The organism is Hanstruepera marina, from assembly GCF_019880635.1.
GTDB lineage: Bacteria > Bacteroidota > Bacteroidia > Flavobacteriales > Flavobacteriaceae > Hanstruepera > Hanstruepera marina.
Map to the genome: position 1 here is coordinate 1 of NZ_JAINVX010000001.1, position 57,671 is coordinate 57,671.

Here is a 57,671-nt window from a genome sequence, read left to right on the forward strand (position 1 = left end):
TCGATACAAATACATTTGCTGATGTCTGATCTTCTGATACTATCGGTAAAAATACATTGCCTGATTGTGATTCTATGGTACTACAGTCTACTACTACTGTTCCTGTTGCATCACATGCACCTGGTCGTGTAAATGTGTAGTTGTATGTTCCAAAGGCTACATTAGCTACTATATTGTCAAATTCTGTTACTGAATACGTGTACGTGTTATTACCATCGGTTAACTCGATATCACCATCTACCCAAGCTCCTATTATTGGATTGCTCGATGTCGATACAAATACGTTGGCTTCTGTTTGTCCACATTGGCTATAACCAAATAAGGTTAACAAGGCAAACACTATTACAAAGTAAATTTTTTTCATGCTTAACTATTTAGATTTATTAATTTGTGTTATTCTTTCTTTTAATCTCCTCAATAATTTTTGTCATCCCTATTTTTAGGGATTCATTTTTCTTGATTAAATCTTTTAACTCGTTGTCAAGATTATCAAGCTCTTCTGATTCCTGTTTGGAATTCTCTGATTTTTTATTGTTCTGTGATTTATTCAATTTGATTTTTTTGTTTTGAGTAAAACTATTTTAATCAAATGAAAATGAAGGTGTGGAGTGTATTACAAAAAAGCTACAAGGCTAAAAAAAGACATTACAAAATCACTACAAAGAAATATAAATAACTGATATTCTGTTTTTTAAATCGTAATTTTAAAAATCAGAAAAATGAATGAATTTTTGGTATTGTGAGTCTATTCTAGACTTTTTAGATAAGCAATCAAGTTTTCGTCACGATCAATATGTAATTTTTTTCGCAGTCTAAATCGTGCCATATTAATACTCTTTACGGATTGATGCGTTATTGCAGATATTTCTTTAGAAGACATATTTAATCTTAAAAACGCACAAATTTTAACTTCGTTCAATGTTAAATCAGGGTGTGTTTTATGCAGCTCATTATAAAAATCTTTATGCACTTCTTTAAAACGGATTTCAAATTCTTCCCACATTTTTGTAGAAGAGTTTTGTCTAATTTCATTAATTATTTGTTGAATTAAATCTTTATTGTCTTTTTTAGCATCAGGTTTTAATTCAATAAGTTTTTTTGAAATAGAAGTGATAAATTCATTTTTTTCCATCAAGAACATCATATTGGAAGCTAATTCTTTCTTTTTATATTCCAAATCTTGATTAAGCTTTTTCTTTTCTAAAAGAAGGTTCTCTTCCTTTAGTTTGAGTTTAGCATTTTTGTTTTTCTGATTTATGTACAACAGTATTAAAATAACAGCTAATAATACTGAAAATCCAGCTACACCTATGTACCGTAATTCTCTGTTCTTATATTCAGCCTCTTGATAAATGCGATCGATTTCGTTTTGCCTTAAAATCTCATCAAACTCATTTTGCATTTTAAGTTTAGTAAGCTGCTTGACATCATACTCATCTTGATATTGATTATTAAAATCAATATAGATTTTGTAATATAACAGAGAGGAGTCGACTTCATTTTCATTATCATAAATTTCGGCTAATATTTTGGCGCTTTTAAAAATGTTTAATTTGTACGAATTCTCTTTTGAAAGTTTTATGCCTTTACTAGCATACTTTTTAGCTAAATCAATCTCGCCTTCTTTAAAATATAATTCTGCTGCATTGGTATAAATGGAAGCTTCATAAAATGAAGAAGGTCCAGTATTAAATGAATCTCTTTTATCTTCAATGGCATTTAAGGCCATTTCTAAATACTCTTTTGCTCTATTATAATCCTCATTTTTTAAATATATCTCGGAAATTGAGTTATAGACAGAAGCCAAACTGACCCAGTTTTCTGTTTTCAAATGATAAGTCGTTAAGTTTAAGTAACGATTGATGGCATCCTCATCATTTCCGACAATACTCTCAATTAATGCAATGTTATAAAGCGGATAAACTGAATTGGGTTCGTCATTATTTTCTAAAAACAGTTTATATGCCTCTTGAAAATTATTTTTTGCATCGTCAAAATCTTCTATCTGTTTATATACTAGTCCAATATTATTATACAGATGTGGTATAAGTGATTTGAAATTGTTTTCATTAGAAACTGATAAACACTCTTGATATATTTTTAAGGCTTCTATATGATTATTTTGTGCCAGATTTATATTTCCTAACCGCATTGTGTTTTGTGTATAGGCAAAAAGGCTGTCTGTTTTCCTATATATATTACGTGCTTGAGAATAATAAACTTTTGCTGAATCTAGATTGTTCTGCATAACATAAACACGCCCTAGTTGAGCGGACAATTCAGCCTTTTGTAGTGAACTATTCGTTTGATTTATTAGCAGCATTAAGCTATCTACTTGTTTTTCTTGTGCATGACAAAACAAGCAATTGCAAACTAAGAACAAAAGAATAGTCTTTTTCATTATTTCAAATATAAAAAAGAGCAGCCAAAATAGCTGCTCTTCTTAATCTAAATAAATAATGTTTATTTACTCAACATCAATAATTCGTTACAAATTATCTCTGTCATGTAGCGTTTGTTACCATCCTTATCTTCCCAAGAACGATTTGTCAATTTCCCTTCAATAGCAATTTCCTGTCCTTTGGTTACGTAGTTTTCAACCACTTTAACCAACCCACCTTTTACAACAATGTTATGCCAGTAAGCGCGCTCAACTTTTTGACCGTTTTTGTCTTTGTAGCTATCGTCAGTAGCTAATGAGAATTTGGCCATTTTGTTACCATCTTCAAAATTTACAATTTCTGGATCTTGTCCCAATCTACCAATCAACTGTACTTTGTTTCGTAATGCGTTCATAATTTTAAATTTTAATGTTAAACAGTTAATACTATCGAGTTCTTATATTTCGACAAGGCAAAGATGCAACAGCTTGCAAAGATTATTCGGTTGTTACCTATTTAAATTCGTTTGTAAATGTTTGTTGTCGTTTGTAAATGGATTTAATTCCCTATATTTAGGCATCTAAATGCATAGAAAATGAAAAACCGCCTTTCAACATTGTTCCTTTTTGTAAGTATTTCGTTTGGATACTCACAAATCACTGAAAAAGTTAGCTTAAACGATTCTGTAAAAACAGTATTAAATACTACTGTAAAGGATGGACGAATTCCTGGCATAAGCTTTTCAATTATTGAAAGTAATGGCGACATCAAAAACTATACTGCTGGTTTTTCTGATGTTGAAACCCAAACAGAGCTCACTACACAAAAAACTTTTCTATCTGGTAGTATTGGTAAAACCTATGCTGCCACTTTGGTGTTTAGATTGGTGGAATCTGGTAAAATTGATTTATCTAAAAAATATAAAGATTACTTTCAGGATACCAAATGGTTATCAGAACTGCCAAACATAAACGACATTACGGTTGAAATGTTACTGCAACACACCAGTGGCTTGCCACGCTACGTATTAAAGCCCGAGATTTGGAATGCTTTACATGAAGACCCCAATAAGGTTTGGACATATGAAGAGCGTTTAAAAGTTATTTTTAAGGATGAACCTGTTCATGAAGCAGGAAAAGGTTGGGCGTATTCAGATACCAATTACATTCTATTGGGTATGTTAATAGAACATGTTACTGGTAACGCTTATTACGATTTAGTACAAAATGTTATTTTTAAGCCTTTGCAATTAACGCATACTTACCCTTCAAACCATAGACATATCGAAAATTTAGCACAAGGGTATTCTAAACTACCATCAGGTTTTCACGTGCCTCCAAAAACCGTAAAAGACAAAACCTATTACATGAATCCTCAATTGGAATGGACTGGTGGTGGTATGGCTTCAACTACCGAAGATTTAGCCAAGTGGGCAAAATATTATTATGAAGGTAAATTGGTTTCTAAAACCAGTTTAAGCAGTATAACAACTCCAAACCCTAACGGTAAGCATGTAGAAGGCACCAATTCTTACGGTATGGGAAGCTTTATTTACGAAACTAAACATGGCGAAGCTTATGGACATAGCGGTTTTATGCCAGGGTTTAACGCCCTTTTTGTTTACTATCCTAAACTAGGTATAGCAGCTGCCTTGAACATTAACTGCGATTACGCTGTGGGTATTTTAAATATGAATACATTAATGGATACTTTAGTTTCAATAGGGATTTCGGAAGACTAACATGGCTTTTAATTTAGAAAAATCGATAGAAGTTTTAGAACGAACACCTAAAGCATTACATGTGCTACTAATTGGTTTATCTGATGATTGGATTTATAGTAATGAAGGCGATAATACTTGGAGTCCATTTGATGTTGTTGGCCATTTGATTCATGGCGAAAAAACCGATTGGATTCCTAGAATAACTAACGTTTTAAATAAATCTGAAAATAAAATGTTTGAGCCTTTCGATAGGTTTGCACAATTTGAGGCCTCTAAAAACAAATCCATACATACCTTGTTGGGTGAATTTGAAACGTTACGATACCAAAATCTAGCTTATTTAAAAACTTTAAATATTTCTAAAGAGCAATTGTATTTAAAAGGGCAACACCCCGAATTAGGCGAAGTAACTCTTGAGCAATTAATTGCAACCTGGGTAACGCACGATTTAGGGCACATAGCTCAAATATCTCGAGTAATGGCCAAACAGTACAAAAACAATGTTGGCCCTTGGATACAATATATCTCCATCTTAAATGACTAATTATGCAGAAACAATGTTTAGAATGTGGTGAAAAAATTGTGGGACGAATTGACAAAAAATTCTGCAGTGATGCTTGTCGTAATACATACAATAACCGCATAAACAAGGATAGTAAAAACCTGATTAGAAACACCAACAATTGGCTTCGTAAAAACTATCGTATTCTCGAAGAGCTCAACCCAGATAAAAAAACAAAAACGTCAAGAGCTAAACTTATTGAAAAAGGGTTTGACTTTAATTATATAACAAGCATATATACCACAAAAGCAGGAACTGTGTATTACTTCGTATACGATCAAGGGTATTTACCTTTAGAAAATGATTTTTATGCTTTAGTAAAACGCGAGTAAAAAAATTGCTATTTCCAGTTGTGCCCTTTAAGCTCTAAAGCGGCTTTTAAAATATCTTTTTGGCTAATTTGTCCAACCAATTTTCCTTCTTCAACAATTGGAAAACGGCGCCTTTTGGAGTCTAAAAATTTTTTGGCAGCATCAAAAACATTCATGTTACCATCAATAGTTTCTACGTCTTTAATCATCCGTTTTTCCACATTATCACTTTCCATCGGCATATTATAATAACGGCTATCACTAATTTGTTTTAAGCAATCACCTTCAGAAATTATACCCACTAATTCATTCTTTTCATTAACAACTGGTCCACCAGAAATTTTGTTCTTAATAAGTATATCAATAACCTCTTCAACAGATTGTTCTGCTTTAAAAGTTATTAAATCGCGTGTCATATAATCGCAAACTCGTAATGGTTTCTCTATAGTATCATTATTTTGTTGCTTTCTTGCTCCTTGAAAACTTTTTATACCCATAATCTTAAATTTACTTGTAGTCAATATACCAATTTTTAGACTGTTTTCCTATTGCAAGTTTTCAACACAACAAGCCATGTTAAAATTGTTTACTTTTATATCAAACTAATGCGCTAATAACATGTCTAAACGAATTATAGCTTTTTTGTTAATTGCTCTAGCCATATACTGGAGTTTTTCGGTATTACTCCCAAATACCATTTCAGATATTGACACACCAGACTCAAAATTTTCTACACATCGCGCTTTGGTACATTTAAAAGCAATTTCAAAGCAACCTCATTATGTTGGTAACGCCAATCACAGTGAAGTTAGAAATTACCTCATTTCAGAATTGAAAAAATTGGGTTTAGAAACTCAAGTGCAAGAAGGGTACTCCATGGGACCTTGGGGGAATCTATCAAAAGCAAAAAATATTTTAGCGCGAATTAAAGGACGTGATTCCGGAAAAGCCCTACTCCTATTATCGCATTATGACAGTAACCCACACTCTTCTTTTGGAGCCAGTGATGCAGGTTCGGGTATTGTCACCATTTTAGAAGGTGTTCGTGCTTTTTTGACTGAAAACAAAACCCCAAAAAACGATATTATTATTTTATTTAGTGATGCTGAAGAGTTGGGATTAAATGGCGCTGATATTTTTGTAAATCAACATCCATGGGCAAAAGATGTTGGACTCGTTCTAAATTTTGAAGCTCGCGGAAGTGGTGGCCCAAGTTACATGCTTATTGAAACCAATCAAGGGAATGCTAGCCTCATGAAACATTTTGTTGAAGCCAATCCTGAATATCCTGTGGCCAATTCGTTGGCATATAGTATTTACAAAATGCTACCTAACGACACCGATTTAACACGGTTTCGTGAAGATGGCGATATTGACGGTTTTAATTTTGCCTTTATAGATGATCATTTTGACTACCATACGGCTTTAGACACCTATGAAAGACTGGATAGGAACACATTGGAACATCAAGGTAGTTACTTAATGCCTTTACTATATTATTTTGCTGATGCCGACTTAACCGATATAAAAAACAACGAAGACCATATCTATTTTAACGTGCCTCTGTTTAAAACAGTAATCTATCCATTTTCATGGATTATGCCCATGCTTATTTTGTCTATTGTACTATTTGTTGGCCTAATAGTTTATGGACTCAAAAAAGAAAGCTTGTCATTAAACCAAATTGGCAAGGGGTTTATTGCCTTTTTTACGGCCTTAATTCTTTCTGCTGCTAGTGGGTTTGTATTATGGAAATTACTTTTAAAACTTTACCCGCAATACCAAGATATGCTTCATGGGTTTACCTATAACGGCCACACCTATATTGCTGCATTTACATGTTTGGCATTGGCCATATGTTTTATGGTTTACCATAAGTTTTATGCTTCAGAAAACACAGCCAGTTTATTAATTGCACCTCTTGCTTTCTGGATAGTAATATGCGGTATAGTTGCTTTAGCGTTAAAAGGTGCTAGCTTTTTTATCATTCCAGTTTTATTTGGCTTATTAAGCCTGCTTGTTTTAATTAGGCAAAAAGAACCCAATATATATGTATTGGTGTTTTTAAGCCTACCAGTAATTACTATTATGGCTCCTTTGGTTAAAATGTTTCCGGTAGGATTAGGCCTTAAAATTCTATTTGTATCCTGTGTTTTAGTTGTGCTAATTTTTGGGTTGACAATAAGTGTTTTTGGGTCGTTCCCAAAGAAAAATAGATTAGCCTATCTGTTTTTAAGCCTAACAATTGCTTGTTTGGCTGTATCGCATGGCCGTGCCTCTTTTTCAGAAGACAGACCCAAACCTAACAGTTTGCTATACGTACTCAATGCTAACAATCAATCTGCTGTTTGGGCAACCTATGATAATGTGTTGGACGATTGGACGAAAGCACATCTAACTGATAATCCTGAACCAGCTTCAGAGTTACAAGAAAACACCATTGGCAGTAAATATAAAACTGGTTTTACATTTACCAACAAAGCCGAATTGAAATCTCTTCCAGAACCTTCCATCACTATTTTGCAAGACACGGTTATTGGAGACAATCGTGACATTGTTGTTCAAATAAAATCTAATCGTCAGGCAGAACGTTTTGAAGTATTTTCAGATTCAACCAATGTGTTTAAACGCTTTACTATTAATGGTGTTTCTGCAAAACGGGATAACAATGCTGATTATGTATTCGAAAAACGATTCCAAAACAGACTCTTTAGCTACTACGTTTCAGATAACGAACCGCTTGAGATGCATTTTGTTGTACCCAAAAATCAGCAGACTCGTTTCACGATTTACGAAGCCACCTTTAATTTGCTGGAAGATCAAAATTTTGAGGTATCAAAGCGACAGCCAAATATGATTCCAAAACCTTTTGTACTAAATGATGCCGTTGTGGTTAAAAAACAATTGACCATTAAATAATTAACCCTGTTTTAAGAGATTGGTTGGCTATTTTTTATAGTTTTGATGCATGTTTAAAAAATAAATATATCATGAAGAAACTAGTAGTCATTCTTTTACTTTTTATAACAGCTAATACCCTAGCTCAAACCAATCAGGAATTGCTAAAACACTATGAAGCCTATTATAAACAAATGAAGCAACAAGGTGATGTGCAAGGCGTAATAAATGGCCTAACCCATTTAGCTGTTTTGGAACCCAATCAGGCCAGAAAAGATACTTTGGCATTAATTTACATGAGCGAAGGCATGCATGTGCAAGCCTTAAACACTATAGGTATAGAAAACAATGCAGCCGATTCTGAAATAGCTATAGAAGTAAAAGCCGTATCGTTAAAAGCCCTAAATGAAACCGAACGTGCTTTGGTGTTTTTTGAAAAACTGTTTAACCGTAATCCTAACGTTTCTGTGGCTTATGAATTGGCAGAATCGTATTTACAGACCAATCAATTGGAAAAGGCAAAAACCTATGCCGATTATGGTGCTGAAAATTCTACTGACAAAATGGGCAAAACCTTTTACGAATCGCAACAACCCTATCAAGTACCTTTGAAAGCCGCTTTTATGTATTTACAAGGTTTAATTACATTTAACCAAGACAAAACTGCCAATATTGATGCTGCTGCTTCCATTTTAGAAGAAGCTATAAAATTGGCGCCTAACTTTAATTTAGCCCGATTAAGCAAAAACGCTATTTTAAACCAAAAGCCCAAACCAAAAGAAGATTAAACTTGTATCATTATATTAAAAAAGCGACCATTGAGGTTGCTTTTTTATTGGCTTTACGGAAAAACCGTAACGCTATTTTTACTTTTCGATAAACGGCATCATTTTGTAAGAATTTTTTGTGCTATTAGTTTTTTTTTAGTTTGATTTGTCTAACGCTAAACTTCTAAAGTTAAAGCCAAGAAGTTTGGTTAAAGACACCTAACGTTGCAACACAACTAGCGCTAGTTTTTTTAGATTATAAACAGGCTTTTTTATAATGTTTTGGCTTTAACCCTCTTGGCTTTACAAATTATTTTTTGGCTTTACAACTTGTTTAGCACCAAACACTATTAAATGTTTGGTATGGATTTGTTGTGGCTTAATTCTAAAAACAATAAAACTTTAAACAAATTATTAATCATGAAACCCTTAAAATTATTTTTCTTTTTTTTATTGATACCTACATGTATGTTACAAGCCCAAATAACCAAAGGCAATTGGCTGGTTGGTGAAGTGGCAATTTCACTTCTCAAAAAACAGATTACGAAAATATCAATGGAGCTCAACAAACTGTTGAAGGAGTTGGTTTACAAATATCTCCCAACATTGGTTATTTCTTAGCTGATAAATTAGCAACAGGAATTAATTTTAGTTTAGGTTATTCTAACCCACAAGGTAGGAATAATAGCAATTGGTCAATAGGAGGAGGCCCTTTTTTGAGGTATTATTTTTTAAAACCCACTAAACCATTTAATATTTTTAGTGAAGCTAATTATAGTTATAGTAAAGGATTGAGTAAGACTAACAATGATGGTTATGGTTCATTTTTTGATTTTAAAGGTGGTGGTGTATTGTTTTTTAACCAAAGTGTAGGTTTGGAGTTATTTCTTAACTACATCCTGTCTAACTCGAAATCATCTATCTCAAACAGTAATACTAACTCCTTAAGTATAGGAATAGGCTTTCAAATTCATTTAGAAAAAAAATAAAATATTATGAAAAAAACTATTTCTTATATCATAACTTCCTCTGATGATATTTCAAAGCGAAAAACATTAGTTGTAAAATAGAATTAAAAAAAGCGACCACATAACAATGGTCGCTTTTTTTATTATCAAATTTGTGATTTACCAAATTCGTACGCGTTTCTCTGGAGCAATATACATGCTGTCGCCTTCTTTAATGTCAAAGGCCTCATAAAACGCATCAACATTTAATAAGGGTTGTACAGCTCTGTTCTTACCTGGCGAATGCGGATCGGTTTTAATTCGGGTCTTCAAGGCATCGTCACGCATTTTAATACGCCAAACAGTTGCCCAACTCATAAAGAAGCGTTGCTCTGCTGTTAAACCGTCAATATTTTCTGGTCTACCATTCTTTTCAAAGCTCATTTGTAAAGCGTCATAAGCAGCTAAAACGCCTCCTAAATCACCAATATTCTCACCTAAAGTAAACTTACCGTTAATGTTTACATCTGGTAATACTTCAATGGCACTATACTGGTCTGCCAACGCTGCTCCTAAAGCTTCAAACTGCTCTAAATCTTCATCGGTCCACCAGTTATTTAAGTTTCCATCTTTATCATAACGTGCTCCAGAATCATCAAAACTATGCGAAATTTCATGACCAATTACCGCTCCTATTCCACCGTAATTTACCGCATCGTCAGCCTTATAATTGTAAAATGGTGGTTGTAAAATAGCTGCTGGGAAAACAATTTCGTTAAATGCAGGATTGAAATAAGCATTCACAACTTGTGGTGCCATATACCATTCGCTTTTATCTACTGGTTTTCCTAATTTATCTAAATCTTTTTTAAAGTTCCACTCTCTGGCATTCATGCTATTTTGAAGATACGAACCGCCTTCTTCTACACTTTTTATTTCTAATGCCGAATAATCTTTCCACTTATCTGGATATGCAATTTTAATTTTTGTTGCTCTTAATTTTTCAATGGCTTTGGCTTTGGTTTCTTCACTCATCCAATCCAGCTTATTAATACGATGTTCGAAAGCTAAAATCACATTTTTAATCATGTTTTCTGCTTTTACCTTCGCTTCTGGCGGGAACATTTTATCAACATACAACTTCCCTAAAGCTTCACCTATTGTACCGTTTAAAGCTGCCAAGGCACGCTCATCTCTTGCACGTTGTTTTTTAGCTCCATTTAAATCGCGACCATAAAATTCCCAGTTGGCTTTTTCTATATCAGTACTTAAAAATCCTGCAGAACCTCTAAAACCGTTCCAACGTAAATAAGCTTTCCAATCAGACACATTGTTTTCTGCAAGTATAGTTTGTAGGGTTTTAAAGTAATTGATATCACCTATAATAACCGTGTCAATCTCTTTTACACCAATACCCTGAAAGAATTTATTCCAATCTACAGCAGGAACCATGTCTTGAACCTGTTCAATAGATCTTGGATTATAACGCTTACGTGCATCACGACGATCTACTTTATCCATTTTAGCTTCGGCAATTCGAGTTTCAAAGGCTAAAATCTGTTCTGCTTCCTGTTTTGCATTTGCTTCATCTTCACCTAAAAATTGTAACATTCTCGTAATATGATCAACATACATTTTACGTTTTTCTTTAGAATCTTCATCGTCTTTAATGTAGTAATCTCTGTCTGGTAATCCGGTGCTTCCACCACCTAAATAACCAACATTTCTATTACTATCTTTAGGATCGGCTCCAACACCAAAACCATAAAGACCTCCACCTCCAACAGGTTCCATTTCTATAATATAGTTCTGAAGATCTTCAATATTCTGGATGGCTTCAATTTTAGCTAAATACGGTTTAATAGGATCTAAACCTTGTTGGTTTCTACCAACAGTATCCATTATGGTTTGATAGTAATGAACTGCTTTTTCTTGGTCTGAACCTGGGAGAATTTGAATTTTCTCTAGGTCTTTATTATCCGACATGGCAGACTCAAGAATACTTAAAGCATCTGCATCTGTTTTTTTTCGAAGTTCGGCAAAACTTCCCCAAGAAGTTCTATCGTCTGGAATTTCATTGGTTTCCAACCACTTCCCGTTTACATATTTAAAGAAGTCTTCACTTGGCTTAACCGAAGTATCTACATAATCTAAATTAATCCCTGGTGCTGATTCTTCTTCTACAACAGCCGTTTCTTCTTTAGCATCATTTTTACAAGCCACTAGACTCATAAATGCCATAGCGCTTAAAAATGATAGGCTTTTAAAATTAGTTCTCATAAGTTTGTGTTTGATTTCGAGCCCTAATTTACTACTATTTACGTCTTGAAAATTATGATTTATGGGAGATTAACAAAACATTAAGACAAAAAAAGCATCTTCATAATCTGAAGACGCTTAATAAATATACATTAAAGCACGTTTTAGTTTAAAATTAGCTTTTTAGTTACTGTTGCATTATTAGAAGTCAGCCTTAAGAAATACACACCAGAAGTATAATTACTCATATCCAGTACATAACTGTTTCCTGTTGGATTTACATTCCTTTTTTGCATAATACGCTGCCCAGAAATATTAAACACTTCAAAATCGAAGGCATTAGCTTGTTTCATTTTAATATTAAATACGCTACTTGATGGATTTGGATAAACACTGAATGCACCAGTAGAAAACTCGTCTGTACTTAATGTTCCACGAACCACAAAATCGTCTATAATAGCTCCTTCTTCAACAACAGCAGCATCGGAATGAAACACAATTCTGAACATAATATTAGACTCGTTTGTAAAGTTTGTTAAACTATACGTATACTCCTGCATTTGGAAACTAATTCCTGTCCATTGTGCTCCAGGGCAGTTAAAACATGTATTATTTTCACCCGCCATAGTATCACTATTATACCAGTTTGCATCGTTTGCTGATCCTAAAAGGTTCCAAGACATTCCCGAATCGGTTGAATATTCAACATAAACAATATCCCAATCTTCTTCCAATTCGTAAGCCATATAAAATGACAGTTCTGGGCTTGATACATTAGTTAAATCATAACAATTGGAAATTAAATAACTTTTAATACCATTGTCATGATCTCCAGATAAGTTCGTACCATATACATTGGTTCCTGAATTTGTAGAATTTAAAAATCTACCTGTTGGCACGCCTTTTTCCCAATATTGACCCGAAGTACCTTCGTCGATTACCAATAACTGCTCTTCAGGTGTTTCAAATTCGTTCACTTGATTAGGTGTACCTAATTCATTGGCATAAATTAAAAACTGCTCTGAATCGTTATTTATTTCATAAGCATCATTTACAATGGTTGTATTTACATAAAAATTATGTGAACCACTACTTACAGTAAATTCTGGAATGGTAATTACTTGTGTATTACCAGGAGCAATAGTACCTGTCCAATCGAAACTTGTAGGTGTATTATCAACAAAATACGTCACCGAAACGGTATTAATAGTATTCTGACCATTATTTTCAACATTGACTTGTGCCATGATAGAACTATCACAGCTTACCGATGATGTTAATCCAGTAACTTCAAGCAACTTTACGTCATCAGATGGAATTTCCACTGGAATTGGTGATTGCCATATACCTCGACCATAAGTAGATGCCGTAATAGTATCATCAAACACATTAATCTCCAAGTCTGTTACTGTGACATTAGGCAGATTATTATTAAATAATTCCCAATCTCCAGAAGCATCATCATAACGATAAACGCCTAAACTTGTTGCTAGATACAGTGGATTTTGAGAATGTAGGTTCTGATGCTTAATGCAATTTTTTGTTACGTTAGGTAAGCTACCCGTAATGTTGGCAAAATTATTTCCTCCATCGGTAGATTTATATACACGGCCAGTAGATGTGCCACTAGTAGTGACATAAACAATATTACTATCGTTTGTATTGACTTCTATTGATGTAATATTTGAAGAAAACGTTTCTACACTAGTGAAACTCAACCCTCTGTTAGTACTTTTACGCAATGTATTATTAGTTGCAACATATATGTTATCTGGATTTAAATCGTCTATTTCTAGCTGATCAATGTTAGTCCCAAAACTTGATGAGACAGCTTGCCAACTTGAACCATTTAACTTATACAAACTTGAAAAGCCGGAGTATAACTCACTATCCTTGTTCATAACTAATGGTGTAACCCAATTTCCTTGCTCTCCACTAGGCGAACCAACTTGACTACTTAATTCACCACCAGCAGAAGTTGATATATTTAAAGATCCTCCAAATTGAGTAAATCCGTAATAAGCATTGGAGTCGTTAGGATCTATTGCCGTATCCATTCCATCGGCACCATAATAGTTTTGCCATTGATTATTATTAAAAGCATGGCCTCCATTATCCTGTAAACCGCCTACCATTTTATCTGATGATTGTTTTGAAACAGCAATTTTATAAAACTGACTAATTTGCATGCTAGCAGTTAAATCGGAAAAACTAGCTGCAGAATCTGTTGACTTATAAAACCCACCATCTGATCCAACAAACAAATTCCCGTTATAAAAACGCAACAAGTGAATATCGGCATGTGTGTATGTAGCTGTAAAAGGTGCGTTCCAATTATTAATTTTAGTAAAAGTTAGTCCGCTATTACTAGTTTTCCAAACATTTAATACTCCAACATAAACTTCATCTTCGTCAACATCTGATACAGCTAAAGCCATATCATACCAAGCCTGTGTACTCTCAAAAATATCGCCAACAGAAGTCTGATTTGCTACAGTTGTAAAGTCGGCACCTTCGTTAGTAGATTTATATAAGCCTTGAAAACCCCAAGAGTTATTCGCGGTCAATAAATAAACCACATCTGGGTTGTCCGGTGTTATATCAATAACCATTCTAGCAGATGAAGTAGGTAGACCATGACCTATTATAACATTAAAAGTATCTCCTCCATTTGTAGATTTATAGAACCTATTGGTTGTTACTGCATAAATAATGTTAGGGTTTGTTGGGTGAACTTTTATGTCCTTAATGTTTAAATTATCTGTACCATTAGAATTTGTCCAAGCTGTACCTGCATTTGTAGTTTTGTAAACACCATCACTTGTAGCAACCCATAATATATTTGAATTAGTAGGGTGTATGTAAATATCATTCATAGAACTTGGTGCGTTAACAGGGCTTAATCCTGTGGTGTTCCATGTCATTCCGCCATCAGTAGATTTCATCACACCAACACAAGATGAATCTCCAGCATCATCATCACCAGTAGCAATGTAAATAGTATTTGAATCATTATAATCTACAGCTATACCAGACACACCTATTTGAGGCAAGGCATCGGTTGTTGTATTCCAAGTTATTCCAGTATCGGTTGATTTCCACAAACCACCTGCTGGCGCACCACTATAGTAGGTGTTTGGATTGTTGGGATCTACTGTAATGGCATTAACACGACCTTGTCCAGATGACCATGATCCAGTATTGGTATGTGTAAAAGGTCCTACTGGCTGCCAATCGCTTTCATCAACAATTCTTCTATTTTGATTTTCATTCTGAAAATCCTGCCATGTATTCCATAACGCTTCCCCTGTAGGTAATACACCGTTTTCATCTACAAAATTTTTCCAATAATTTTCCCATCGTTTAAAAGGTTTAAACCCACTACCTTTTACATTAGGGTCTCTAGTTTCCCAATACGTATTAAAGGCATCAACAATTTCTTGAAAGGTAATTGGATTAGAATCTCTTCTTTGCTCCATATTTAAATCTTTCATCCAAGGAGCATCTTGATTAAATTGTGCAAAGGCTACACTAAAAGATAAGGTAAAAACTAAAAGTAATATTTTTTTCATTTTTTTCATTTTTTTTTAAGATGAAACAAGTCTTAAATAACTCAAAAAATGAAAGAGGACTCGATTCAAAATAAATTTGGTTCCCAAAAATAGTACAAATAGCTATAACTAATAGCAGATAATCGTAAAAAAATGGTTTTAAACCTCCTAATTATTAAATATTTACTGGGGTCTTTGAATATTTTGCGATTCTTTTTCCAACTTTTTATTCATCTGTAGGTTAAAATTAGAAAAGGCTACTAAAACCTCTTTTATAGCATTCAGCACATTTTCTTTCTTGGCATTTGAAAGGTTTACGTTACTTTCCAACTTAAAGATTTTAGTTTCTAAAGCTACAATTCTAGCCATAACATGTGGTGAGTTTACTTTTTCTGGAATAGTAGATTTTAGCTCTTGAATTAAGGCAACAACAATTTCATTATTATCTCTTAAAAAGGTTAGATTCCCATCTTTAATATCAACTATTACTTTTTGTAATTCATTATATTTCTCCCAGCCACTAATAGCACGCTCTACTTTAGCGTCAATTACAAATTCAGTATAATTCAAAGATTGGACATCGTCTTTAGAAACAACTTCAACTATTGAGTTTGATGTGGTTTCTTCAACACTATTATCTTTAGAATTTTGGCACGAGCAAAGCAGTATTATAAATAGAAAAGAAATAAATCGCATAAACACTTAAATTTTCAATACAAATATATTGTATTAAGAGCTTTCAATTTAGAATAATAACAATACTTTAATTTTTGGTTCTTTTTTACGATAAAATTAGGGAAACATCATGAAAATCTTATTATTTTTGATGACCCTTTAACACATTCAATTAATGAGTCCAAAAATCTTAATCATTGGAGCTTGCGGTCAAATAGGTTCTGAACTAACTGTAAAGTTAAGAAGCATTTACGGTAACGATCAGGTGGTCGCTAGTGATATAAGCTATAATAATTTAGATATTGTTAATTCTGGTTTATTCGAAATTTTAGACGCCCAAGACTATGCTAGCCTTAAAATATGTATTGAAAAATACGAAATCGATACGGTTTATTTAATGGCAGCCATGTTAAGTGCAACAGGAGAGAAATACCCCATGAAAGCTTGGGATTTAAATATGAACTCATTATTTCATGTTTTAAATTTAGCAAAAGAAGGATTTATTAAAAAAGTATTCTGGCCATCAAGTATTGCTGTTTTTGGGCCTACCACACCAAAAATCAATACACCTCAATATACTGTAATGGAACCCTCAACGGTTTACGGCATAACCAAACAAGTAGGTGAACGTTGGTGTGAATATTATTTTAACAAGTATAATGTTGATGTAAGAAGTATTCGCTATCCGGGAATTATTAGTTACAAAACACTACCTGGTGGTGGCACGACAGATTACGCAGTTGATATTTATCACAAAGCTCTTTCTGATAGTCATTACGATTGTTTTTTAACTGAAGGAACAGAACTTCCAATGATGTTTATGGACGATGCCATAAAAGCAACAGTAGATATCATGCAGGCTCCAGCAGAATCTATTAAAATTAGGTCGGCTTACAATTTAGCTGCTGTTAGTTTTACACCTAAAGAGGTTGCTGAATCGATTAAAAAGCAGCTTCCAGATTTTACTATTTCTTACACACCGGATTTCCGTCAGGATATCGCTGATTCGTGGCCCAAAAGTATAGACGACAGTGAAGCTAGAAATCACTGGAATTGGAAGCACCAGTTTGATTTAGAGGGAATTACTTCTGAAATGCTAACTAATTTAAAAAAGAAGACTCCACAGCATTCATAACATTTATAGTTTTTTGCGATAATTAAGAGCAATAAAAAATACGTCATTCCTCGTATATATTTATAGCATAAGTTGTTTTATATTGCGTTGATTAATCAAACAACCAAACATCATGAAAAACATTTTTTTAATTACATTATTACTTATTACCACATCAATAGTAGCACAGAAATCTAAAGTTACCAAAGGAGATTGGGAGGACTTAAAAGGTATTACAGAATATACTCTTGAATTTGACTATTCAGATTTAGAAATTCCAAAATATGATTCTGAAAAAGCGTTTTTAGAAGACAAAATCGCAAAACGCGAAGAGAAAGAGCCAGGAACAGGCGAAAAATTTAAGGAATCTTGGTTTTCAGATAGAGAAGAATATTATGAGCCTAGATTTATTGAGACTTTTAATGACAGGTATAAAGATGGTGTTGTAAAAGTTGATAGAGATTTAGGAAGTGCTGAATATACCATGAAAGTTCACACAACACTTATTTACCCAGGCTATAACGTAGGTGTTGTTAGACACAATTCGAAAATTGAAGTCACAATAGATGTCTATAAAAATGATAGCCCTAACGACATTATTTTTTCAGTTGATTATACTAAAGTTGAAGGTGCAGGTAATGGTGGTTTCGATTTTAACTCTGGACAACGAATTGCAGATGCCTATATTATATTAGCCCGTAGATTGACTAAGGACATGTATAAAAACACAAAATAGAATTACATAAATGGTACCAACAAAAAAGCGAGCCCTAAACAGACTCGCTTTTTTCTTTTCCCATATTTATAATATGTGCCATGGTTTTTACCAATCTGTTATGCTTAACAACAAAAGGGTTTGTTGTATCCCAAACATATCCTGCTAAAACCGCACAAATTTGCTCTTTTACTTCAGGGTTTTCAGGCCTATGGAAAAACAAGGTTTGTAAATTTCCTGTATACCACTCTTTAACGTAAGTAGCAAAAACATCAACACCGTATTTTATATAATTGGTATAGTTTTCTTCCCAATTTACAACTTCGCCTTTTAATTCTTTAGCAATTAACTTGGCTGCCTTTAAAGCTGATTCGGTAGCAAACGTTACACCAGACGAAAACACAGGGTCTAAAAACTCGGCACTATTACCTGTTAATGCGTAGCCTTTCCCATAAAATTGTTTCACTGCTTTGGAGTAGTTTCTAATACTTTTTGGCTCGAATAAAAATGGCACATTCTTAAAACGTTCATAATAATAATCAGATTCTTTTAGCATGCTTCTTAAGCGTTCTTCAGTAGTACCTTCAAATGAATCTATAAACTCATTTTTACCAACAAATCCAATACTGGTATTACCATTGGAAAAAGGTATAACCCAAAACCAGGTATCTTTACTCAACACATCAAATGTAATCAGCGTCCCTTCTTCTCCTTTTGGTCTATTTATATCTTTCACGTGTCCAAAAATTGAAGAATGTTCTGGTATTGATGATGGCTTTTCTAAATCTAACAATCTTGGTAATACTCTACCGTAACCGCTTGAGTCCACAATAAATCTAGCATGGATATTATAGTTACTTCCATTGTCATCTATTACTTCAGTTACTGAGCTTCCATCATCAGCAAATTTTACTGCCACCACTTCATGCTCAAAAGCAATGTCAACACCTTTTTTTACAAGGTCTTCTACCAATAAATTATCAAAATCGGCTCTAGGTACTTGCCATGTCCAATTCCAACCATCTGTATGCTTTTTACTGAAATCGAAGTTACATACAATATCATCCCTTAAAAACCGTGCGCCTCTTTTTACTTCAAAATTTCCTGCCTTTAAAGCATCTAATAAACCAACTTCTTCAAAATGATCCATACACCTTGGCAACAAACTTTCGCCTATAACAAAACGCGGAAATTTGCTTTTCTCAACCACTTTTACATCAAAGCCATTTTTATGTAAGTAAGCTGCTGCAACTGAACCTGATGGCCCAGCACCAATGATTAAAACATCTGTATTTATATCCTGCATGGGTTATGTAGTATAAATTGATTTATTATTATAAATTTGCAATCGGAAATACCCAAATGAGTTTGGTTGTTCAAATATAATACTAAAAGCATACATGTTAAAATTTAAGGGCAAATTAGGAATAGAAGATTTTTATAAAGTCATTTTCGAAAATCAATCTATTCAAATTGAAGATGAGATTATAGAGCGCGTAGATAAGAGTTTTAACTTTCTAAAAGAGTTTTCTGAAAACAAAGTTATATATGGTGTTAATACTGGTTTTGGACCAATGGCTCAATACAAAATTAAGGATTCTGAACGTATTCAACTTCAGTATAACTTAATTAGAAGTCATGCTTCAGGAACTGGTCAGCCTATTGCACCTATGTATGTGAAGGCTGCCATGCTTGCACGTTTAAACACATTATCTTTAGGTCATTCCGGAGTGCATTCTTCAGTAATTAAACTTATGGCCGAACTTATAAATAGAGATATTACACCTTTAATTTATGAGCATGGAGGCGTTGGTGCCAGTGGAGATTTAGTGCAATTAGCGCATTTAGCTTTAGTATTAATTGGTGAAGGTGAGGTATTTTATAAAGGGAAAAAACTCGATACCAAGACTGTTTTTGAGACCGAAGGATTACAACCTATTTCTGTTGAGTTACGAGAAGGCTTGGCTCTAATGAATGGTACATCGGTAATGACAGGTATTGGAATTGTAAATGCCATTTATTCTAGACGTTTATTAAATTGGATGACGTCTTGCTCCGCCTCGATCAATGAAATTGTAAAAGCTTACGACGACCACTTATCATACGAACTCAACCAATCAAAAAAACATTTAGGACAAAGAGCCATCGCTGAAAGTATGCGAGAGCATCTTAAAGATAGTGGCTTAACTAGAAAACGTGAGCATCACTTGTATAGCAAAAATGAAGATGTTTCAGTGTTCAAAGAAAAAGTTCAGGAATACTATTCATTGCGTTGTGTCCCTCAAATTTTAGGACCAGTTTTGGATACACTAAATTCGGTTGAAGCTATTTTAATTGAAGAAGTAAATTCGGCAAACGACAACCCAATTGTTGATGTTGAAAAAAAGCATGTATATCATGGTGGGAATTTCCATGGCGATTATGTTTCGCTTGAAATGGACAAGCTAAAAACTGTTGTCACCAAATTAAGTATGCTTTCCGAAAGACAACTCAATTATCTATTGAATGCCCGATTAAATGACATGCTACCTCCTTTTGTCAATTTGGGTCAATTAGGATTAAATTTCGGTATGCAAGGTGTACAGTTTACTGCAACTTCAACAACTGCAGAAAACCAAATGCTGTCCAACCCTATGTACATCCATAGCATCCCTAACAATAACGACAACCAAGATATTGTAAGTATGGGAACAAATGCAGCCTTAATTACTAAAAAAGTTATTGAAAACGCTTTTGAAGTATTAGCTATAGAACTCATTACAATAGTACAAGCTATAGAACATCTTGAAGTGCAAGATCAAGTATCTTCAAAAACTAAAAAGATGTATAATGAAATTAGAAATATAGTTCCTATATTTACTGAAGACGTCGTCATGTATCCTTATGTCAATAAGGTTAAAGACTACATAATTAACCATTAAATGCTATTAATCATGAAAACAAAATGTCTGTTACTAATTTGTTTAGTTACGGTATTAACTAGCTTTGCCCAAGAATTAGCTCTTGCTAATGCAGATGGAAAGTTTGGTTATATCAATAAAACGGGAAATTGGGAAATCGAACCACAGTTTAAAGTCGCTAAAAACTTTTCGGGCGATTTGGCTGAAGCCATGAACGATAATAAAAAATGGGGTTATATCAACCGTAAAGGCGAGTGGGTAATTGAACCTCAATTTGATAAGACAAAAGAATTTAATTCTGGAATAGCACTTGTACTTAATAATAAAAACTGGGGCTATATTAACACTAAAGGAGAACCGGTTCTCACCAATATCTCTTCAGAAAAACTTTATGACTTTGAAAACGGCTACGCTATTTATAGAAAAGATGATGGTGTTGGGTTTATAGATACTAACGGCAAAGTGGTTATTGAGCCTAAATTTAAAAAAGTTTTCAATTTTGAAAACGGATATGCCAAAGTACTTGAAGGCGAAAAGTGGGGATTAATTGACACTTCAGGGAATTATTTTGTTAAAACCGAATACGATGGTGTTAGCAACTTTTATAATGGCAATGTTGTTGCCAACAAAGGGGAGTCTTACGGTTTAATTATAAATGGTGAGTTTAAAGAAATACCAGGAGCTGAAAAAATTTGGGATTTTTCGGTGAATGGCACTAACACCTACGCTAAAAAAAATGATAAAATAGGTTTTATAGATAGTGAAGGTAATTGGATTGTAGAACCACAATATGACAAAGCCAGGGCTTTTATTAACGGTTTAGCTCCTGTGCTTAAAGGGAAAGAATGGGGCTACATAAATACTTCTGGAGAAGTTGTTATTCCATTTCAATATCGCGATGCTGAAATATTTAGTGAAGATGGTTTAGCTGCTATAAAAGTTTCTAAACTTTGGGGCTTTATCAATGACAAGGGCGAAATGGTTATTGAAGACAAATATGACATCACAGCTGGTGGGTTTTCAATCTTTCAAAAAAATAATCAAAAAGGGTTTTATAACGGTTTAGCTCGAGTAAAGGATAAAAAGTCTTGGGTTTATATTAATACCAAAGGTGAAGTTCTCAATAATATGACCTTTGAAAATTTAGAGCTTTTTAAATAACCCATAATCAAAAATTACTTTTTACATGAAATGTGCCCTAATAACTGGCGGATCTAGAGGAATTGGCAAGGCTATATGCGAACAGTTAGCGAAAGATACAGATTATCATATTTTAATTAACTATAATTCCAACGAAACAGCCGCTTTAGATACGCTTAAAACTGTTGAATCCCATGGGAATTCCGGTGAAATTATCAAGTTTAATGTTTCAAATTCTGACGAGGTAAACACCGCATTAAATACATGGCAAGAAAACAACAAAGATGCTGTAGTTGAAGTAATAGTTAACAATGCAGGAATTACCAAAGATGGCTTGTTTATGTGGATGCCGCAACAAGATTGGCAAGATGTTTTAAACACCTCGTTAAATGGGTTTTATAATGTTACCAATAACCTCATTCAAAAAATGTTACGTAACCGATACGGAAGGATCGTTAATATTGCATCCGTTTCGGGCGTAAAGGGAACGGCAGGGCAAACCAATTATTCGGCTGCAAAAGGTGCTTTGGTAGCTGCCACAAAAGCACTTGCCCAAGAAGTTGCAAAAAGAAAAATAACAGTAAACGCTGTTGCTCCTGGTTTTATAAAATCGGACATGACAGCTGAACTAGATGAAGCGGAGCTTAAAAACCTAATCCCAATTAATCGGTTTGGAGAGCCCGAAGAAGTTGCTCATGCCGTTTCGTTTTTAGTTTCAAAAAAAGCTTCTTATATTACCGGAGAGGTTATTAATATTAATGGAGGAATCTACTCTTAATTAAATGAATAGGGTTGTTATTACTGGAATGGGAATTTACTCGTGCATAGGTAAGAACCTTGCTGAAGTAAAGGAGTCATTATACCAAGGCAAATCTGGTATTGTTATAGACAAAGAACGTATAGATTTTGGTTATCGTTCACCGTTAACTGGTATGGTAGAACCCCTTAATTTAAAATCAATGCTCTCAAGAAGAGAGCGGATAAGTTTAGGACAAGAGGGTGAGTATGCTTATGTTGCTACAATTGAAGCTTTAGAAAACGCGAAAATAACTCAAGATTTTTTAGACGCCAATGAAGTTGGTATCCTTTATGGCAATGATAGCACAGCACAATCTGTTGTTGACTCGGTTGATATTATTAAAGCTAAAAAAGACACAACACTCGTAGGTTCTGGTGGCGTTTTTAAAAGTATGAATTCATCGGTTACCATGAATTTATCTACAATATTTAGACTAAAAGGTGTGAATTTCACAATAAGTGCAGCTTGTGCTAGTGGTTCACATGCTATTGGAATGGGTTATCATCTTATTAAAAGCGGCTTACAAGACTGCATTATTTGTGGTGGAGCTCAAGAGATAAACCCAGTATCTATGGGTAGCTTTGATGGTTTAGGTGTATTCTCAACTCATGTCAACAATCCTAAAGAAGCTTCTAGGCCATTCGATAAAAACAGAGATGGCCTGGTACCTAGTGGAGGAGCCGCTACATTAATTTTAGAATCTTATGAAAGTGCCATAAAACGAGGCGCACCTATTCTAGGCGAAATTGTTGGCTATGGATTTTCTTCAAATGGCGAACACATTTCCACACCAAATGTAGACGGTCCAGCAAGGGCTATGAAAATGGCACTTAATCAGGCTCAAGTAAATCCATCAGACGTACAATATGTAAATGCCCACGCCACATCAACTCCAGTTGGGGATGCCAATGAAGCAAAAGCCATTTTCGAGGTGTTTGGAGAAAATGGTCCTTATGTTAGCTCAACAAAATCCATGACTGGCCATGAATGTTGGATGGCTGGAGCTAGTGAAGTAATCTACTCTATGCTCATGATGCAGCATGATTTTATTGCACCTAACATTAATTTAGAAAATCCAGATGAAGATTCTTCAAAATTAAATTTAGTCAGTAAAACAATAGATAAAAAAATTGATGTATTTTTGTCCAATTCGTTTGGATTTGGCGGAACAAATTCGGCGTTAATAATCAAAAAACAATCTAATGGTAATGGATAAAGAGGTTATTATTGAAAAAATAAACGACTTTCTTATTGATGAGTTTGAAGTTGAAGAAGAAAATATTGCTCCCGAAGCAAATTTGAAAGAAGCCCTTGAACTTGACAGTTTAGACTTTGTTGATTTAGTTGTTGCTGTAGAATCGAATTTCGGAGTAAAATTGGTTGGTGAGGACTTTGTTAATGTAAACACACTTCAAGATTTTTACAATCTTATCGAAAATAAATTAAGCTAAAAAGAGCACTAAATATGTATGGCTGCTGAATGGCAAGGAAAATCTAGAGGAACGGTTCTAGGATACAAGATTTTTGTATTTTCCATGAAGCATTTAGGTTTAAGAGCCGTATATTTTATTTTGTATTTTGTAGCCGCTTATTTCTGTTTTTTTTCTAAAAACAGTTCTAAATCAATCTACTATTATTTTCGGCAACGTTTACAATACTCCAAATTAAAAAGCCTTGTAAGTATTTACAAAAGTTATTATGTTTTTGGACAAACCATTCTTGACAAAATTGCCATTAATTCTGGTTTAAGTCATAAATTCACTTATGTTTCTTATGTTTCAGATTTAATAAATGAAGCCCTTAAAGAAAATAAAGGTGGTATTTTAATTAGTGCCCATGTTGGCAATTTTGAAGTCTCTGAATATTTTTTGAGTAATTTAGAAGTAGACACATCTGTCAGCATACTTACAACCGATGTAGAGCATACGGCCATTAAAGAATATTTAGACAGTGTAAAAGAAAAATCAAGAGTCAATTTAATAATAATAAAAGAGGATTTATCTCATATATTTGAGATTAATGCTGCGCTAGCACGAAACGAAATTGTTTGCATTACAGGAGACCGTTATGTTAAAGGGTCTAAATATTTAACAGAAGAATTATTGGGCAAGAATGCTAAATTTCCTGCTGGTCCTTTTATGTTGTCCTCTAGACTTAAAGCCCCTGTTATGTTTGTCTATGCCATGAAAGAAAGTAATAGACATTACCAATTATATGCCAGAAAGTCGGAAGCAAAGCACAGAGATGCACAAGCCTTATTAAAAGAATATGCAGAAAGTGTCACCTGGATGTTAGAAAAATATCCTTTGCAATGGTTTAATTATTTCGATTTTTGGGACGACTTAAAATAAGTTTTAAAGTAGATGAAAGAAGTTTTAATTATACATTACTCGCAATCCGGACAATTAACCGAGATCTTAAATAACATAATTTCTCCGTTAAACCCTAAAGAGGTAAATATAACACGTTTTGAAATTGAAATGGAGAAGCCCTTCCCTTTTCCATGGCCCAAAGCTGAATTTTACGGTGCTTTCCCAAAAACTTATAAACAAAAACCGCAAAAAATAAAGCCTATTCCAGAAGACATATTAAATAAAAAATATGATTTAATTATTTTTGGATACACCATATGGTATCTAACCCCTTCACTTCCTACAACATCTTTTCTAAAAACTCCAGAGGCCAAACAACTGCTTAATAACACGCCTGTAATTACTGTTATTGGTTGTAGAAATATGTGGATAATGGCTCAAGAAAAAATGAAACGCCATCTTAAAGAATTAGAGGCTAATTTGGTTGGTAATATAGCATTAGTTGACAGACATATAAACCACATAAGTGTTATAACTATAGCACAGTGGATGTTCTCTGGAAAAAAGGAGCGCTTTTTGGGGATTTTCCCCAAGCCAGGTGTTTCCCAAAAAGATATTAATGATTCATCTAAATTTGGAAATGTCATTGCAAAACATTTGCACAACAATGACTTTCAAACACTTCAAAATGAGCTTTTAAAAGATGGCGCTATTAAAATAAAGCCATTTTTGATTACTGTTGACAAGAGAGCCAATGTCATTTTCTCAAAATGGGCCCATTTAATCACCTCCAAAAGTGAAGAAAACTCATCAAAACGGGCTTTTTTAGTTAAAATGTTTAAATATTACCTATTATTTGCTATTTGGCTTATTGCTCCTATAGTTTTTATCTTATTTTTGTTGACTTATTTACCTTTGTATCGTCAAATACAAAAAGATAAAGTATATTACGCATCTGTTGCATTAAAAGAGTAGGCATTTTAAAATGAAGGAAGTTTATATTACCAAAATATCAAAATTTTTACCTAATCGTCCCATTAGTAATGATGAGATGGAAGAAAAATTGGGCGTAATTAATGGGAAGTCTTCTAAAGGACGTCGTATTGTTTTGCGTAACAATCAAATAAAAACAAGGTATTATGCTATTGATGATGATGGAAATATAACTCACAACAATGCGCAACTTACAAAAGAAGCAATTGCAAATTTATGCGAAGGTACTTTAGAGCCTTCAGAAATAGAACTATTGTCCTGTGGAACATCTAGCCCAGACCAAATATTACCATCGCATGCGGCAATGGTTCATGGATTTCTTAAAAATGGAAACACAGAAATTAATTCGCCTTCTGGCGCATGCTGTTCTGGAATGAATGCCTTAAAATTTGGATATCTTTCTGTCAAGTCGGAACAAACAAAAAATGCTGTTTGTACTGGTTCTGAACGCACCTCTTCATGGATGAAATCTGATACTTTTGAAGAAGAGTTAAAATACCTTGAAACACTCGAAGAAAATCCAATATTAGCTTTTAACAAAGACTTTTTACGTTGGATGCTTTCTGATGGTGCTGGGGCTTTTTTATTGGAAAATGAACCAAAAGGCAATCAGCCCCTTAAAATAGAATGGATGGAAGGGTATTCATACGCACATGAATTAGAAGCATGTATGTATGCTGGTGCAGATAAATTAAACAACGGTTTTTTAAAGCCTTGGAGTGAATACCCATCAGATCAATGGAGTAAAAAATCGCTTTTCGCCATGAAGCAAGATGTAAAACTTTTAGGCGAAAATATTCTTAAAAAAGGTGTGGATAGTTTAAAGCAAGCCTTAAACAAGCACAATCTTAAAAGTTCAGATATTGATTATTACCTACCTCATATTTCTTCAAATTTCTTTAAAGAAAAACTTTATCAAGAAATGGTAGACCAAGGAACCGAAATACCTTGGGAAAATTGGTTTATGAATTTAAGTAAAGTTGGTAATGTTGGAGCTGCTTCAATTTATATCATGTTGGACGAGCTTGTTGCCTCTGGAAAATTGAAAAAAGGTGATAAAATATTATTATCTGTTCCAGAAAGTGCTCGTTTCGCTTACGCCTATGCACTTTTAACTGTCTGTTAAAATGGTTAAATCACAATTGCCATTAACTAATATTTCGCATTTAATTCCGCAAAAAGCACCATTTGTAATGGTAGATACGCTTTTAGAATTCACTAATGAAAAAGTTGTTTCAGCTTTTAAAATATTGGATAATAACCTGTTTATTGAAAATGGAAAATTAAATGAACCTGGTTTAATTGAGAATATGGCTCAAAGTGTAGCCCTACATACGGGTTATGATTATTTTTTAAAAGGTGAGCAGGCACCAACAGGCTACATAGGCTCAATAAAAAAAATAGAGGTTTTTAAACGCCCCGCGTTAAACGATATTATTACAACTAGGGTTGATATCTTACACGAATTTGATGGCATTACTATGGTTAAAGTAACTGCTTATAACACCGAAAATGAACCGCTCGCTTCAGGAGAAATGAAAACTGTTATTGCCAAATAATGAGTCTGAAATATTTAGACATAAAAAAGTTTTTACCACATCGTGCACCATTTTTAATGGTCGACAACGTTCTATCTATTGACGATGAGCATGTTTCAACATCATTTAAAATTGAAGCTGATTGTATTTTCAACGATAATGGATTTTTTAATGAAGCTGGTTTAGTTGAAAATGCGGCTCAAACCTGTTCCTCTATAGTAGGAAAAAGTTATTTTAAAGAGGATGATTTTGAAGGAAAAGGCATTAAGCTAATTGGTTTTATTAGCGCCATAAAAAAAGTAACCGTTTTTAGGTGCCCTAAAGTTGGCAGTACCATTATTACAAATGCCAAATTAAAATCCAGATTTGATACAGATGACTATAGTATTTGTACTATAAATTGTATAACAACTTTAGACAGTAAAGAATTACTATCTTGTGAATTAAATTTGGTGATACAGGAACTCAAATAAATTCAGCATGAAAAAAGATGAAGTCCCTCAAGACAAAAGCAATTTAGAATCCGCTAATTTTAAGGAATTGTGCTATGCTGTTGATGAAAATGGTGACTACACAACGGTTAACAGCTCGGGTTGGGATCCTAAAACCATAGCTTTAAATAAAGCCATTGAAGAAATTAAAGAGCGTGTGGAAAATGCAAGACAACGCGTTTTAAACAACGAAACAAGTCCTATTGAATACTATATGGAACTACACAAAATGGATCTGCCAATTTTAGCAAGCTATGTAGGGATTTGGAAATGGCGAGTAAAAAGACATTTTAAGCCTAGTATCTTCAATAAATTATCAAATAAAACACTTGAAAAGTATGCTAATGTATTTGACATTAGTATTGAACAATTAAAAAACATTGAGCTTCATGCAGATTAATTTTACACACCACCAATCAGCACATTGCGAAAACGGTGTGATTTCCAACTTAATGAAACACCATGGCTTTAATGTTAGCGAACCTATGGCATTTGGTATTGGTTCGGGGCTTTTGTTTTGTTACATACCGTTCTTAATGGTAAACCATGCGCCGGCTTTTACCTATAGAGCCTTACCAGGAATTATATTCAAACGTTTTGCGAAACGTGTTGGTATAAAAATTAAACGCGAAAAATTTAAAAATCCACAACTAGCAAAAGCTCGGTTAGATGAAAATTTAAAAAACAATAATCCAGTAGGTTTACAAGTAGGTGTTTACAATTTAGTTTATTTCCCTGATGAATATCGTTTCCATTTTAATGCCCATAATTTAGTTGTTTATGGAAAAGAGAATGACACCTATTTAATTAGTGACCCGGTTATGGAAACCGTAACCACATTAACCGATAAGCAACTAGAAAAAGTACGTTTTGCCAAAGGCGCATTTGCCCCAAAAGGACATATTTACTATCCTATTGATTTCCCAAAAGAATTAAACCTTGAAAAAGCAATAATAAAAGGAATAAAACATACTTGTCGGGATATGCTTGCACCTATGCCTGTTTTAGGTGTAAAAGGAATACGCCATACGGCAAAACTTATAAGAAAATGGCCCAAGAAAAAAGGTGTTAAAAAAGCCAATCATTATTTAGGCCAGATAGTTAGGATGCAAGAGGAAATTGGTACAGGTGGTGGTGGCTTTAGATATATTTTCGCTGCCTTTTTACAGGAATCTAGCAAGGTTTTAAACAAACCCGAATTGTCAGAACTGTCAAAAGAAATGACCAATATTGGAGATCTTTGGCGCGATTTTGCTGTTGATGCCTCTAGAATTTATAAAAATCGAAGTGCTAAAGATGATGCTTATAACAATGTTGCCTCGCAACTTGAAGTTATTGCAGATAAAGAAGAAGTATTCTTTAAAAAACTAAAGAAAGCTGTAAAATAAAGCATGATAAAAATTGAACAAGTTTCTAAAAAATATAAAGGTTCCGAAAGTTATTCGGTATCTAATATAGGCTTGTTGATTCATGAAAAGGAAATTTTTGGTTTACTAGGTCCAAATGGTGCAGGAAAAACCACTTTAATTTCTATGTTATGTGCACTTATTAAACCAACTTCGGGTACTTTTTCCATAGACGGTTTAACTTATCAAAAAAATAAAAACCAGCTTAAACAACATATAGGCATTGTTCCGCAGGAATATGCACTATACCCTTCATTAACTGCTTTTGAAAACTTAAAATATTTTGGAAGTATGTATGGCTTAAAAGGAAAAGAATTAGACACTAAAATCAACCAAACGCTTGAACATTTAGGTTTACTTCATTTTGCTCATAAAAAAATAGATGCGTTTTCTGGAGGTATGAAACGCCGTGTAAATTTAATTGCTAGTATACTTCATACTCCAAAGGTTTTATTTTTAGATGAACCAACTGTTGGCGTAGACGTACAATCCAAGAATGTTATTATTGAGTTTCTTCAAGAGCTTAATAAAAATGGAACGACAATAATATACACCTCACATCACTTAAATGAAGCCGAGAAATTTTGCACACGAGTTGCCATTATAGACCATGGAAAAATAATTATTAAAGGTCATCCCAAAGATTTAATTAAAAATAATGATGGTGCACATAATCTCGAAGACGTTTTTATTAATTTAACTGGAAAAGCCTTAAGAGATCATGCATAAGTTAATGGCTTCAACATATAAGGAGTTTTTATTGCTCACCCGAGATATTGGTGGCATTGCTATTTTATTTATTATGCCACTTGTGCTTATTATTACTATTACTTTAATTCAGGATAGCACATTTAAAACAGTTACAGATTATAAAATTCCTATTTTAATTGTCAATAACGATAATGGCCATGTATCAAAAACCATTTTAGAAGGTCTAGAAAAGTCTAATACCTTTGAAATAAACTTAAAAGAAGCCGAAAATACCGCAAGGGATTTAGTATTCAAAGGCAAATACCAATTGGCAATTATAATTCCTGAAAATTTAAGCTCTGGTTTAGATAAAAAGGTATCACAAAACGTTGATGGCATTATTGAAAAATTCGGATTAGAAGAAACCTCCGATAATTTTCAACAAGAAATAATTGAAAGTAAGGAAGTTAAATTATACTTTGACCCAGCTACACAATTAACCTTTAAGAATTCAGTTAAAAATGGTATCGATAAAATGGTTGCAAAAATTGAAACCGAATCCATTTACAAAGCGTTTCAAGAGCAGCTAACAGATGACCCTTCAGAAGTTATTTTTGATACTGAAAGCTTTATTACCTTCAACGAAATACTGCCACAAAAAGACAATGAAGAATACATACCCAATTCTGTTCAACATAATGTTCCGGCATGGACATTGTTTGCCATATTCTTTATAATAGTTCCACTCTCCATAAATATTGTTAAAGAAAAAAGTCAGGGCACTTTTGTTAGACTACGAACAAATCCCGTTTCCTATGCTATAGTATTAGGTGGAAAAACGTTAGTTTATTTAATAGTTTGCCTGATACAATTTATTTTAATGCTTATGGTAGGCTTATATGTATTTCCTGCCATTGGTTTACCTACCCTAGATATTTCTGGACGCTTGCCACTTCTTTTTGTTGTAGCAGTTTTTGCCGGATTGGCAGCAATTGGATTAGGTTTATTACTAGGTACCATTGCCAAAACCCAAGAGCAATCGGCTCCATTTGGCGCAACCTTTGTTGTCATTTTAGCAGCATTAGGTGGTGTTTGGGTTCCTGTTTTTGTTATGCCAAAAATCATGCAAGCCCTATCTCAAATTTCACCAATGAATTGGGGTTTAAATGCTTTTTACGATGTATTTTTACGAAATGGTTCGTTATTAGATATTTTACCTGAAATTAGTCTGTTGTTACTGTTTTTTTTAGCAACCACTTTAATTGCAATAGTTTATAATGAAAAGAAAAATGCCGTATAACCCCAAAGAAATTACACACACTAGTGAAGTACGTGTTCGCTTTGTTGAAACTGACCCATTGGGAATTGTTTGGCATGGCAACTATATACAGTATTTTGAAGATGGTCGTGAGGCATTTGGCAGACATCATGGTATTTCTTATTTAGACCAAAAAAAGTTTGGGTTTGCAACGCCTATAGTGAAATCAAGCACAGATCATAAACTACCCTTACGTTATGGTGATATAGCAACCATTAAAACAATTTATGTGGACAGTCCTTCTGCCAAAATGGTTTTTAGATACGAAATTTACAATCAAAACAATCAACTCGTCTGTACGGGTGAAACCATTCAAGTATTTGTTGATAAAATTGGTGAAGGTGACCTGTGGTTAACCATTCCGCCATTTTTTAAAGATTGGAAACAAAAAGTAGGCTTACTGGATGAATAAAACCTATGTGTCATATAACAATATTATCTCATCACTGGGTTTTGATAGTGAAACCGTTGTTGAAAACATTCACAATGAAATTTCAGGATTAAAACTAATAAACAACCAAGCTATTTTGCCGGAGTCGTTTTATTCTGCTTTAATCAATACTGGTGATTTAGAAAATGCTTTTCAAAAGCTTCATCCAAACCAAGATTATACACGTCTTGAAAAAATGATGATAACTGCTTTACACAAGGTCATCAACGATTCTAATTTAGAGTTAAACAAGCGAGTTGGTTTAATTATCTCAACAACAAAAGGCAATATAGATGCATTGGACGATAATAATTCATTTCCAAAAGACCGCTCTTATTTAGATGTATTGGGAAAGGCTATCAAAAATTTTTTCAATTTTGAAAATGATGCCATTATTGTTTCCAACGCATGTGTATCTGGAGTTTTAGCTGTAGGCATAGCTAAACGCTTTATCTTGCAAGATGTTTACGACCACGTTTTTATAGTAAGTGGCGATGTGGTTTCAGAATTTATATTATCTGGATTCAATTCCTTTCAGGCCTTAAGTGACAAACCTTGCAAACCCTATGACAAAAACAGAACAGGTATTAATATAGGTGAGGTGGCTGCAAGTGCTTTAGTAACAAAAAACAATACTAATCTTGCGGAGGAAGCCGTTGAAATTCTAGGTGAAAGCTCATGTAATGATGCCAATCATATTTCAGGACCCTCTCGAACAGGCGAAGGACTCTATAGAAGCATTCAATCTGCTATGAAACAGGCAAAGATAAGTCCATCTGAAATCGATTTTATTTCAGCTCATGGCACAGCCACACTGTTTAATGATGAGATGGAGGCTATTGCCGTTAACCGCTGTAATATTCAGAATACTCCTCTAAACAGCTTAAAAGGCTATTTTGGCCATACATTAGGTGCATCTGGATTATTAGAAACCATTATCGGGATGCATTCATTAAAAAACAACACGCTTTATGCATCAAAAGGTTTTGAAACATTAGGCGTTTCACAACCCTTAAATGTTATAAAACAAACAACAAAACCAACCAAACCGTTACAAACATTTCTTAAAACCGCTTCTGGTTTTGGAGGATGTAACACGGCAATAATTTATAAAACACTAACATAAAATGACGACAATGACAAAAAAACCAATTAGGGCCATTGATGCCGTTGAAGAAGCCGAGAGAATTGCCTTTGCTCCATTCGTATTTCAAGCCGTTGTAGCCCTGCGTAAACTAGGTATTTTTAATTTAATTTTTCAGTTTAGAAAAAAAGGAGGGATTTCTATTGAAAAATTAGCTGAAGAATTAGAATTAAGTGTTTATGGTATTGGTGTTTTATTAGAAATAGCCGAAAGTTATAGAATAGTTGACCAAGATGATTCTGGTAATTTTGAATTAACCACAACGGGTTACTTTTTAGCTTTTGACAGAACGGTTGATGTTAATATTAACTTTACCCAGGATGTATGCTATAAAGGGCTTTTCCATTTAACCGATGCAATTAAAACCGGTAAGCCTTCGGGTTTAAAGGAACTTGGTAACTGGAATACTATTTATGAGGGTCTTTCCGTACTTCCTAAAGATGTTCAAAAAGCTTGGTTTGAATTTGATCATCATTATTCAGATGATGTGTTTCAGGAAGCTTTAGAATTTGTGTTTAGAAATAACCCTAAAACTATATATGACGTCGGAGCAAACACCGGGAAGTTCGCCATAAGCGGCAGTAAATATAATGACTCGGTTACCATAAAAATGGTGGACCTGCCTGGCCAATTAAGAATAGCACGTGCAAATGTTGAAGCTGCTGGTTTTGGAAATCGTGTAACACATCATGAAATAGATTGGTTATCTGAAAATCCACAATTACCAAAAGGCGCAGATGCTATTTGGATGAGTCAGTTTTTAGATTGTTTCTCTGAAGATGAAATCTTAACCATTCTAAAAGCTTGTGCCGATGCCGTAAATGACGATGGTGAAGTATTGATTATGGAAACGTTTACTGATAGACAGAGATTTGATAATGCAAAATTTGTTCTAGAAGCAACTTCATTATATTTTACCGTTATGGCCAATGGAAACAGTAAAATGTATCCTTCAAAAGTATTGATAAGACTTATTGAGAAAGCAGGCTTGGCAATCACAGAAGATATTCAGGTTGGTGAATATCACACTATTTTAGCATGTAAGAAAAAGTAAGATTGAAAAACAACTATTACATATCTTCATATTGTCATATTAAAAACAATACTGTTAGGCTAAACGGAAATATCGTTTATCATGATAATTCTGAAACCTTTTCAGAGTTTATAAAGAACCTTTATCGAGCAGAAAACACCAAATATGCCAAGTTTTTTAAAATGGATAACTTAAGTAAGTTAGCATTTATGGCGGCAGATATTATATTAAAAAATGAAAACCTCAATACGGATACTGACAATAATATTGCGCTGGTTTTTTCAAATAAGGCAGCTAGTTTAGATACAGACCGTAAACATCAAACTTCCATACAAGACAAACAAGACTATTATCCTAGTCCTGCGGTATTTGTATATACTTTACCTAATATATGCTTAGGTGAGATTAGTATTAAATATAAACTGTTTTCTGAAAATAGTTTTTTTATCTTTGACAGCTTTAATGCAGACCATTTATTTAACTATTCAAATAGTTTGTTAGATTTAAATAAATCGGAAGCTGTATTAAGCGGTTGGGTTGATTTTGATGATACTAATTATGAAGCTTTTTTATATTTAGTGTCTAGATCAGGAGGAGGTACAATTCACGACAAACAAAACATAATAACACTATATAACAGATAATATGGACGCTTTAAAACAAGAATTAAAAGAAAACATCATAGAGCAATTAAACCTTGAAGATATGACACCAGCTGATATTGCTGATGATGACATGCTTTTTGGTGATGGTTTAGGTTTAGACTCAATTGATGCATTGGAGCTTATTGTAATGCTTGATAAAAACTATGGTATTAAGTTAACAGATCCTAAAGAAGGGCGTACCATTTTTGAGTCAATAAACACAATGGCAGCTTATATTACTGAACACAGATCTAAATAAGCTATATCTACAGGTGCAGGGAATTTTATGAGTAGAGGAGTCGCAATAACTGGAATGGGTATAATTTCTGCCATTGGCAACAATGTCGCTGAAAATTATCAGGCTCTTATTTCAGAAACTAAAGGAATTTCAAGAATTTCAAAAATAAAAACTACGCACCAAAATGATATTATGGTTGGTGAAATAGCCTATACCAACCAAGAACTAGAAACTCTTTTAGGACTTACTCCAGACAACAATTATTCTAGAACAGCATTTCTTGGCGCCATTGCTGCTAAAGAAGCTATTAACGATGCCAATATATCTGATATCAACAAATACAAAACCGGTTTGGTTTCGGCTACTAGTGTTGGTGGTATGGATATGACTGAAAAGTATTATTATGAGTATCTGGATGATGCAACGCATAGAAAATATATTGCAGGACACAACGCTGGAGATTCTTCTCAAAAAATAGCTGAGCAACTAGGTATTGAGCAAAGTTTAGTTACTACAATAAGTACGGCTTGTTCATCTGCTGCCAATGCCATAATGTTAGGCGCAAGACTTATTAAATCAGGTCAGTTAGACCGAGTTGTCGTTGGTGGTTCAGACTGTTTGTCAAAATTTACCATAAACGGTTTTAAAACGTTAATGATATTATCAGACACCTACAACACTCCTTTTGACGATAATAGAAAAGGATTGAATTTAGGTGAAGCTGCGGCATTTCTGGTTTTAGAATCTGATGCCGTTGTTAATTCTGAAAACAAAAAGGTACTAGCCTATGTAAAAGGTTACGGCAACGCCAATGATGCGTTCCACCAAACAGCATCTTCCGACAATGGTGATGGCGCCACTTTAGCTATGGAAAAAGCATTACAAGTTGCCAATTTTTCATCTAAAGATATAGACTATATTAACGCACATGGTACTGCAACTGGTAATAATGATTTATCTGAAGGACGTGCTATAATTCGTGTGTTTGGAGAGAATGTTCCAGATTTCAGCTCTACTAAAGCTTACACGGGACATACGCTGGCTGCTGCTGGAGCTGTTGAAGCAGTATATTCTGTTTTAGCACTTCAAAATAATGTTATATTCCCCAATTTGAATTTCAAAACCCAAATGCAGGAATTTTCAATAACACCTCAACTTACATTTAAAGAAAAACCCTTACAGACCGTAATGTCTAATTCATTTGGATTTGGAGGAAATTGTTCAACTGTCATATTTTCAAAAGAAGCTTGATGAAAAGTGTATATATAAATAGTGTTGGGTCAATTTCTGTTCAAAAAACGTATGAAAGCAATAATTTTCTTGAAGAAATAGTTGAATATAATGATACCGTAATACCTGCCCAAGATCCTAATTATAAAGATTACATTCCTCCCGCTGCTGCCAGGCGTATGGCCAAGGGTATAAAAATGGGCATTGTAGCATCAAAAATGGCACTGCAGGATGCAAGTTTAGAGCAAGTTGATGCCATAATAACTGGAACAGGTATGGGTTGCTTACGTGATTCTGAAAAGTTTTTAAGTAATATTTTAGATAATGACGAGCAATATTTAACGCCTACGCCGTTTATTCAGTCGACTCACAATACGGTTGGTGGCCAAATAGCTTTGGAATTACAATGTAAAGGGTATAACTTTACCTATGTGCATGGTAGCAATTCATTTGAATCTTGTTTAATAGATGCTAAATTACAGCTCGAACAAAACGAAGCCCAAAATATTTTAGTTGGCGGTGTAGATGAAATTGGCGAGCATACTGTAAAACTATTAAAATTAGTAGGCCAAATAAAAACAGAACCTGTTAATAGTAGTGAGTTACTACTATCTAATACTAAAGGCGTTGTTTTTAGTGAAGGTGCTAATTTCTTTGTGTTTTCAAACCAACAACAAGCATCTAGTTATGCCGAAATTGTAGGTGTCGATATTTTTAACACCCTACCAATAGAATCTGTTTCTAATACAGCAGAAAGCTTTCTAAAAGACCATAATTTAAGTGTTAATGATGTTGATTTAGTTATACTTGGTAATAATGGAGATGTTAGATTTGATGATTTTTACAACACATTAACTTCAGGCATTTTTAAAGAAACACAGCAAGCTTATTACAAACATTTAAGTGGTGAATTTCATACAGCTTCATCCTTTGGGTTTTGGTTGGCTGCTAACATTTTAAAAGCGCAGTCGCTTCCAAAAGTGGTAAAACTTAATGATAAAAACACATCTCAATTTAAAAACATACTTTTATACAACCAGTTTTGTGGAGAAAATCATAGTTTCACTTTACTTCGTAAATGCTAAATTTTAAATCAATAAACATAATAACAATTGTTGTCTTTATAGGTTTACTAGTATTATTTTTGTTTTACTCCATATCACCTTGGTGGTTTGGTCTGCTGTTTTTAATTTGGTTTTCAATTACCGCATTGGGTTCTGCAATTATAGGTTTGAATTATCACGTCGAAAGCTTAATCAATAATCCCGAAATTCAAGAAAACCATATCGCTATTACTTTTGACGATGGTCCTCACCCAGAATTTACACCCCAAGTTTTAGCCATATTAAAACAGTATAATGCAAAAGCTACGTTTTTCTGTATCGGAAAACATGTAAAAGCGTACCCTAATGTTTTTAAACAAATTCTAAACGAAGGGCATACCGTTGGAAACCATACGTATTCCCACAATAATATGTTTGGTTTTTTTAGTACTAAAAAAGTAATTACTGAACTACAACAGACCCATAAAATTGTTAATGACTTAACAGGGCTATCGTTACAACTTTATCGCCCTGCTTTTGGAGTAACCAATCCAAGAATTAAAAAGGCTGTTAAAACACTAGCATTATATTCTATTGGTTGGAATAAGAGATCATTCGATACTACCTCTATTAGCAAACAGCAAATACTAAATCGGATTACTAAAAACTTAAAACAGGGTGATGTTATTCTGTTACACGATACCAGTTTGAAAACAGTAGAGGTTTTGGAACAGTTATTGTTATTTTTACAGCATAAAAATTTAAACGCAGTTACAATTAATGAACTTTTTAACATTAAAGCTTATGCGTAGGTTATGCTTTATTTTAATTCTAGTCAGTACAACAGTAATGGCTCAAACCCCATTAAACAATTCTGAATCCAGAATGCTAATAAAACGTGTTAAGGATAAAGCCTTAACAACAAAAACCATATTAAGCGATTTTACCCAATACAAGCATTTAGACTTTTTAACCAACGATATCATTACCCACGGTAACCTTTCATTTAAAGCTCCAGATTTGGTTAAATGGGAATATACCAATCCTTATAGCTATTCCGTGATTTTTAAAAACGAAACACTGTATATTAACGATGAAGGCAATAAAAGTGAGGTTAACATTGGTTCGAGCAAACTATTTAAGCAATTAAACAATCTTATAATAAAAAGTGTAAAAGGTGATATGTTTGATGACTCTGAATTTGACATTTCATATTTTAAAAATGACAATCAATTTATTGTGCATTTCAAACCCAGAGATAAGAAATTTGCCAAATATATAAGTGATTTTCATATTTCATATAATCAAGATGGCGATGTAGAAGAAGTAAAAATGATTGAAGCATCAGGCGATTATACTAAAATTGTTTTCAGCAAAAAGGTTCTAAATAAGCCAATTGATAATGCGGTATTTAATAATTAGTTTGTTCGTTTGTTGTACAAGCTGTGCATCGTATCCCAAAAAACAAGGTTTATCTCCAATTGTTCATACTGCACAAACCGTAAAAAACTCCTATTTTTCTGACACAGCCAAAGATTATGTTTATAAAGCCAACATAATGGTTTATGATCATAATTTCAGTGGATTATTTATTGTAAAAAAAACAAGCACCAATTCCCACCGTGTGGCCTTTACTACAGAAATGGGGAATAAACTGTTTGATTTCTCTTTTACTGAATCAGATTTTAAGATTAATTATATTCTTGATGAATTAAATAAAAAAATGCTGATTAACATTTTAAAATCAGATTTTCAAACACTTACACACGAAAACTTTAAGGTTAGTCAAGTATTTACTAAACAAGACGATTTAGTGTTTAAAAGCATGGTGAACAACAAACATTACTACCTTTATAAAGAAAATGAACTCTATAAAATTATTAGAACAAATAAAACAAAAGAAAAAGTCGTGTTTACGTATTCAGAAATAAATAATAGTTTTGCAAACAACATAATAATTGAACACAAAAACATAAAACTCAACATCACCCTTAAATCAATTTCGCAATGAAAAAATTCATTTTATCTTTTGCAGTAGTTATGATAACAGCTGCATCGTTCTCTCAAGTAAAAGTTCGTCCAGGAATTAGAACCGGGTTAAACTTATCAACAGTTACCGATTTAAACAACTCATCTAGAAAAATAGGTGTTAACGGCGCTATTTTTGTGAACTTAAGATTAGGTGGATTTTATGAATTACAACCTGAATTCACTTACTCAAATCAAGGTTGGTCGCAAGATTTTCCTAACATTGAGCCCTATAACGATCCTATTTATCAAAATAACAATAATGATGATGTAAGTGTTCATTACATTGGAATGGCGGTAACTAACAAATTCTATTTTGTACCAAAAATAGGATTGCATTTTATAATTGGTCCTAGTATTGAAGTTAATGTGTCTGACAATTTGTATTATGACGATCTTACACCTGTAGACTTTGCACTGTTTGGTGGACTGGGTTACGAATTCCCTATAGGGCTTGGTATAGAAGCACGCTATAAGCAAGGACTAATTGATGTCCGTGACGGTTATTATGATTATTACTTTGATGACAACAACAACGACTATTACAATGGAAGCAATAAGTTAAATTCTGTTTTTCAATTTAATGTCTATTATAAATTTGGATGGTAATGTTATTAAAGAATTTTTACATTGTAAATAGCTTAAATTATGAGAATGGTCAGGCTAATGCTAGCATAACCATTAACAAAAACCATGTGGTTTTTAAAGGGCATTTTCCTGGAAATCCTGTAACACCAGGTGTTTGCATGATGCAAATCATCAAGGAATTATCAGAGCAAGTCCTAAACAAAAAATTATTTATGGAATCGGCTAGTAATGTAAAATTTATGGCCATTATTAACCCAGAAAAAACACCAGATTTACACTTAAATTTAGATATAAGTGAAACAGATTCTGGTTATCGGGTTAAAAATAGTACCACTTTTGGAGACACTATGGCATTAAAATTGACAACAAATTACAAGGTCATTTAAAAATGTTATGAAACACTTTTTTTTAATACTAATAGCTTATTCCTTTATATCTTATAATATATCCTTAACAGAAGTGCGTGAGGCTTATAAGGCGGCTGCCAACGACAAAACTAAAGTTGAGGGCTTTTACAACATGTTGTCTGAAATTACAAAAGAAGACAAAGGCGCTTTAGTAGCTTACAAAGGGGCTTCAATAGCTTTGCAAGCTAAATATGCTAAAACTATTAAAGAAAAAAAAGAAGGGTTTATCAATGGTATTAGCTACATAGAATATGCCATAAAAACTGACCCCAATAATATTGAGCCACGTTTTGTACGTCTAGGCATACAGGAAAATACGCCAAAATTATTAAAATATAAGGACGCCATAGATGAAGACAAACAATTTATTCTTAAACAGTTTCAATATATTAAGTCCAAAAATCTAAAAGAACATATTCGCGATTACATATTACAATCCAGTATTTTTTCAACAGAAGAAAAACAGCTAATTAAAAATCAATAACTAAACATGAAACAACTAACCATCCTACTCATTCTACTTCTTAATATTTCAGTATTCGCACAAGACACCATTGTAACCTCAAATAATGAAGAAATTCCTGCTAAAGTTGAAGAAATTCACATAGAAACCATTTCATATAAAAAACCTGATAATTTAACCGGCCCTTCTTATCACATAAAAAAAACTGAAGTTTCAAAAATTATTTTTGAAAATGGTACAGTTGAAACTTTTGATGCAAAACCTACAGAAGACAAAAGTGACATCTCATATGAAGAAACCCAAGCTTTTTTAGTTGAATACATTGGCAAATACTGTTATGATGACAATGGCTATCTAAAGAACAAGTATGTAGCAAAGTTTGAAGGTGATTATTTACGATTAACCATCATGAACAAAAATCAAACAAAGGAATTGAGTTCTAACTTATACGATTTTAAAAGTGTTTATTCCTTTAAAAGACCAGATAACAGAGATAAAGAATTAGCTTTTATTAATTTACATGTGCCGTATTTGGCCAATAAAAAAAAGGACAAATGGGAGCGACTTAAATTGGTTATGAGTGTAAAAGGTCATGACAATGCAGAATCTATTGTTAACGCTTTAAAACATTACAACTACCTTCTAAAACAAAAAAGTAAAAAACCAGGCCAAAAATTTTAGACGTTTTTATTTTCACAATCCCTTTAATTAAGCAGAAAATCAGTATTTTCGAACCTATAACAACATAAGGCGCTTTTAGTTGAATACTGAACTTGTAAGACAAAAAATTACAGACTTAAACGTTTGTATTATTATTCCAACATATAATAACGAACGCACTTTAAAACGCGTTATTGATAGTGTTCTTGAATACACCAACAACATTATTATAGTTAATGATGGCTCAACAGATTCTACCTCAACAATTCTAAAAGAATATGAAGGTATTGAGCAAATCCATTTTCAAAAAAACAGAGGAAAAGGTATAGCGCTTCGAGAAGGTTTTAAACACGCCATAAAGTTACATTACCATTTTGCACTTACAATAGATTCGGACGGCCAACACTTTGCTAGTGATATTCCAGCCTTTATAAAAACGCTAGAAGAGCATAATGCTAACGACATATTAATTATTGGCGCCAGAAATATGGATCAAGAAGGCGTTCCTGGCAAAAGTAGTTTTGGTAACAAATTCTCTAATTTTTGGTTCAATTTTGAAACGGGAATTAAACTCCAAGATACACAATCTGGATTTCGGTTGTACCCTTTAAGAGTTATAAAAAACATGACTTTTTTTACTACCAAATTCGAATTTGAAATTGAGGTTATTGTTAAATCAGCTTGGCGAGATATTCCTGTAATAAATATTCCCATTCAAGTATTATATGACGAATCTGAACGCGTATCGCATTTCAGACCTTTTAAAGATTTTACCCGAATTAGCATATTGAATACTTGGCTGGTAATTTTGGCTTTGTTGTATTATAAGCCGAGACATTTTTTTAGAAATTTTAAAAAAAAAGGCTTTAAACGTTTCTTTAAAGAAGATGTTTTGGGCAGTAACGACTCGCCCAGAAAAAAGGCCATGTCTATTGCACTTGGTACGTTTATTGGATTTTCTCCATTATGGGGTTTTCACACTTTTTTGGCCATTACTTTAGCTGTTTTTTTAAAGCTTAACAAAACCATATCGTTTGCATTCTCGAATGTCAGTTTTCCTCCTTTTATCCCTTTTATTGTCATTGCAAGCTTAAAACTTGGCGAGCTTATTTTCAATGAACCGGTTACCTATTCCATTTCTGAAGCACTTGATAATTTTGAAGGATTAAAAAATTTAAAACTCTATATAGTAGGCAGTTTTGCCCTTGCAATAATTGGAGCTGTTTTATTTGGCGGAATAAGTTATCTTATTCTTGAATATTTACAGAACAAAAAACAAGCTGCAGTAAATGGCTGAATTATTCTATAGAACATATCAACTCATAAAATCTAACACCTTAGTGAGTCTTTTAGGTTTTATAGCAATCCTTTTAGGTTTAATATTTTTAGCTTCAAGAATAGAGTTTGAAGAAGATATCACGAAACTTATACCAACTTCAGAACAAAATGCCGATGCCCAAAAAGTTCTTAAAACCGCAAATTTTGCCGATAAAATAATCGTTAATATCAGTCGTGAGCCTCATGCTTCAGTTGAAGACTTAACAGCATACGCCTCACAGTTTATTGATAGTTTAAATCAAAAATCCCGTAACTATTATACCCAAATTCAAGGTCAAATCCCTGAAGAATCAGTTTCTGAGGTTCTTAACTTTGTTTATGAAAATTTACCGCTGTTTTTAGATGCTTCAGATTATGCCACCATTCAAAAAAAACTCAATAAAGACAGTCTTGAAGTTATAACCAGAGCCAATTACAAAGCATTAATATCTCCTTCAGGAATAATAGCCAAAGAAACCATTTTAAAAGATCCTTTAGGGTTATCTTTTATAGCTTTAAAGAAACTTCAACAATTAAGTTTTGGAGATGCCTTTATTTTAGAAAACGGCTATCTCTTAAGCAAGGACAAAAATCATATTCTACTATTTATTACACCTAAACACAAATCAAGTGAAACTGCTGAAAATGCTGTTTTTGCCGATCAGCTTTATGAGTTAAATAGTGATTTAAACTCAAGCTTTAATGGTAAAGTATCTAGTGAATATTTTGGTGGTGTTTTAATAGCTGTGGCCAATGCCAAGCAGATTAAGCGTGATATCCAGATTACGGTTGGTATTGCCATGAGTATCTTGTTACTCATCCTGATAGTATTCTACAAAAAATTAAGTATTCCGTTAATACTGTTTACTCCAACAGCTTTTGGTGCTTTATTGGCTGTAGCGTTACTTTTTGTAATTCGCACAAAAATATCAGCTATTTCATTAGGGATAGGTTCTGTATTACTAGGTATTACGTTAGATTACGCCTTACATATTCTAACCCATATTAGAAGTAATAACAACCCAAAAATCTTATATCAAGAAATCACAAAACCTATTCTAATGAGCAGTTTAACAACTGCTATGGCATTTTTATGCTTGTTATTCTTAAAATCACAGGCTTTACAGGATTTAGGTATTTTTGCTGCTATAAGCGTATTAGGTGCATCCGTATTTTCTTTGATTTTCATTCCGCTTGTTTACAGAACAAAAGTGGATGGTTCTGGCAAGCAAACACTGTTGGATAAAATCGCCTATTATCCTTTTCATAAAAACAAATGGTTTATTCTAGGTGTTGTAATGGTGTTAACAATAAGTGCTTTTACTTATAACAAAACGCAATTTAACAATGATATTTCACAATTAAACTATGAACCCCAAGAACTGCTTGACGCTCAAAACAGGCTAGATGCACTAACAAATATAAGTTCAAAGTCTATTTATTTAGTGGCTTATGGCAATAGCATTCAAGAAGCTATGACTGCAAATGATAGCATATATTCTAAATTACAAAATCTGAAACAGAATGATGAAATTATAGACTATAGCTCAATTGGTGCCTTAATCCAATCTGATAAAAAGCAAAAAAACGCTATTAGGGCTTGGGAGGATTTCTGGACAGATGCTACTATTGAGAAAACAAAACTGCAACTTATTGAAAGTGGTGAAACTCTCGGTTTTAAACCCAATACCCACCAAAGTTTTTACAATCTTTTAAGCACGGATTTTAAGCCATTAAATTTAAATGAATACAGTACCATTAATACCATTTCAATTGATGATTATATTAGCACCCAACCAGATTTCACAACAATTACATCATTGGCTAAGGTAAAAGACAATCAAGTAGAGAATTTATTGTATCATTTCAAAGGCTACCCTCAAACATTGGCTATAGACAGAAAGCAAATGAACGAAACCTTTTTAGGTGGGCTAAAAACCGATTTTAACCGATTGGTAACCTATTCTTTAATTGTTGTTTTAATACTCTTATTATTGTTTTACCGCAGTGTTTCATTAACATTAGTTACGAGTTTACCCATTGCCTTAACTTGGCTTGTTACTATTGGCTTAATGGGTATATTACAAGTTCAATTTAACATCTTTAACATCATTATTTCTACTTTCATTTTTGGTTTAGGAATAGATTACAGCATATTTATTACCAACGGCTTACTACATGAATTAAAAACAGGCGAACGTGTATTACCTACCCATAAAACATCAATAGTATTATCGGTAATCACTACCATATTAGGAGTTGGGGTTTTAATATTTGCCAAACATCCAGCTTTGTATAGTATTTCGTTAGTTTCTATAATTGGAATATTATCGGCTGTTTGTTTGTCCTTTATTATTCAACCTGTAATATTCAAATTCTTTATTGGAAGTAAATCCAATAGGCCCTCGCCTATTTTAATGTTTATACATTCATCTATTTCATTTACCTATTACGGTTTAGGAGGCTTAATATTATCACTTTTAGGAATTGTTTGTATTAAAATTATTCCATTGAGTATGAAAATTAAGATGAAATGGTTTCACAAAATTATGTCCCGTTTTATGAAATCGGTTTTAGACTCCTATCCATTCTTTAAAACACGCGTTCTAAATCCGCATAATGAAACCTTTGAAAAACAAGCAGTAATTATAGCTAACCATACCTCGTTTTTAGACATTTTGGCCATTGGTATGTTGCATCCAAAAATAATTTTCTTGGTTAATGATTGGGTTTATAACTCCCCTTTCTTTGGTAAAGCCGTAAAACTTGCTGGGTTTTACCCTGTTTCAAGTGGCATTGAAAAAGGTGTCGATCACTTACAAAAAAAGGTAGAACAAGGATACAGTTTAATGGCATTTCCTGAAGGCACACGATCTTACACCAATAAAATGAAACGGTTCCACAAAGGTGCTTTCTTTTTAGCCGAACAATTTAATTTGGATATCGTTCCTGTAATAATTCACGGTAATTCCGAAATTCTACCTAAAGGTAATTTTGTTATAAAATCTGGGGCTTTATCAGTTAAAATTCTCGATAGAATCGCTATTGACAATCCTAAATTAGGACCAACAACCCGAGATAAAACCAAGTATATCAGCCAGGTATTTAAAACACAATTCAAAGCTTTTAGACAAGAGCATGAAGGTGATACGTACTTTCACAAAGTTGTTTTAGAGGAATACCGATATAAAGGCCACCATTTATACAAAAGCGTTAAACAAGATTTAAATACCAATAAAACGGTATATAAAACGGTTATGGATTCTATTGGGGAAAAGGACAGCATCACGCATTTATCTGACGACCATGGTCAATTGGATTTTCTATTGGCTTTAGATAGTCCTAGTAGACAAATAACTACATGGATTGAAAATGATGACAACAGAAAACTTGTAAAAAGTAGTTATATTACCAATAACCATTATAAAATTACGGTTACAGATACCATAGAAGAATCGTTAAATACTATTTCAGATATATTAATAATCGACTTGAATTTAACATCTAGTAATCATCTAGAAGCAATTTATGACAAAACATATTCTAAAATAATACTCTTAAAATCAGGCCAGGTTTTAAAAGCAGATTTTGTTTCTAACCACTACAAAGTGGCACAAAAAAGTACACATATAACCTATCTTATTAAATCGGATAACACTTGAAACCAAAATCTAAATACGATATTGTTATAGTAGGCAGTGGATTAGGCGGACTCGTTTCTGCAGTAATACTTGCAAAAGAAGGCTATACTGTTTGTGTTTTGGAAAAGAATCAACAGTTTGGTGGTAATCTTCAAACGTTTTCTAGAGACAAGTCTATTTTTGATACTGGTGTTCATTACATTGGCAGTTTGAGCCCTGGTCAAAATTTATATCAATATTTTAAATATTTGGGTATAATGGATGACCTATCACTAAAAAAAATGGATGAAGACGGGTTTGATATTATATCTTTTGACGATGACAAAAAGGAATACCCTTATGCCCAAGGTTATAAAAATTTTAGAGCTCAACTGATCCAAGACTTTCCAGATGAAGCTGAAGCGATACATACTTACTGTGAAGAAATGCAGAAAACCTGTGACAAGTTTCCATTATATCGTTTACAGTCAGGCATTCCATATGCCGATGGCGTTTTTAGGCTTCAAGTAAAGTCTTTTTTAGAATCCATAACTTCTAACGAACGCCTTAAAGCTGTCCTAGCAGGAACTAATTTCCTATACGCTGGAGATGGTTATAGAACACCTTTTTATGTGCATTCACTTTCGGTAAATTCGTATATCCAAAGTGCCTATAGATGTATTAATGGCGGCAGCCAGATTACAAAATTACTCATAAAACGACTTAAGGAACATGGTGGTGAAGTTTTTAAATACCATGATGTTATTAATTTAGAATGCCAAGACAACAAGATAAAATCGGCTATATGTCAAAATGGAAATCGTATTCAAGGTGATATATTTATATCTAATATTGAACCCAAAGTTACATTGGATTTAGTAGGTAAAGAACATTTTAGAAAATCCTATACCAATAGAATAGATCGCATAGAAAGTACTGTTGCTTGTTTTAGTTTATATCTCGTATTAAAACCAGATTGTTTTAAATATTTGAACAAAAACTATTATCACTTTAAAACTAAAGATGCGGTTTGGAACGCACAGCACTATACCCAAAATAGTTGGCCAGAAAGCTATATGCTTTCTATGGGAGTTAAAAAGAATCAAAACGAATATGCCGATAATTTAACCGTTATGACCTATATGCGGTATGATGAAGTAAAGCCTTGGGCAAATACATTTAATACCACTGCCAATAAAAATGACCGTGGTCAGTCGTATGAAGAATTTAAACAAGAAAAAGCAGAAAAAATCATTCAAGAACTAGAAAAAAAGTTCCCTAACATTCGGGGATGTATAGAAAGCTATTATACCTCATCACCGCTATCCTATCGCGATTATATTGCTACAAACAATGGTTCTATGTATGGCTATGTTAAAGACGTCAATAAATCTATGCAGTCGTTTATTCCTCCTCAAACAAAAATTCCTAACTTGCTTTTTACTGGACAAAGTTTAAATATGCATGGTATTTTAGGTGTAACCATAAGTGGTGTAGTTACCTGTTCAGAAATTTTAGGACAAGAATATTTATTAAACAAAATTCTTGATGCAAATAAGTAAGACATATATTTTAGGAATTTTAGTTCTTGTTTTAACATCGTGTGGTGTTAAACCCTCTCTTCTTGACACTCCTGATGTAAGTCCTTACAACCAAAATACCCCAGAGCGCCAAAAAATTACAGATTCGTCCTATACTACCAAAAACGGATATTTGTCAAAAAACCAATATGGACAATGGGAGCTATATGTCTCTGGAGATCCTTATCAAATAGGTTTGCAAACAGGCAGCTTAACTCAAGAACTCTTTCTTAAGCAAGAAGATGCTTTTTTAGGAAAAGTAAATGAACTGGTACCTTCGGAAAACAAACAAAAATTACTCAGAAAATTATTGGCTTGGTACAACCGTAAAATGTATTTACATATTCCCGAAGAGTATAAATCTGAAATTTTAGGCGTATCGCAATATGCTGGTGATAAATACGATTATGTTGCCGACAACTATTTGCGCATTCTGTATTTCCACAGCGCTCATGATATTGGCCATGCCTTGCAAGACCTTATGCTAGTTGGTTGTTCGTCATTTGCAGCTTGGGGAAACAAAACCGAAGATGGCTACTTAATTATTGGAAGAAATTTTGACTTTTATGCAGGCGACGATTTCGCAGAAGATAAAATAATAGCTTTTATAAAACCCACAGAAGGTTATAAGTTTATGTCGGTTACCTGGGCTGGAATGATGGGTGTGGTTTCTGGTATGAACGACCAAGGATTGACAGTAACCATAAATGCAGGAAAGTCTAGTATTCCTTGGGTAGCTAAAACACCTATTTCCATTCTTACGCGTGAAATATTACAATATGCTTCCAATATTGATGAGGCCATTGCCATAGCCAAAAAACGTCAGGTATTTGTTTCTGAATCTATTTTTATAGGCAGTGCAAAAGATAATCGTGCCATTACTATTGAAGTGTCGCCCAAAAATTTTGGGATTTACGAAGTTGAAAACTCTAACCAACTTATCTGCTCCAATCATTTCCAAAGTGATGCTTATTCCAATGATAAAAAAAACCTAAAGCATAAAGCCGAAAGCCATTCGCAATATCGTTACGAGCGTATGGAAGAACTTTTAAGCGAATCACCTAAAGTTACGCCAAAAGTTGCAGTAGATATTTTACGAAATAAAGAGGGGTTGCACAATAAAGCCATTGGTTATGGTAATGAGAAAGCCTTAAATCAGTTATTGGCGCATCATGGTATTGTATTTAAGCCTCATGAACGTATGGTGTGGGTTTCGGCCAACCCCTATCAGCTTGGGGAATTTGTGGCTTACAACTTAAATACCATTTTTAGCAAAGCACCAGAAAACAGCAAAGCCAAGTCTCTACACAATAACAATTTGACCATTGAAAAAGACCCTTTTCAATTTACAAAAGCTTATAAAGATTACGAAGCTTATCGCATTTTAAGACGTGAGGTAATTGATGCTATCAATAATAATATGCATTTGTTACCTTTAACGCTTCAAGAGCTTCAAAACAGTAATCCAGAGTATTGGGAAGCCTATTATTTAGTTGGAAAATACCATTACGAAAAAAAGTATTACACTGCAGCACGTAATGCTTTTAAAATTGCAAAAACCAAAGAAATTACAACCGTTCCTGAACAAGAACAAGTAGATTTGTACCTAAAGAAAATTAAAAGGAAATTGAACTAATGATTCCTGAAATAGAAAAAGCATCAGCTTCAGAGATTAAAGCCTTTCAAGAAAAAGAACTAAAAACCCTATTAGTGTATTTAAACACTAATTCCAAGTTCTATCAGCAAGTGTTTAAAACCCATAATATTGATATAACCAGTATCAATACTTTAGAAGATTTAACCAAAATCCCAACCACAACAAAAGATCAATTACAAGTTAATAACGATGATTTTTTATGTGTATCAAAAACCAAAATAATTGATTATGTTTCCACTTCTGGAACTTTAGGAGATCCTGTGATTTTTGCCCTTACCGACAAAGATCTAAATCGACTAGCGTACAACGAAGCCATTTCCTTTGCCTGTTCGGGTGTAACCAATCAAGATGTTATGCAACTCATGACCACAATAGACAGGCGTTTTATGGCTGGACTAGCCTACTTTTTAGGCGCTAGAAAATTAGGAGCTGGTATTATTCGTGTTGGTGCTGGAATTCCAGAATTGCAATGGGATTCCATTCTGAAATTTAAGCCAACCTACTTAATAGCTGTTCCTTCCTTTTTATTAAAACTCATTGAGTATGCCAGACAGCATGATATTGATATCAATCAATCGGGTGTAAAAGGTGCCATCTGCATTGGTGAACCTTTACGCAATCAGGATTTTTCATTAAATGCCTTGGCCAAAAAAATCACCTATGATTGGGACATTGAACTGTTTTCCACTTACGCATCAACCGAAATGAATACGGCATTTAACGAGTGTGAAGCACAGCAAGGTGGTCACCATCATCCAGAGCTCATTATTGCTGAAATTTTAGATGAAAACGATAATCCTGTTAAACCCAATACGGTTGGCGAGTTAACCATAACTACATTAGGTGTTGAAGGCATGCCACTATTGCGTTTTAAGACAGGAGATATGGTTATGGCACATACAAGCCCTTGTTCATGTGGCAGAAACACCATGCGTTTAGGACCTGTTGTAGGTAGAAGAAAACAGATGATAAAATATAAAGGCACCACATTATATCCACCTGCAATGGATAATATTCTAAATGATTTTAACCAAGTGGAAAGTTATATTATTGAAATATCTACCAACGACATTGGGACCGATGAAATTTGCTTAAAAATCGCTTCAAAAGAACAGTCAACAAAATTACTTCAACAAATAAAAGATCATTTTAGAGCTAAACTTCGGGTGACACCTAAAATTGAATTTCACGATAAAAAAACCATTCAAAAACTACAGTTTCCTGCCATGAGCAGAAAACCTATTAAGGTTATTGATAAGCGTAAAACAGAGTAATTCAATACGTTAACAGCTGTTAAAAAATAGTTTAAAACGGTTTTTATATGTAATTTGATTGCATGAAGGTCTATAAAGTATTAATCGTTTTATTTTTTGTCTTTGCAACCACTTGGCAATTACAATCTCACCCTTCTTGGGGAATTGTCGTTGATGAAAACGGTTGCATTTATTTTGCGGATGTTATGCACAACGGAGATGGCACCCTCTGGAAACTAGACCCTTCAACCAATGAATTGGAAGCGGTTTTTACCAATTTTCATGCACATCACATTTATCTGCATAGTCCCAATGAAATTATTGCGGGAATAGCCAAATGGCGATCAGGTGAAATTGAAGGCGAAGGCCATAACTATTTATTCAAATACGATACCCAATTAAAAAAATTAGACACACTATTGTTTACTGATGATTGGGACGAGTACCATGGTCAAGTATTTTCAATGTCAAAAAAATTAAAAAACGTGTATTTTGCCATGAACAAGCAAATACATATAAAGCCACTTAATGGTTCTGCAAAACCATTATTTGACAGAAAATTCGAGCGTATTTGTACATTAGCTTCAGATGTATCTGGTAACCTCTACATTTCTGATGCCAATTACAAACAAGGCACGCTTTTTAAATGGAACAAGAGCCAAGGATTGGTTGAACTAGCCAACAACCTGATAGAACAAAACCCAAAACACCCCATATTTAAAGAAAAACGATTTCAACTATTTTATGGTATAGCCTTCTCAAAAAACAACTATCCACTTATTACAGAATCTGCCAGTAGAACTATAAAAGAAATTTCAAACAATGGTTCTAGCCTAATAAGGTACACCTCTCAAAAAAATTGGACTCCTAACGGTGTATATTATCACAAGGATAGATATTATATTATGGAAACAGGCTATGACAATCAACACTTGGGACCTCGCATCATCATAACGGACTCTAATTTCAAGGTATTAAAAACATTAGAAATAAATTTCAATTCAAAAAAAGTTAAATGATTTTGGATTTGACTTCTTGTTGCTTTTAATGTTATTTAACTTTTTGACGACTCTTTTTTTTACCGTAAGTTTATATAGTTATTCGTAATAATTTATGAACTTCAAAAAACGTCTTTTTTTGGTCATAGTATATGCGTCATATTTTGGTTATGCGCAACAAGGGAATTACAAGTTCAATAATTTTGGTAATCGTTCGATATTATTAACAGGAAATGTTACAGGTAGTGTATCCGATTTAGGACTAACATACTACAACCCATCATTCTTGGCAAAGGCGGAAAATGTGGGGTTTTCGTTAAATGCCAAAGCTTATCAATTGGTAGATGTAAAACTAGAAAATGTTTTAAACGAAAATTCAAAATTAACCAACTCGCGTTTTAATGGTGCTTCAACTATGGCTGGAGGTATTTTTAATTTGTTGGGCACACGGTTTGCCTACTCCTACCTCACCAAGTCGAATTTTAATTTCAATGTAAATTATGGTAGCTATTATTTAAATGATAATATACTAGCACTATTTCCTAATGCCGAAAAACATTATGCCAATATTGGTTTGAACTCAAGAATAAAAGACGATTGGACTGGTTTAACTTGGGCTTATGCTTTTAATGATAAATTTAGCCTGGGAATTTCGGGTTTTGCTTCGATATATAATTACAATGGCGGATCAGATTTAAGCCATACCATAGAATCTACTGGTAACGAAGTGGCATTTTACCAAAACATTATAAGCTTTCGTCAGAAATCGTATGGATTATTTTTAAAAATTGGGGCGAGTTATGTGCTTAAAAATATTGAACTAGGTTTAAACATTAACCTACCTTATATAGAGGTTTATAGTGATGGCAATTACAGTTTTTCTGAAGTTGTTGCAGGCCTAGATCCTTCTTATAATAATTTTGTAGATAATTATTTTGATGACCTTTCGGGTAAGCGCAGAGAACCTCTTGGCATTTCATTAGGAGCAGGAATACCTATCAAAAAAAGTAAATTGCATCTTAACGTTGATTATTATAGCGGATTGAGTGAATATAAACGATTGGACATTCCAGATATTGATACCGGTGATGGAAATTTAACCCCTGTAAACTTTAACGAAGAACGTCGTGCAGTATTCAATTTTGGTGCAGGTATTGAATTTTATCTATCGGAACAATTTAAGGCCTATGGTGGTTTTTCTACCGATTATAGTGCTTTTAGAAGTAGCGCCAATGTTTTTAACTTGTCATCTACTGACAATAAGGACATAAATATTGGCACCAATTTTTTTCACATGAGCTTAGGTATAGACTGGAAGTTATCGTGGTCTAGTATAATTGTTGGTGCAACCTATACTAGTAGTTCAGACAGTTTTGCCAACCCTTATACCCTAGATGTAGATGGTCTTGAAATTGAAAACACCTTAAATCCGCAAATAAAATATACGCGTTGGCAATTTGTAGTAGGAATAGATGTACCTATATTAGGTAAAAAAGTAAGTGACCTTTTTAGTAAGGATGACAATGAAGAAAAAAATAAGTAATTTATATCTTTTCATTATTATATCATAAACTACTGTAAATTCGAATACATCCGCATCAAATCAAGACTTTATAGCAATCCTAAACCATGACATTTAAGTCAAGACAACTCTTTAAAGTGTTGTCCCTTTCAAAACAAGCTCTGTTTTAATTGATATTTTTTTGTTTTCAATTAACTTATTTTCAATTTCACTTATAACCAATCTTGTAGCATTTAGCCCAATATCTATTGGATGTTGAGCAATTGTTGAAAGTTTAGGATTGGTAAATTGTAATACATTACTATCAGAAAACCCAATTATTGACATTTCTTCTGGCACCTTTTTATTAAGCTTCAAGGCTTTGTGTAAAGCAATAACTCCAGATGTATTATCTATTGCTATTATACCATCAATATCATTATGATTGATCAATAAAGACTCTATTTTAAATTCACAATCAGTATCTGCTAAATAATTAAGAATCAGCGGTTCGTTCTTATAATCTCTTTTTTCTAGTAGCGCTTTTTTATAACCGCTAGTTCTTAATTTTCCTACGCTTAAATCAGAAATATTACTTAACAAAGCTATTTTTCTCCTTCCCTCTTTTAATAAGTGCTTGGTTGCATCATAAGCTGAAGCATAATCATTGATAATTACTTGAGTACAATTGACATCATTTAAAACCCTATCAAACATTACCAAAGGAATTTGTTGGTTGATAATTGTGTTAAAATGTTCTGAATTATTATTTACTTGCGTTTCTTCAGCGACTGAAACAATAAATCCATCAACACTTCCATTTGATAATATTTCAAGACTTTTCATCTCTTTATCATAAGACTCATTTGATAAACATGTTATTATATTATAACCCTGTTTAGTAGCTTCTCTTTCAATACTAAATAAAACTTTTGCAAAAAAATGATTTAAAATATCAGGAATTATAACACCAATTGTTTTCGTATTCCTGCTCTTTAAATTAAGAGCAGCACGATTAGGTTTATAATTATATAATCTGGCCAATTCCTTAACTCTCTCAATGGTTTCTATACTTATTTCATCATTATCATTTAACGCCTTAGAAACAGTAGAAACAGAAACATTAAGTTCTTCGGCTAATTTTTTTAAAGTTACCATAGCTATAAAAAATAAAAGAGTGCGCTAACAGCTGTAACGCACTCTTGATATTATGCAATAATACTCTAGTGGTTAATTACTGCTTTATTAATTTAATACTTTCTGTTCCTGCTGCCGTATTAATTCTTGCAAAATACAATCCAGTTGGTAAACCTGAAGCATCAATAGTAGCTTTTGTAGTATTGGTGTTTAAATCTAACACCTGTCTGCCTTGGATGTCAATAATTTGAATAGAGTTAATATCCAGATTGTTAGTTTTAACATTCCACACGTTTTGCGTTGGGTTAGGATATACTCTAATTTCTGCATCATTTAATGTAACTGTGTCAACACTTAGTGTTTGGTCATTATTAACCATAGACACGTTATCAAAAAATATGTTTGCAAAAGATCCTACATCAGCACTGGTAACTGCTCCTAATTGTAATGTTATCCCACCACTTACATCTGGACCTACATTAGTTGTAAACTCATAACTTGTCCAAACTTCAGGGTCTGCATTTGGAAACAATGGCCCACCACTTAATATTTGAGCATCTGAAACACCTCCACCAGTTAATTCTGAAAAAAGTTCTGCAAACACAAGTCCACCAGGTCCAACAGAACCACGCATATCGAACTTAATGGTAACTTCATCTCCAGGATTAACAATACCAATTCCTCTATTAGCACTTTTTATTAGACTATTTGAACCTAATGTAGTATTATTAATATTAGCCGTGAAAACCCCTTCTGATGGATTTGTATCAACTACTGTTTGATTACCAGCGGCTGATTCAAATTGTTGCCAATCGGTAAAATCTCCTGTTTCAAAACTACCATTACCTACTAACTCGGTTAACGGTCCTTGAACTACAAAATTTATGGTATATGTTTCTGTAACAGTTGTGTCTTCAGAAGTCACATCAAACGTAGCCGTTCCAGGAACTCCCGATGCTTGCGTTATTGTTCCAACAGTAGCATTCGAGTTATTTGGTGTTACCAAAGTAACTACAGGAACTGGATCACCTTCTGGAACATTAATATTATAAGTTGTAGTAGAACCTGAAAAGCCATTAATTGTTTCTCCATCTAATTGTAAATCAGCTAAAGAAACATCTTGTGCTGGATCACCACAAACCGATAAATATGGTAATGTAATGTTCGGACTATTCTGCCCTAATTGCCAGAATGCTCCTCCCGTACCAGTTTTCTGCCATTGGAAAAACTCAATAACAACATCTCCTGCTGGTGGAGCAGCCCATGTAAGTGTTAAACTAGCTTGTTCTGGCACAGATAAATCTACTGTTCCTATTGTAGCGCCTGACGGCGGTACACCAGCTATTTGAATATTGTTTGGAAAACCTCCAAATCCTCCTGGGTTTGTTGCCGTTATAGTCATAGTATTTCCTCCAGTATTTTCAATCGTTAAATTAATAACTGAATCAGCATTACCACCAAAGTGAAATACTTCAGTATCACAATATGGCGATTGCACAGGATCTCCGCCACCACCTGTATCAGGGCACACACCAAATTCGTCCATTTTATCTTCTCCTGCTGCATGAATTCTATTTGCAAATGTTGCGTTATCAGTATTTATAGTGACTCCATCATTTGTACAAGACAATAAGTCCTCATTAGTATCAGCTCCTGCTGTCCCAGCAGCATCGTTTAATATCCATTTGTATTCAAAACCAACGTCAGGTCTAACAATAGCTGTATAAGTTCCATCACCATTATCTACGGTACCTGGGCCACCAAATTCGCTAAAACCATTAACATCGTAAAGCATATAATAATTTTGACCAGCTCCTGGAGCAGGTGCAGTCAGTACTAACTCTGTATAACTAATACCTGGTTGTCTGAAAGAATTAAAATAGAAAGTTGGAGGGTCTGGATCTCCAATTACAACTATTCTATTACAGAAATTAACATAATCAGTATTGAAAGCCTGTCCAACTGCAACATCATTATCTATTCCTTGTCCTCCAACTTTAGGTGCTAAAGTCTCTTGAAATGTTGAAGCATCGTTAAACGTTACTCGCCATAAATATTCATTTTGAGGATCAGTAGAAGTACTCAAATCAAAACTCCAAATACCGTTTCCATCGTCTACAGCAGGAAAAAACGCAAAACTACCACCAAAATTTGCCAGTAAATCTACAGTTTGAACGTCTGTTAATTCAGAAACATCAACTCTAACAGTCTGTCCCCATAAAAATCCTGTTAAAAACAGAAAAACTAATGTAATTTTTTTCATAATTTTATTTGTTAATTATTAAATATTTAAAAACTCGATACATAATATTCGATTTTAGTAAAGATAAGACTCAAAAAGTGATAAATCCATATTTATCACCAATACAAAAAACATACAAACACAAAAAACATCAAGATGTCAAATAAATTACACATAATTTAATTATAGCTTGCATTCTTAAGGCCTCTGTATTATTTTATGATCTCTAGTAAATTGTAATTGTATAGGTATTGTTGTGGTGGTAATGTTAAATGTTGCGCTATTCTTTCTTAATGTTATTTTTACTTGCACACTTATACAAGTAACAAAAAGCATTATAATCCGTAAAAACTAAAATTTCAAGTTTTCACTTTTATCCCACAACCCCCAATAAGCACCAACATCTCCTTCATCACCCACTTTCCAAGACTCATCAAATGATGAGAAATAATATATGGGTATGTCATTTTCTTTAGTCCAGTTAATGGTGTCAATAAAATACTTCATGGCGGCAATATCTCCTGCAACCGCTCCTTTTAAACTTCCTCCTTCACTTGGCCAACCAGTTTCTGTAATTATGATTGGTTTCCCGTTCGCTGCATCCACAACCTGACCAAACATAGCTTGCATGTGACCCAGAGCATATTCTATAGGGCAGCCTTCCCAATAGGGATATAAATTGGCCAAAATAACGTCAGAGTGTTCAACCAATTCAGGATGTCTGGAAAACTCATAGTAAGCATCTACATATCCTATTGGAATATCTAAACCTTCTAGAGCTACCTTAACGCGTTTTATATACCCCAATAATTCCTCTAACGATAAATCATTGCGATATAACACTTCATTACCTACAGCTGCTACATCAACATAACCAGCCTTAGCCAGTGCAATTAGGCCCTCGATTTCTTTTTCATTATCTTCCATATCGTCTCCTAACCAAGCCCCAACAAGCGTATTCAACCCAT

Annotated in this window: 56 protein-coding genes (1 of these 56 running past the window's edge); 44 read left to right on the forward strand and 12 right to left on the reverse strand. The window is 33.6% G+C overall.

From position 1 onward, the window contains the following. The 4 genes from K7G76_RS00005 to K7G76_RS00020 form a co-directional block, all read right to left on the reverse strand. A partial coding sequence (locus K7G76_RS00005; protein ID WP_223032153.1) for a hypothetical protein occupies window positions 1-364 on the reverse strand: 364 nt, incomplete at its 3' end. A gap of 19 nt (window positions 365-383) precedes the next feature. Then, window positions 384-551, reverse strand: coding sequence for a hypothetical protein (locus tag K7G76_RS00010; protein WP_223032154.1), 168 nt, complete (start codon window positions 549-551; stop codon window positions 384-386). Window positions 552-745: 194 nt separating this feature from the next. Further along, window positions 746-2,401, reverse strand: a complete 1,656-nt coding sequence (locus K7G76_RS00015; protein ID WP_223032155.1) for a tetratricopeptide repeat protein — start codon at window positions 2,399-2,401, stop codon at window positions 746-748. A gap of 62 nt (window positions 2,402-2,463) precedes the next feature. After that, window positions 2,464-2,796, reverse strand: a complete 333-nt coding sequence (locus K7G76_RS00020; RefSeq protein WP_223032156.1) for a single-stranded DNA-binding protein — start codon at window positions 2,794-2,796, stop codon at window positions 2,464-2,466. 180 nt (window positions 2,797-2,976) lie between these two features. Here K7G76_RS00020 and K7G76_RS00025 point away from each other — a divergent pair, with 180 nt between their 5' ends. From K7G76_RS00025 to K7G76_RS00035, 3 genes are read left to right on the forward strand one after another with little or no spacing between them, the layout of a single operon-like run. Next, window positions 2,977-4,122, forward strand: a complete 1,146-nt coding sequence (locus K7G76_RS00025) for a serine hydrolase domain-containing protein (RefSeq protein WP_223032157.1) — start codon at window positions 2,977-2,979, stop codon at window positions 4,120-4,122. A 1-nt stretch (window position 4,123) separates the two neighbouring features. Then, the gene (locus K7G76_RS00030; protein ID WP_223032158.1) at window positions 4,124-4,648 is read left to right on the forward strand and encodes a DinB family protein; all 525 of its coding nucleotides are present in this window, start codon (window positions 4,124-4,126) and stop codon (window positions 4,646-4,648) included. A 2-nt stretch (window positions 4,649-4,650) separates the two neighbouring features. Next, window positions 4,651-4,998, forward strand: a complete 348-nt coding sequence (locus K7G76_RS00035) for a hypothetical protein (protein ID WP_223032159.1) — start codon at window positions 4,651-4,653, stop codon at window positions 4,996-4,998. Window positions 4,999-5,006: 8 nt separating this feature from the next. Here the strand turns inward: K7G76_RS00035 and K7G76_RS00040 are convergent, their stop codons facing one another. Continuing rightward, window positions 5,007-5,474 (reverse strand): CBS domain-containing protein, encoded by a 468-nt coding sequence (locus K7G76_RS00040; RefSeq protein ID WP_223032160.1) that lies wholly within the window; start codon window positions 5,472-5,474, stop codon window positions 5,007-5,009. A gap of 121 nt (window positions 5,475-5,595) precedes the next feature. On the opposite strand from K7G76_RS00040, the gene K7G76_RS00045 reads away from it, so the two are divergent. From K7G76_RS00045 to K7G76_RS00060, 4 genes are all read left to right on the forward strand, one after another. Further along, window positions 5,596-7,896: a M28 family peptidase gene (locus K7G76_RS00045; RefSeq protein ID WP_223032161.1), complete on the forward strand. Its 2,301-nt coding sequence runs from the start codon at window positions 5,596-5,598 to the stop codon at window positions 7,894-7,896. 71 nt (window positions 7,897-7,967) lie between these two features. After that, window positions 7,968-8,663: a tetratricopeptide repeat protein gene (locus K7G76_RS00050; protein ID WP_223032162.1), complete on the forward strand. Its 696-nt coding sequence runs from the start codon at window positions 7,968-7,970 to the stop codon at window positions 8,661-8,663. 399 nt (window positions 8,664-9,062) lie between these two features. Further along, window positions 9,063-9,263 (forward strand): hypothetical protein, encoded by a 201-nt coding sequence (locus K7G76_RS00055; protein WP_223032163.1) that lies wholly within the window; start codon window positions 9,063-9,065, stop codon window positions 9,261-9,263. A gap of 170 nt (window positions 9,264-9,433) precedes the next feature. Then, a complete protein-coding gene (locus tag K7G76_RS00060; protein WP_223032164.1) occupies window positions 9,434-9,631 on the forward strand; it encodes a hypothetical protein in 198 nt (65 codons plus the stop codon). A 138-nt stretch (window positions 9,632-9,769) separates the two neighbouring features. Here K7G76_RS00060 and K7G76_RS00065 read toward each other — a convergent pair whose 3' ends face one another. From K7G76_RS00065 to K7G76_RS00075, 3 genes are all read right to left on the reverse strand, one after another. Continuing rightward, on the reverse strand, window positions 9,770-11,869 hold the full coding sequence (locus tag K7G76_RS00065) for a M13 family metallopeptidase (protein WP_223032165.1): 2,100 nt from the start codon (window positions 11,867-11,869) through the stop codon (window positions 9,770-9,772). Window positions 11,870-12,012: 143 nt separating this feature from the next. Next, window positions 12,013-15,420: a T9SS type A sorting domain-containing protein gene (locus tag K7G76_RS00070; protein WP_223032166.1), complete on the reverse strand. Its 3,408-nt coding sequence runs from the start codon at window positions 15,418-15,420 to the stop codon at window positions 12,013-12,015. A 162-nt stretch (window positions 15,421-15,582) separates the two neighbouring features. Then, complete coding sequence (locus K7G76_RS00075; RefSeq protein WP_223032167.1) at window positions 15,583-16,095, reverse strand: hypothetical protein; 513 nt, start codon at window positions 16,093-16,095, stop codon at window positions 15,583-15,585. A gap of 154 nt (window positions 16,096-16,249) precedes the next feature. Between K7G76_RS00075 and K7G76_RS00080 the strand changes: the two genes are divergently transcribed. Further along, the gene (locus K7G76_RS00080) at window positions 16,250-17,209 is read left to right on the forward strand and encodes an NAD-dependent epimerase/dehydratase family protein (RefSeq protein ID WP_223032168.1); all 960 of its coding nucleotides are present in this window, start codon (window positions 16,250-16,252) and stop codon (window positions 17,207-17,209) included. Window positions 17,210-17,321: 112 nt separating this feature from the next. Next, window positions 17,322-17,924 (forward strand): hypothetical protein, encoded by a 603-nt coding sequence (locus K7G76_RS00085; RefSeq protein ID WP_223032169.1) that lies wholly within the window; start codon window positions 17,322-17,324, stop codon window positions 17,922-17,924. Between the two features lie 34 nt (window positions 17,925-17,958). Here the strand turns inward: K7G76_RS00085 and K7G76_RS00090 are convergent, their stop codons facing one another. After that, entirely contained in the window at window positions 17,959-19,209 is a 1,251-nt protein-coding gene (locus K7G76_RS00090) for an NAD(P)/FAD-dependent oxidoreductase (protein WP_223032170.1), read from the reverse strand. 94 nt (window positions 19,210-19,303) lie between these two features. Here K7G76_RS00090 and K7G76_RS00095 point away from each other — a divergent pair, with 94 nt between their 5' ends. The 35 genes from K7G76_RS00095 (at window position 19,304) to K7G76_RS00265 (ending at window position 53,366) form a co-directional block, all read left to right on the forward strand. Then, window positions 19,304-20,824, forward strand: a complete 1,521-nt coding sequence (locus K7G76_RS00095) for an HAL/PAL/TAL family ammonia-lyase (protein ID WP_223032171.1) — start codon at window positions 19,304-19,306, stop codon at window positions 20,822-20,824. Between the two features lie 12 nt (window positions 20,825-20,836). Beyond that, the gene (locus K7G76_RS00100) at window positions 20,837-21,964 is read left to right on the forward strand and encodes a WG repeat-containing protein (protein WP_223032172.1); all 1,128 of its coding nucleotides are present in this window, start codon (window positions 20,837-20,839) and stop codon (window positions 21,962-21,964) included. A 25-nt stretch (window positions 21,965-21,989) separates the two neighbouring features. Next, a complete protein-coding gene (gene fabG, locus K7G76_RS00105; protein WP_223032173.1) occupies window positions 21,990-22,721 on the forward strand; it encodes a 3-oxoacyl-ACP reductase FabG in 732 nt (243 codons plus the stop codon). Window positions 22,722-22,725: 4 nt separating this feature from the next. Continuing rightward, window positions 22,726-23,958, forward strand: a complete 1,233-nt coding sequence (locus tag K7G76_RS00110) for a beta-ketoacyl-[acyl-carrier-protein] synthase family protein (RefSeq protein ID WP_223032174.1) — start codon at window positions 22,726-22,728, stop codon at window positions 23,956-23,958. After that, window positions 23,951-24,193 carry an acyl carrier protein gene (locus K7G76_RS00115; RefSeq protein ID WP_223032175.1) on the forward strand — a complete coding sequence of 81 codons (243 nt, stop codon included), beginning with the start codon at window positions 23,951-23,953 and terminating at the stop codon, window positions 24,191-24,193. Before K7G76_RS00110 ends, K7G76_RS00115 begins: the two co-directional genes overlap by 8 nt. A gap of 18 nt (window positions 24,194-24,211) precedes the next feature. After that, window positions 24,212-25,093 (forward strand): LpxL/LpxP family acyltransferase, encoded by an 882-nt coding sequence (locus tag K7G76_RS00120; RefSeq protein ID WP_223032176.1) that lies wholly within the window; start codon window positions 24,212-24,214, stop codon window positions 25,091-25,093. A 12-nt stretch (window positions 25,094-25,105) separates the two neighbouring features. After that, the gene (locus tag K7G76_RS00125) at window positions 25,106-26,029 is read left to right on the forward strand and encodes a dialkylrecorsinol condensing enzyme DarA (protein WP_223032177.1); all 924 of its coding nucleotides are present in this window, start codon (window positions 25,106-25,108) and stop codon (window positions 26,027-26,029) included. Window positions 26,030-26,039: 10 nt separating this feature from the next. Next, on the forward strand, window positions 26,040-27,173 hold the full coding sequence (locus tag K7G76_RS00130) for a beta-ketoacyl-ACP synthase III (RefSeq protein WP_223032178.1): 1,134 nt from the start codon (window positions 26,040-26,042) through the stop codon (window positions 27,171-27,173). Between the two features lies 1 nt (window position 27,174). Continuing rightward, window positions 27,175-27,606 (forward strand): hypothetical protein, encoded by a 432-nt coding sequence (locus tag K7G76_RS00135; RefSeq protein WP_223032179.1) that lies wholly within the window; start codon window positions 27,175-27,177, stop codon window positions 27,604-27,606. Next, a complete protein-coding gene (locus K7G76_RS00140; protein ID WP_223032180.1) occupies window positions 27,606-28,058 on the forward strand; it encodes an ABC transporter permease in 453 nt (150 codons plus the stop codon). The genes K7G76_RS00135 and K7G76_RS00140 overlap by 1 nt, the downstream gene beginning before the upstream one ends. Before the next feature lie 7 nt (window positions 28,059-28,065). Then, window positions 28,066-28,476 (forward strand): hypothetical protein, encoded by a 411-nt coding sequence (locus tag K7G76_RS00145; RefSeq protein WP_223032181.1) that lies wholly within the window; start codon window positions 28,066-28,068, stop codon window positions 28,474-28,476. Further along, window positions 28,466-29,464 carry a BtrH N-terminal domain-containing protein gene (locus K7G76_RS00150; protein WP_223032182.1) on the forward strand — a complete coding sequence of 333 codons (999 nt, stop codon included), beginning with the start codon at window positions 28,466-28,468 and terminating at the stop codon, window positions 29,462-29,464. Before K7G76_RS00145 ends, K7G76_RS00150 begins: the two co-directional genes overlap by 11 nt. 3 nt (window positions 29,465-29,467) lie before the next feature. Beyond that, a complete protein-coding gene (locus K7G76_RS00155; RefSeq protein WP_223032183.1) occupies window positions 29,468-30,211 on the forward strand; it encodes an ABC transporter ATP-binding protein in 744 nt (247 codons plus the stop codon). Continuing rightward, window positions 30,204-31,472 (forward strand): ABC transporter permease, encoded by a 1,269-nt coding sequence (locus tag K7G76_RS00160; protein WP_223032184.1) that lies wholly within the window; start codon window positions 30,204-30,206, stop codon window positions 31,470-31,472. Before K7G76_RS00155 ends, K7G76_RS00160 begins: the two co-directional genes overlap by 8 nt. Then, window positions 31,450-31,902, forward strand: a complete 453-nt coding sequence (locus K7G76_RS00165) for an acyl-CoA thioesterase (RefSeq protein ID WP_223032185.1) — start codon at window positions 31,450-31,452, stop codon at window positions 31,900-31,902. Before K7G76_RS00160 ends, K7G76_RS00165 begins: the two co-directional genes overlap by 23 nt. Then, window positions 31,895-33,046, forward strand: a complete 1,152-nt coding sequence (locus K7G76_RS00170; protein ID WP_223032186.1) for a beta-ketoacyl synthase N-terminal-like domain-containing protein — start codon at window positions 31,895-31,897, stop codon at window positions 33,044-33,046. Before K7G76_RS00165 ends, K7G76_RS00170 begins: the two co-directional genes overlap by 8 nt. Before the next feature lie 10 nt (window positions 33,047-33,056). Next, window positions 33,057-34,118 (forward strand): methyltransferase, encoded by a 1,062-nt coding sequence (locus K7G76_RS00175; protein ID WP_223032187.1) that lies wholly within the window; start codon window positions 33,057-33,059, stop codon window positions 34,116-34,118. Between the two features lie 2 nt (window positions 34,119-34,120). Next, window positions 34,121-34,741 carry a 3-oxoacyl-ACP synthase gene (locus tag K7G76_RS00180; RefSeq protein WP_223032188.1) on the forward strand — a complete coding sequence of 207 codons (621 nt, stop codon included), beginning with the start codon at window positions 34,121-34,123 and terminating at the stop codon, window positions 34,739-34,741. 1 nt (window position 34,742) lies between these two features. After that, window positions 34,743-35,000, forward strand: a complete 258-nt coding sequence (locus K7G76_RS00185; RefSeq protein ID WP_223032189.1) for a phosphopantetheine-binding protein — start codon at window positions 34,743-34,745, stop codon at window positions 34,998-35,000. 27 nt (window positions 35,001-35,027) lie between these two features. Further along, window positions 35,028-36,230, forward strand: a complete 1,203-nt coding sequence (locus K7G76_RS00190; protein ID WP_223032190.1) for a beta-ketoacyl-[acyl-carrier-protein] synthase family protein — start codon at window positions 35,028-35,030, stop codon at window positions 36,228-36,230. Then, a complete protein-coding gene (locus K7G76_RS00195; RefSeq protein WP_223032191.1) occupies window positions 36,230-37,294 on the forward strand; it encodes a beta-ketoacyl synthase N-terminal-like domain-containing protein in 1,065 nt (354 codons plus the stop codon). Before K7G76_RS00190 ends, K7G76_RS00195 begins: the two co-directional genes overlap by 1 nt. Next, entirely contained in the window at window positions 37,288-38,064 is a 777-nt protein-coding gene (locus K7G76_RS00200) for a polysaccharide deacetylase family protein (protein ID WP_223032192.1), read from the forward strand. Before K7G76_RS00195 ends, K7G76_RS00200 begins: the two co-directional genes overlap by 7 nt. Beyond that, window positions 38,057-38,674 (forward strand): LolA family protein, encoded by a 618-nt coding sequence (locus tag K7G76_RS00205; protein ID WP_223032193.1) that lies wholly within the window; start codon window positions 38,057-38,059, stop codon window positions 38,672-38,674. The genes K7G76_RS00200 and K7G76_RS00205 overlap by 8 nt, the downstream gene beginning before the upstream one ends. Further along, window positions 38,655-39,263: a hypothetical protein gene (locus K7G76_RS00210; RefSeq protein ID WP_223032194.1), complete on the forward strand. Its 609-nt coding sequence runs from the start codon at window positions 38,655-38,657 to the stop codon at window positions 39,261-39,263. The genes K7G76_RS00205 and K7G76_RS00210 overlap by 20 nt, the downstream gene beginning before the upstream one ends. Further along, a complete protein-coding gene (locus K7G76_RS00215; protein WP_223032195.1) occupies window positions 39,260-39,889 on the forward strand; it encodes a porin family protein in 630 nt (209 codons plus the stop codon). The genes K7G76_RS00210 and K7G76_RS00215 overlap by 4 nt, the downstream gene beginning before the upstream one ends. Continuing rightward, complete coding sequence (locus K7G76_RS00220) at window positions 39,889-40,254, forward strand: 3-hydroxyacyl-ACP dehydratase (protein WP_223032196.1); 366 nt, start codon at window positions 39,889-39,891, stop codon at window positions 40,252-40,254. The genes K7G76_RS00215 and K7G76_RS00220 overlap by 1 nt, the downstream gene beginning before the upstream one ends. 7 nt (window positions 40,255-40,261) lie before the next feature. After that, window positions 40,262-40,759 (forward strand): hypothetical protein, encoded by a 498-nt coding sequence (locus K7G76_RS00225; protein ID WP_223032197.1) that lies wholly within the window; start codon window positions 40,262-40,264, stop codon window positions 40,757-40,759. A gap of 6 nt (window positions 40,760-40,765) precedes the next feature. After that, a complete protein-coding gene (locus K7G76_RS00230; RefSeq protein ID WP_223032198.1) occupies window positions 40,766-41,419 on the forward strand; it encodes a hypothetical protein in 654 nt (217 codons plus the stop codon). 79 nt (window positions 41,420-41,498) lie between these two features. After that, window positions 41,499-42,695: a DUF2062 domain-containing protein gene (locus tag K7G76_RS00235; protein WP_223032199.1), complete on the forward strand. Its 1,197-nt coding sequence runs from the start codon at window positions 41,499-41,501 to the stop codon at window positions 42,693-42,695. After that, the gene (locus tag K7G76_RS00240) at window positions 42,688-46,377 is read left to right on the forward strand and encodes a 1-acyl-sn-glycerol-3-phosphate acyltransferase (protein WP_223032200.1); all 3,690 of its coding nucleotides are present in this window, start codon (window positions 42,688-42,690) and stop codon (window positions 46,375-46,377) included. Before K7G76_RS00235 ends, K7G76_RS00240 begins: the two co-directional genes overlap by 8 nt. Next, window positions 46,374-47,897, forward strand: coding sequence for a phytoene desaturase family protein (locus tag K7G76_RS00245; RefSeq protein WP_223032201.1), 1,524 nt, complete (start codon window positions 46,374-46,376; stop codon window positions 47,895-47,897). The genes K7G76_RS00240 and K7G76_RS00245 overlap by 4 nt, the downstream gene beginning before the upstream one ends. After that, a complete protein-coding gene (locus K7G76_RS00250; protein ID WP_223032202.1) occupies window positions 47,884-49,551 on the forward strand; it encodes a C45 family autoproteolytic acyltransferase/hydolase in 1,668 nt (555 codons plus the stop codon). Before K7G76_RS00245 ends, K7G76_RS00250 begins: the two co-directional genes overlap by 14 nt. Next, the gene (locus K7G76_RS00255) at window positions 49,551-50,846 is read left to right on the forward strand and encodes a phenylacetate--CoA ligase family protein (RefSeq protein WP_223032203.1); all 1,296 of its coding nucleotides are present in this window, start codon (window positions 49,551-49,553) and stop codon (window positions 50,844-50,846) included. Before K7G76_RS00250 ends, K7G76_RS00255 begins: the two co-directional genes overlap by 1 nt. A gap of 62 nt (window positions 50,847-50,908) precedes the next feature. Then, window positions 50,909-51,844, forward strand: coding sequence for a hypothetical protein (locus K7G76_RS00260; RefSeq protein WP_223032204.1), 936 nt, complete (start codon window positions 50,909-50,911; stop codon window positions 51,842-51,844). Between the two features lie 118 nt (window positions 51,845-51,962). Further along, window positions 51,963-53,366 carry a hypothetical protein gene (locus tag K7G76_RS00265; RefSeq protein WP_223032205.1) on the forward strand — a complete coding sequence of 468 codons (1,404 nt, stop codon included), beginning with the start codon at window positions 51,963-51,965 and terminating at the stop codon, window positions 53,364-53,366. Window positions 53,367-53,477: 111 nt separating this feature from the next. Here K7G76_RS00265 and K7G76_RS00270 read toward each other — a convergent pair whose 3' ends face one another. The 3 genes from K7G76_RS00270 to K7G76_RS00280 form a co-directional block, all read right to left on the reverse strand. Then, the gene (locus K7G76_RS00270) at window positions 53,478-54,482 is read right to left on the reverse strand and encodes a LacI family DNA-binding transcriptional regulator (RefSeq protein WP_223032206.1); all 1,005 of its coding nucleotides are present in this window, start codon (window positions 54,480-54,482) and stop codon (window positions 53,478-53,480) included. 76 nt (window positions 54,483-54,558) lie between these two features. Continuing rightward, window positions 54,559-56,724: a T9SS type A sorting domain-containing protein gene (locus K7G76_RS00275; RefSeq protein WP_223032207.1), complete on the reverse strand. Its 2,166-nt coding sequence runs from the start codon at window positions 56,722-56,724 to the stop codon at window positions 54,559-54,561. Window positions 56,725-57,054: 330 nt separating this feature from the next. Then, on the reverse strand, window positions 57,055-57,671 hold the 3' portion of the coding sequence (locus K7G76_RS00280) for a glycoside hydrolase family 17 protein (RefSeq protein WP_223032208.1). 298 nt of this gene lie beyond the right edge of the window; the window shows 617 of its 915 coding nt (coding positions 299-915); its start codon lies beyond the right edge, outside the window — the gene reads right to left on this strand; its stop codon occupies window positions 57,055-57,057.

What these genes read in the sequence shown, in the direction of transcription:
- K7G76_RS00015 (WP_223032155.1), bottom strand. Translation starts at nt 2,401, where the DNA reads ATGAAAAAGACTATTCTTTTGTTCTTAGTTTGCAATTGCTTGTTTTGT.
- K7G76_RS00020 (WP_223032156.1), bottom strand. Translation starts at nt 2,796, where the DNA reads ATGAACGCATTACGAAACAAAGTACAGTTGATTGGTAGATTGGGACAA.
- K7G76_RS00025 (WP_223032157.1), top strand. Translation starts at nt 2,977, where the DNA reads ATGAAAAACCGCCTTTCAACATTGTTCCTTTTTGTAAGTATTTCGTTT.
- K7G76_RS00030 (WP_223032158.1), top strand. Translation starts at nt 4,124, where the DNA reads ATGGCTTTTAATTTAGAAAAATCGATAGAAGTTTTAGAACGAACACCT.
- K7G76_RS00035 (WP_223032159.1), top strand. Translation starts at nt 4,651, where the DNA reads ATGCAGAAACAATGTTTAGAATGTGGTGAAAAAATTGTGGGACGAATT.
- K7G76_RS00040 (WP_223032160.1), bottom strand. Translation starts at nt 5,474, where the DNA reads ATGGGTATAAAAAGTTTTCAAGGAGCAAGAAAGCAACAAAATAATGAT.
- K7G76_RS00045 (WP_223032161.1), top strand. Translation starts at nt 5,596, where the DNA reads ATGTCTAAACGAATTATAGCTTTTTTGTTAATTGCTCTAGCCATATAC.
- K7G76_RS00050 (WP_223032162.1), top strand. Translation starts at nt 7,968, where the DNA reads ATGAAGAAACTAGTAGTCATTCTTTTACTTTTTATAACAGCTAATACC.
- K7G76_RS00055 (WP_223032163.1), top strand. Translation starts at nt 9,063, where the DNA reads ATGAAACCCTTAAAATTATTTTTCTTTTTTTTATTGATACCTACATGT.
- K7G76_RS00065 (WP_223032165.1), bottom strand. Translation starts at nt 11,869, where the DNA reads ATGAGAACTAATTTTAAAAGCCTATCATTTTTAAGCGCTATGGCATTT.
- K7G76_RS00070 (WP_223032166.1), bottom strand. Translation starts at nt 15,420, where the DNA reads ATGAAAAAAATATTACTTTTAGTTTTTACCTTATCTTTTAGTGTAGCC.
- K7G76_RS00075 (WP_223032167.1), bottom strand. Translation starts at nt 16,095, where the DNA reads ATGCGATTTATTTCTTTTCTATTTATAATACTGCTTTGCTCGTGCCAA.
- K7G76_RS00080 (WP_223032168.1), top strand. Translation starts at nt 16,250, where the DNA reads ATGAGTCCAAAAATCTTAATCATTGGAGCTTGCGGTCAAATAGGTTCT.
- K7G76_RS00085 (WP_223032169.1), top strand. Translation starts at nt 17,322, where the DNA reads ATGAAAAACATTTTTTTAATTACATTATTACTTATTACCACATCAATA.
- K7G76_RS00090 (WP_223032170.1), bottom strand. Translation starts at nt 19,209, where the DNA reads ATGCAGGATATAAATACAGATGTTTTAATCATTGGTGCTGGGCCATCA.
- K7G76_RS00095 (WP_223032171.1), top strand. Translation starts at nt 19,304, where the DNA reads ATGTTAAAATTTAAGGGCAAATTAGGAATAGAAGATTTTTATAAAGTC.
- K7G76_RS00100 (WP_223032172.1), top strand. Translation starts at nt 20,837, where the DNA reads ATGAAAACAAAATGTCTGTTACTAATTTGTTTAGTTACGGTATTAACT.
- fabG (WP_223032173.1), top strand. Translation starts at nt 21,990, where the DNA reads ATGAAATGTGCCCTAATAACTGGCGGATCTAGAGGAATTGGCAAGGCT.
- K7G76_RS00110 (WP_223032174.1), top strand. Translation starts at nt 22,726, where the DNA reads ATGAATAGGGTTGTTATTACTGGAATGGGAATTTACTCGTGCATAGGT.
- K7G76_RS00115 (WP_223032175.1), top strand. Translation starts at nt 23,951, where the DNA reads ATGGATAAAGAGGTTATTATTGAAAAAATAAACGACTTTCTTATTGAT.
- K7G76_RS00120 (WP_223032176.1), top strand. Translation starts at nt 24,212, where the DNA reads ATGGCTGCTGAATGGCAAGGAAAATCTAGAGGAACGGTTCTAGGATAC.
- K7G76_RS00125 (WP_223032177.1), top strand. Translation starts at nt 25,106, where the DNA reads ATGAAAGAAGTTTTAATTATACATTACTCGCAATCCGGACAATTAACC.
- K7G76_RS00130 (WP_223032178.1), top strand. Translation starts at nt 26,040, where the DNA reads ATGAAGGAAGTTTATATTACCAAAATATCAAAATTTTTACCTAATCGT.
- K7G76_RS00135 (WP_223032179.1), top strand. Translation starts at nt 27,175, where the DNA reads ATGGTTAAATCACAATTGCCATTAACTAATATTTCGCATTTAATTCCG.
- K7G76_RS00140 (WP_223032180.1), top strand. Translation starts at nt 27,606, where the DNA reads ATGAGTCTGAAATATTTAGACATAAAAAAGTTTTTACCACATCGTGCA.
- K7G76_RS00145 (WP_223032181.1), top strand. Translation starts at nt 28,066, where the DNA reads ATGAAAAAAGATGAAGTCCCTCAAGACAAAAGCAATTTAGAATCCGCT.
- K7G76_RS00150 (WP_223032182.1), top strand. Translation starts at nt 28,466, where the DNA reads ATGCAGATTAATTTTACACACCACCAATCAGCACATTGCGAAAACGGT.
- K7G76_RS00155 (WP_223032183.1), top strand. Translation starts at nt 29,468, where the DNA reads ATGATAAAAATTGAACAAGTTTCTAAAAAATATAAAGGTTCCGAAAGT.
- K7G76_RS00160 (WP_223032184.1), top strand. Translation starts at nt 30,204, where the DNA reads ATGCATAAGTTAATGGCTTCAACATATAAGGAGTTTTTATTGCTCACC.
- K7G76_RS00165 (WP_223032185.1), top strand. Translation starts at nt 31,450, where the DNA reads ATGAAAAGAAAAATGCCGTATAACCCCAAAGAAATTACACACACTAGT.
- K7G76_RS00170 (WP_223032186.1), top strand. Translation starts at nt 31,895, where the DNA reads ATGAATAAAACCTATGTGTCATATAACAATATTATCTCATCACTGGGT.
- K7G76_RS00175 (WP_223032187.1), top strand. Translation starts at nt 33,057, where the DNA reads ATGACAAAAAAACCAATTAGGGCCATTGATGCCGTTGAAGAAGCCGAG.
- K7G76_RS00185 (WP_223032189.1), top strand. Translation starts at nt 34,743, where the DNA reads ATGGACGCTTTAAAACAAGAATTAAAAGAAAACATCATAGAGCAATTA.
- K7G76_RS00190 (WP_223032190.1), top strand. Translation starts at nt 35,028, where the DNA reads ATGAGTAGAGGAGTCGCAATAACTGGAATGGGTATAATTTCTGCCATT.
- K7G76_RS00195 (WP_223032191.1), top strand. Translation starts at nt 36,230, where the DNA reads ATGAAAAGTGTATATATAAATAGTGTTGGGTCAATTTCTGTTCAAAAA.
- K7G76_RS00200 (WP_223032192.1), top strand. Translation starts at nt 37,288, where the DNA reads ATGCTAAATTTTAAATCAATAAACATAATAACAATTGTTGTCTTTATA.
- K7G76_RS00205 (WP_223032193.1), top strand. Translation starts at nt 38,057, where the DNA reads ATGCGTAGGTTATGCTTTATTTTAATTCTAGTCAGTACAACAGTAATG.
- K7G76_RS00210 (WP_223032194.1), top strand. Translation starts at nt 38,655, where the DNA reads ATGCGGTATTTAATAATTAGTTTGTTCGTTTGTTGTACAAGCTGTGCA.
- K7G76_RS00215 (WP_223032195.1), top strand. Translation starts at nt 39,260, where the DNA reads ATGAAAAAATTCATTTTATCTTTTGCAGTAGTTATGATAACAGCTGCA.
- K7G76_RS00220 (WP_223032196.1), top strand. Translation starts at nt 39,889, where the DNA reads ATGTTATTAAAGAATTTTTACATTGTAAATAGCTTAAATTATGAGAAT.
- K7G76_RS00225 (WP_223032197.1), top strand. Translation starts at nt 40,262, where the DNA reads ATGAAACACTTTTTTTTAATACTAATAGCTTATTCCTTTATATCTTAT.
- K7G76_RS00230 (WP_223032198.1), top strand. Translation starts at nt 40,766, where the DNA reads ATGAAACAACTAACCATCCTACTCATTCTACTTCTTAATATTTCAGTA.
- K7G76_RS00240 (WP_223032200.1), top strand. Translation starts at nt 42,688, where the DNA reads ATGGCTGAATTATTCTATAGAACATATCAACTCATAAAATCTAACACC.
- K7G76_RS00250 (WP_223032202.1), top strand. Translation starts at nt 47,884, where the DNA reads ATGCAAATAAGTAAGACATATATTTTAGGAATTTTAGTTCTTGTTTTA.
- K7G76_RS00255 (WP_223032203.1), top strand. Translation starts at nt 49,551, where the DNA reads ATGATTCCTGAAATAGAAAAAGCATCAGCTTCAGAGATTAAAGCCTTT.
- K7G76_RS00260 (WP_223032204.1), top strand. Translation starts at nt 50,909, where the DNA reads ATGAAGGTCTATAAAGTATTAATCGTTTTATTTTTTGTCTTTGCAACC.
- K7G76_RS00270 (WP_223032206.1), bottom strand. Translation starts at nt 54,482, where the DNA reads ATGGTAACTTTAAAAAAATTAGCCGAAGAACTTAATGTTTCTGTTTCT.
- K7G76_RS00275 (WP_223032207.1), bottom strand. Translation starts at nt 56,724, where the DNA reads ATGAAAAAAATTACATTAGTTTTTCTGTTTTTAACAGGATTTTTATGG.